The sequence below is a fragment of the Bosea sp. (in: a-proteobacteria) genome, from assembly GCF_023953965.1.
GTDB lineage: Bacteria > Pseudomonadota > Alphaproteobacteria > Rhizobiales > Beijerinckiaceae > Allobosea.
This window is the reverse complement of sequence record NZ_JAMLIX010000002.1, coordinates 1,157,501-1,214,039: the sequence shown is the minus strand read 5'-3', so window position 1 is coordinate 1,214,039 and position 56,539 is coordinate 1,157,501. Positions and strand designations below refer to the sequence as shown.

Below are 56,539 nucleotides of genomic sequence, written 5' to 3'. Positions count from 1 at the left end.
AGGATCGCGCCGGCGGCGTCCTCGCGGGTGGTCTGCCCCCGGTCGCAGGCCTTGGCGACGGCATAGACATAGGCGCGGCAGGAGTTCAGCGCGACATACATGTCCGCGACCTTGCCCTGGACGAGCTGGAATTCGCCGATCGGCTGGCCGAACTGCCGGCGCTCATGGAGATAGGGCATCACCACGTCGAGCGCCGCCTGCATGATGCCGAGCGGGCCTGCCGCCAGCACGGCGCGCTCGTAGTCGAGCCCCGACATCAGCACGTTGACGCCGCGCCCGACCTCGCCCAGCACGTTCTCCGCCGGCACCTCACAATCCTGAAAGACCAGCTCGCAGGTGTCGGAGCCGCGCATGCCGAGCTTGTCGAGCTTCTGATGGGTGGAGAAGCCCTTCATGCCCTTCTCGATCAGGAAGGCGGTGATGCCGCGCGGGCCGGCCGCCGGATCGGTCTTGGCGTAGACCACCAGCGTCTCGGCGATCGGGCCGTTGGTGATCCACATCTTGTTGCCGGTGATGATGAAGCGGTCGCCCTTCCTCTCGGCGCGGGTCTTCATCGAGACGACGTCGGAGCCCGAGCCGGGCTCGGACATGGCGAGCGCGCCGACATGCTCGCCGGAGATCAGCTTCGGCAGGTATCTGCGCTTCTGCGCCTCGCTGCCGTTGCGGCGGATCTGATTGACGCAGAGGTTGGAATGGGCGCCGTAGCTGAGGCCCACCGAGGCCGAGGCGCGCGAGACCTCCTCGAGCGCGATGCAATGCTCGAGATAGCCGAGCCCGGCGCCGCCATAGTCCTCCTCGACCGTGATGCCGTGCAGGCCGAGCGCGCCCATCTGCGGCCAGAGATCGCGCGGGAACTGGTTCGTGCGGTCGATCGCCTCGGCGCGCGGGGCGATCTTCTCCTGCGCGAAGGCATGGACGCTGTCGCGGATGGCGTCGGCGGTCTCGCCGAGGTCGAAATCGAACGGGCGCGGCGCAGTGGCGGGCATGGTGGAACCTCCCGGCGGATCGGCGGGAGCTGGGCTCCCCTGCCGTCCTTATAGCCGGGTGGGTGCGTGCGCGTCAGGGCTCAGTTGCCGCCGATCGAGCCGGTTTCGTCGATGTCGCGGTTCACGGCCGTGCGCGCGGGCGGGATGCGGCCGGGCGGGGCGAAGCGCAGCGGCGTGCCGCCCGCCGCCTTGGGCGCGCGGGCGCCGGCCGGGGTCGGCAGCGGCTTGCGCTCGGCCACCTTCGGCTCGCCGCCATGCCATTTGCGCGCGCCGATGTCGAAGCGGCCCTGGCGCCAGGCGTCGAATTCGCGCTCGCTGCCGAAGAAGGCGTTGCGGTCGACGTCGCCGGTGATGCCGGGCACGCGGCCGGTGGTGGTGAACTGCCAGAACTCCCAGCGGTCGCGCTGGTAGCGCTTGGCGAGCGGGGCCGCGGTCGAGCGCAGCCAGAAGGGATGGTCGTTGAGCTCGCCTTCCAGCACGTCCTCGTGGAAATTGATGTCGGTGTAGATGATCGGCTTCTTGCCGGTGTGCTCGCGCAGGCCTTTCAGCATCTCGGCGATCTTGGCGAGCGCGAGCTCGCGCGAGATCTTGCGGGTGCATTGCGAGCCGTGCTGCCATTCGACGTCGAGCACCGGCGGCAGCGCGTCGGGATCGCGCGGGATGTGCTTCTTGAACCAGCGCACCTGCTCCCTGGCCGAGCGGCACCACCAGACGAAATGATAGGCGCCACGCGCGATGCCGTGCTTCTTCGCCTGCGCCCAATTGCGCCGGAAATTCGGATCGAGATGGTCGCCGCCCTCGGTCGCCTTGATGAAGGCGAAGCGCGTGCCCGCGCCCTTGACCTTCTCCCAGTCGATCTCGCCCTGCCAGCGCGAGACGTCGATGCCCTGGATCGTCTTGCTGCGCGCGGCGCGGACGCCGTGATGGGGGGCGCTGTCGCCCTTCTTCGGATAGAGCGCTTGCGCCGGCTCGACGAGGCAGGTCAGAAGCGCGGCAAGGGCGAAGGCTCCAAGCCCGATCCGTCCGCTGGTCGAACTCTTGATTCCGGCATCGGATTTTTCCGAGAAGTGGAAACCACTTTTCGGTCCGATCCTCTTGCGCGCTGGCATGTGGTTCTCCCGCATCACGGGTCCAGATGCCGGCAGCGTGGTTAAGCGCCGGTTAGAATCGCAGCGCATTCGAGCAATCAATTTCAGCCTTGGTTAACCGGGCTGATTCGCCCGCTCAGTCGAGGACGGCGGGCTCGCCCTCGTCGTCGGCCGGGCTCAGCGTCGCGGCGACGGCGGGCACGCTGCCGGGGATGCGCGCGACGGGCACGTCGGTGGGTTCTTGCGGCTCCGGCACGGGTTCGGGAGCGGCCGGCTGCGGCGCGGGCGCGGGCTGGGGCGCCGGCGCGTCGCGCTTGTCCCAGCGGCGCGTGCCGATGTCGTATTCGCCGCGCAGCCAGCCGGCGAACTGGCTTTCGCTGCCGAAGAAGGCGTTGCGGTCGACGTCGCCCTTGATGCCCGGTATGCGGCCGGTGGTGGTGAACTGCCAGAAGGCCCAGGGGCGGTTGCTGTAGCGCGCCTCGGGCAGGGAAGCGGTCGAGCGGATCCAGTAGGGGTAGTTGTTGAACTGGCCCTCCAGCACGTCGCGATGGAAGGTGATGTCGGTATAGATCACCGGCTTCTTGCCGGTGAGCTGCTCGAGCTCGGTCAGCATCAGCTGGATCTTCTCGCGGGCGAGCTCGCGGTCGATCTTCTGCGGGCAGGTGCGCGAATGGCCGTTCCATTCGACGTCGAGCACCGGGGGCAGCGCATCGGCATCGTTGGGGATCTGCTGCTTGAACCAGATCGCCTGCTCATGCGCCGGGCGGCACCAGAACACGAAATGATAGGCGCCACGCGGGATGCCGGCGCGGCGCGCTCCTTCCCAGTTGCGCCGGAAGGCCGGGTCGACATGGTCGCCGCCCTCCGTCGCCTTCATATAGACGAAGCGGGTGCCGGCGGCCTTGACCGAGGTCCAGTCGATCTCGCCCTGCCAGCGCGAGATGTCGATGCCGTGGATCGGGTATTTATGGGCCGCCGCGACGCCGGGATGGGGCCTGGCATCGCCCTTCGAGGGATAGTTGTCGAGCGCCACGCAGCCGCCGAGCGCCGCGAGAGCGGCGGCAGCCAGAAGGGGCAGGGCGCGGAAGCGGGGCATGCGGCGGGGGACCATGTCGCGCAGAATTGCGGAGAATGCTTGACGGCCGGTTTACGTTACCAAAGTTCCGCCGCCTGTCAGCCGGATCGAGGGCGGCGGGCCTTCGGAAACGCGAAAGGCGATCCCCGGAGGAATCGCCTTTCGCTGAACTTTCGTCCGAATTTGGTGCGGTCGAGAGGACTCGAACCTCCACGGGTCTCCCCGCTACCACCTCAAGGTAGTGCGTCTACCAGTTCCGCCACGACCGCAGCTCGGTTCCGGTTGCGGGCGGTGCATCCGGTGAGCGGCGCCGATCTAGCAAATCGAATCCGCCGCCACAAGGGCATCGGCGCGGAAAAACGACCGGGGCCGGTTTTTCCGGTGCGGAGCGCCGTTTCAGGCGGCCTCGGCCACGCTGTCGAAGGTGTAGATCGTCGGCCGCTTCAGCATCTGGGTGATCTCGACCGAGATGCGCGCGCCGCTGACCACGACGATTCCCTTGGCGAAGGGGTGGTTGTTGGCGAGGATCTGGACCTCGTCGGTCTCGCTGGTGTTGAGCTCGATGATCGCGCCGCGGCCCAGGCGCAGCAGCTTGTAGATCGGCATCCGGGTCTGGCCGAGCACGACGGTCAGCTCCACCGGGACGAGATCGAGATCGGCCTTCAAATCCTGTCTCCGCAACCCGACTTCAGAATGGAACCGGAGAAGCTTGCCTGCCCGCCGGTTTTGGGGGCAAGAGGGCATCCCGGGCGCCGCGCCGGATCATCTCGCCGGCTCTGGGAACTGTGGACGGAACATGGTTAAGCCATGGTGAAGATGCGCGCGGAGCTTGCCGTCTCCTTCCTGCCGGAAGCGACCTCGGCGCCGGTCGAATGGGTCGTGGCCGAGGGGCTCACCGGCTATGACGAGGCTGTCGCCGAGATGGAGGCGCGTGCCGGGCTGATCGCCGACGGGCTTGCGCCCGAGCGCGTCTGGCTCGTCGAGCATCCGCCGCTCTATACCGCCGGCACCTCGGCGCGCGACGAGGACCTGATCGCGCCGGAGCGCTTCCCGGTGTTCCGCACCGGGCGGGGCGGGCAGTTCACCTATCACGGGCCGGGCCAGCGCGTGGCCTATGTCATGCTCGACCTGAAGCGGCGCGAGCCGGATCTGCGCCGCTTCGTCGCCGCGCTGGAGAGCTGGCTGATCGGCACGCTCGACGGCTTCAACATCCGCGGCGAGCGGCGCGAGGACCGTGTCGGCGTCTGGGTCAGCCGGCCGGACAAGGGGGCGGAGGTCGAGGACAAGATCGCCGCGATCGGCATCCGGGTCAGGCGCTGGGTCTCGTTCCACGGGATTTCGCTCAATGTCGATCCCGATCTCACGCATTTCGACGGCATCGTGCCCTGTGGTGTTCGCCGGCACGGCGTCACCTCGCTCACCGATCTCGGGCTGCCGGTGACGATGCCGGAGGTCGATTCGGTGCTGCGCCAGGCGTTCGAGCGGGTGTTCGGCCCGACCCTTTCCGCCTGATTTACCATCCGTTAGCCATGGCGCCGCCATCTTCGAGCCGGGCTGGGCTAAGATGGGGACGAGAATGCGAAGCTTTTTCCTGGCGAGCAGCCTGGTGCTGCTGCTGTGTGCCTGCAACACCACCGAGCAGCGCATCGCCGGCGCCGCGGCCGGCGCGGGGGCGGGCGCGATCGTCGGCGGGCCGATCGGGGCTGTTGCCGGCGGCGCGATCGGGGCCGTCGCCGCGCCTTCCGTGACCGGATCGATCAACAAGCTGAGCGAATGAGTCCGGCCCGCTCGCGCCGGTCTGCGTAGCCTTTCGCCGGTTGGCGTTTTCGTCGCGGGCGCCATAACCTCGACGGTGAACGTCGTCGAGGGAGGCCGCCCGTGCCGGTCATCGAGAGCAAGGTCGATCTCCATGCGGCCGAGACGCGCGCCAACGCCGAAGCCTGGGCCGCCCTGCGCGAGGAGCTGCAGGAGCGCCGTGCCATCGCCGCGCTCGGCGGCAACGCGAAATCGCGCGAGCGCCATACGGCGCGAGGAAAACTCCTGCCGCGGGAACGGGTGCTCAGGCTGACCGATCCGGGCTCGGCCTTCCTCGAGATCGGCTCGCTCGCCGCCTTCGGGATGTATGGCGGCGATGTCCATGCCGCGGGCATGATCGCCGGCATCGGCCGCGTCGGGGGCCGCGAATGCATGATCGTCTGCAACGATGCGACGATCAAGGGTGGAACCTACTATCCCGTAACGGTGAAGAAGCATCTGCGGGCGCAGGAGATCGCCCGCGAGAACCGGCTGCCCTGCATCTATCTGGTCGATTCGGGCGGCGCGAACCTGCCGCACCAGACCGAGGTCTTCCCCGACCGCGAGCATTTCGGCCGGATCTTCTACAACCAGGCGACACTCTCGGCGCAGGGTATTCCGCAGATCGCGGTGGTGATGGGCTCCTGCACCGCCGGCGGCGCCTATGTGCCGGCGATGTCGGACGAGACGGTCATCGTCAGAAAACAGGGCACTATTTTTCTGGGCGGCCCGCCGCTGGTGAAGGCCGCGACCGGCGAGGTCGTCTCGGCCGAGGATCTGGGCGGCGCCGAGGTACATGCGCGGCTTTCCGGCGTCGCCGACCACTATGCCGGCGACGATGCCCATGCGCTCGCGATCGCCAGGCGCATCGCCGGCAATCTCAACAGCGTCAAGCGGCCGGACATCGACATCGCCGAGCCCGCCCCGCCGCTCTACGATCCCGCCGAGCTCGAGGCGGTCGTGCCGACCGATCTCAAGAAGCAATACGATATCCGTGAGGTGATCGCGCGGCTGGTCGACGGCTCGGCGTTCGACGAGTTCAAGCGGCTCTACGGCACGACGCTGGTGACGGGCTTTGCCCGCATCCACGGCATTCCGGTCGGCATCATCGCCAATAACGGCATCCTGTTCTCGGAAAGCGCGCTGAAGGGCGCGCATTTCATCGAATTGTGCTGCCAGCGGCGAATTCCGCTGCTGTTCCTGCAGAACATCACGGGCTTCATGGTCGGGCGCGACGTCGAGATGCGCGGCATCGCCAAGGATGGGGCGAAGCTCGTCACCGCCGTCGCCTCGGCCCGTGTGCCGAAGATCACCGTGCTGGTCGGCGGCTCCTTCGGGGCGGGCAATTACGGCATGTGCGGACGGGCGTTCTCGCCGCGCTTCCTGTTCTCCTGGCCGAATGCGCGCATCTCGGTGATGGGCGGCGAGCAGGCGGCGAGCGTGCTCGCGACGGTGCGCCGCGACAATATCGAGGCCGAGGGCAAGAGCTGGCCAGCGGAGGATGAGGAGGCGTTCAAGGCCCCGATCCGCGAGAAGTACGAGGAGGAGGGCTCGCCTTATTTCGCCACCGCCCGGCTCTGGGACGACGGCATCATCCTGCCCTCCGAGATGCGGCGCGTGCTGGCGCTGGCCTTCTCCGCGACGCTCAACGCTCCGCTGCCGCAGACGGCCTTCGGCGTGTTCCGGATGTGACGGGGCGGCGGTTCCCCCGGGCGATCCCTGCCGCTATGGTCGCGCCTCGTCAGGAACACGGGAATATGGGGACGCGCATGGCCAGCCACGACAAGGTCGCGATCATCACCGGCGCCGGCTCAGGGATCGGCCGGGCGGTCGCCATCGCCTTCCTGAAGGGCGGCTACCGGACGGTGCTGGCCGGCCGCCGGGGGGATGCGCTCGAGGAGACGATCGCGCTCTCCGGCGTCGGGCAGGGGCGGGCGCTCGCGGTCCCGACGGACGTTGCCGACAAGGGCTCGGTCGAGAAGCTGTTCGCGAAGACGAAGGCCGCCTTCGGCCGGGTCGACGTGCTGTTCAACAATGCCGGCATCAACGCGCCGGGCAGCATCATGCTGGAGGATCTTGCACTGGAGGACTGGCGGAGGGTCGTCGACACCAACCTGACCGGGCCGTTCCTGTGCACGCAGGAAGCCTTCAAGGCAATGAAGGCGCAGGAGCCGCGCGGCGGGCGCATCATCAACAACGGCTCGATCTCGGCCCATGCGCCGCGGCCGAACTCCGTCGCCTATACCGCGACGAAGCATGCGATCACCGGGCTGACCAAGACGGCCGCGCTCGACGGGCGCAAATACGACATCGCCGTCGGCCAGGTCGATATCGGCAATGCGCTGACCGAGATGGCGCGGAGGATGACGATGGGCGTGCCGCAGGCGGACGGCTCGATCAAGGTCGAGCCGGTGATGGATGTCGAGAACGTCGCCACGACCGTGCTGCACATGGCGGGCCTGCCGCTCGAGGCCAACGTCCTGTTCGTCACGGTGATGGCGACGAAGGCCCCGCTGGTCGGGCGCGGGTGAGGCCCGCGCCCTCCGTCACGTCTTACGAGCAGCCGGTCGTCGAGCCGCAAGTGTTGCACTTCAGGCAGGTGCCGTTGCGCACCAGCGTGAAGTTGCCGCATTCGCCACAGCTGTCGCCGACATAGCCCTTCATGATCGCCTCGGCCCGGCGCTCCGACTGTGTCGGCTGGGCGGCGGGCGCCGCGAAGCCGAGCCTGGCCATCTCGACCTCGCCATAGGTTTCCGGCTCCTCCTTCAGCGCCGTCGCACCGGCCGTGGCCAGCGCCGTGACGGAGGAGGCCGAACGGGCGACCGCGTCGTTCGCCGCGCCGCCGCCCTGGATGGCGAGCAGGCTGATCGGCTTGCCGCGGCGGAAGCCGGTCGAGGCCAGCGGCGTCGTCGTGACCGGGGCCGTGGTATCCGGCGCCTTGTCCTGGCCGACGCCGCTGCCCATCACGTCGTGGCCGATCTCGGAAGGATCGACATGGGCGAGGTCGTTGCGGCCGAGATAGGAGATCGCGAGCTCCCGGAAGACATAGTCGAGGATCGAGGTCGCGTTCTTGATCGACTGGTTGCCGGCGACGAAGCCCGAGGGCTCGAAGCGGGTGAAGGTGAAGGCCTCGACATATTCCTCCAGCGGCACGCCGTATTGCAGGCCGAGCGAGACCGCGATGGCGAAGTTGTTCATCATCGCCCGGAAGGCCGCGCCCTCCTTGTGCATGTCGATGAAGATCTCGCCGAGGCGCCCATCGGCATATTCGCCGGTGTGGATATAGACCTTGTGGCCGCCGACTACCGCCTTCTGGATGTAGCCGGTGCGGCGGTCGGGCATCTTCTCGCGCTCGCGCTTGCGCTCGATGCGCTCGACGATGCGCTCGACGATCTTCTCGGAGATCTGCGCGGCGCGCGCGGCCATCGGGGCCGCGACCAGCGTCTCGACCGCGTCGTCGGCCTCGTCGTCATCGTCGGCGATCAGCGCCGAATTCAGCGGCTGCGAGAGCTTGGAGCCGTCGCGGTAGAGGGCGTTCGCCTTCAGCGCCAGCTTCCAGGAGAGCATATAGGCGCTCTTGCAGTCCTCGACGGTGGCGTCGTTGGGCATGTTGATGGTCTTGGAGATCGCGCCCGAGATGAAGGGCTGCGCCGCCGCCATCATGCGGATATGGCTCTCGACCGAGAGGTAGCGCTTGCCGATGCGCCCGCAGGGGTTGGCGCAGTCGAAGACGGCATAGTGCTCCTTCCTGAGGTGCGGGGCGCCTTCCAGCGTCATCGCGCCGCAGACATGGACGTTGGCCGCCTCGATCTCGGCCTTGCCGAAGCCGAGGAAGGGCAGGAGCTCGAACGACATGTCATTGAGCTTCTCGGCCGGGACCTTCAACGTGCCGGTGAGGAAATCCTCGCCCAGCGTCCATTTGTTGAAGACGAACTTGATGTCGAAGGCGCTCTTCAAGCCCTTCTCGACCGCCTCGATCTTCTCGTCGGTGAAGCCCTTGGCCCTGAGCGAGCCCGGGTTGATGCCCGGCGCCTGCTTCATCGAGCCGTGGCCGACGGCATAGGCCTCGATCTCGGCGATGTCGGCCTCGCGGTAGCCGAGCGCGCGCAGCGCGTCCGGCACGGCGCGGTTGATGATCTTGAAATAGCCGCCGCCGGCGAGCTTCTTGAACTTCACCAGGGCGAAGTCGGGCTCGATGCCGGTGGTGTCGCAATCCATCACGAGGCCGATCGTGCCGGTCGGCGCGATCACGGTCGCCTGGGCGTTGCGGTAGCCGTAGCGCTTGCCCTGCTCCAGCGCCTCGTCCCAGACGGCGCGGGCGCGCTCGGCCATGGTCTCGGCCGAGCCGCCCATGCGGGCGAGCGTCGCGTGGTCGAGCGGGACCGGGGTTACGCTGAGGCCCTCATAGCCGTCGGCGAGGCCGTGCGCCGCGGTGCGGTGGTTGCGGATGACGCGCAGCATGTGGCTGGCGTTCTTCTTGTAGCCGGGGAAGGGGCCGAGCTCGCCCGCCATCTCGGCCGAGGTCGCGTAAGCCGCGCCGGTCATGATCGCGGTCAAGGCGCCGGCGAGCGCGCGGCCCTCGTCGGAATCGTAGCCGAGGCCCATGGTCATCAGCAGGCCGCCGATATTGGCGTAGCCGAGGCCGAGCGTGCGGTACTCGTAGGAGAGCTCGGCGATCTCGCGGCTGGGAAACTGCGCCATCGTCACCGAGATCTCGAGCACGATCGTCCAGAGCCGGCAGAGATGCTCGTAAGCCGCGACGTCGAAGCTCTTGGTTTGCGTATCGTAGAACTGGAGCAGGTTGGCCGAGGCCAGGTTGCAGGCCGTGTCGTCGAGGAACATGTATTCCGAGCACGGATTGGACGCCCGGATCCGGCCCGAGGCCGGGCAGGTGTGCCAGTCGTTCATCGTCGAGTTGAAGTGCAGGCCCGGATCGGCGCTCGCCCAGGCGGCGTAGCCGATCTTCTCCCAGAGGTCGCGGGCCTTCAGCGTCTTGACCGTCTTGCCTGTGGTGCGCGCCGTCAGGTTCCAGTCGCCATCGGTCTCGACCGCGCGCAGGAAATCGTCGGTCAGCGAGACCGAGTTGTTCGAGTTCTGGCCGGAGACGGTGAGATAGGCGTCGGAATCCCAGTCGGTGTCGTAGGTGTCGAAGGAGATGTCCTTGTAGCCCTGCCTGGCGAACTGGATGACGCGCTTGATGTAGTTGTCCGGCACCAGCGCCTTGCGGGCGAGCTTGATCTCGCGCTTCAGGGCCGGGTTCTGCTCGGGATCGAAGCAGGAATCGCCGTCGCCCTCGCAGTTCACGCAGGCCTTGAGCACGGCCTTCATGTGCTTCTTGACGGTCTTGGAGCCGGTGACGAGGGCGGCGACCTTCTGCTCCTCCTTCACCTTCCAGTCGATATAGGTCTCGATATCGGGATGGTCGGCGTCGACCACCACCATCTTGGCGGCGCGGCGCGTGGTGCCGCCCGACTTGATCGCGCCCGCCGCGCGGTCGCCGATCTTGAGGAAGGACATCAGCCCGGAGGACTTGCCGCCGCCGGCGAGCTTCTCGCCTTCGCCGCGCAGCGCCGAAAAATTCGAGCCGGTGCCGGAGCCGTATTTGAACAGGCGCGCCTCGCGCACCCACAGGTCCATGATGCCGCCTTCGTTGACGAGGTCGTCCTGCACGCCCTGGATGAAGCAGGCATGCGGCTGCGGGTGCTCGTAGCTCGACTTCGACTTCACGAGCTTGCCGGTCTTGAAGTCGACGTAGAAATGGCCCTGGCTCGGCCCGTCGATGCCATAGGCCCAGTGAAGGCCGGTGTTGAACCATTGCGGCGAGTTCGGCGCGACGCGCTGGGTGGCGAGCATGAAGCGCAGCTCGTCATGGAAGGCGCGGGCATCCTCCTCGGAGGAGAAATAGCCGCCCTTCCAGCCCCAATAGGTCCAGCAGCCCGCAAGACGGTCGAAGACCTGCTTGGACGAGGTCTCGGAGCCGGTGCGCTCGGCCTCGGGCAATTCGGCCAGCGCCGCCTCGTCGGCGACGGAGCGCCAGAGGAAGGAGGGGACGTCGTTCTCCTCGATCTTCTTCAGGCGCGCGGGCACGCCGGCCTTGCGGAAATATTTCTGCGCGAGCACGTCGCTGGCGACCTGCGACCAGGCCTCGGGAACCTCGATGCCTTCCAGCCGGAAGACGACCGAGCCGTCCGGGTTCCTGATCTCGCTGACGGCCGATCGGAAGGGAATCGCGGCATAGGGCGACTGTCCGGCGGTGGTGTAGCGGCGCTCGATGCGCATGATCTTCGTCCCTTGCATGCCGCGGGCGGATGACCCGCGCGGCCGGTTGATCACCGGCTCCTGTTCAGCCCAACTCGGTTTGGTGCCCCGTGGGTCCCGGCGGTGTCGTCCCGCCCTCAGGCCCGGTCGCGGCCAGAGGCGCGCGTGCCCGTTCGCGATCTGCGATCTCTCGCGGATGCGGCGGCAGGCCCGGGCAACTCTGGAAACTAAGGTCTCGCCGTTCCAGAGGCGTCGCCGCCAGCCGTCATGCGATGGGCCAAATCTAGTGCAGGTGGCGGCTGTCCGTCAAGGAATAGTGGCCGGCAATCCCCGCAGGCACGACATCTGGTAGGGATGTGTGAGTTGTGGGGATAAGTTTCAAGGCGTCCGCTAAGCCTCGGGAATCGCCGGGGAATCGGATCCGCCCGGCTGAGATTGCCACAGGCCTGCGGGAAACGCAGCGCCCGAAATCCCGCTGTTCGTGGTTGACGGGCGATGGAACCGGTGTTTGCGGGCCCGGGCCGCGCGCAGTGCTTTGAAAGCTGCCCGGAAGTGGCTGATCCAGGGCGACTTCCGGGTAATGGGGCCTCCTGCGGGGAGCTTTCCGAATCGCGGCCGAATCACGGCCGAATCGTGGCGGGGTTTTGCGCTCAAGGCGCCATCAGCCTCAGCCGGGCTATGCCGGCCGGCGCGCGATCGAGCCCGGAGCTTTCATGGCCCGCGATCCTGTCGCTCATCTATCTGAGACGATGCGACCGGCAGGCTGGACAGCAGGCGGCGCGGGGGCCATAAGTCGCCCGATTGTTTTGCATCGCGCGCATGGACCTGAAGACGATGAAGGACTGGCTGCTGCAGATCTTCACCTGGTGGAACGGCCAGACGATCGGCACGCGTTTCCACACCTGGCGCCATGGCGAGCGGGTGGGCGAGGACGAGTTCGGCAATGTCTATTACCGCACGAGGGGCGGGGTGAAGGACAAGGCGCTCGGCTTCCAGCGGCGCTGGGTGATCTACAAGGGCGAGGCGGAGGCCTCCAAGGTGCCGCCGGGCTGGAACGGCTGGCTGCATCACACGGTCGACGTCGCTCCCTCCGAGGAGAGCTATCAGCCGCGCGACTGGCAAGAGCCGCACCAGCAGAACTGGACCGGCACGGCGCTGGCCTATCGCCCGCAGGGCTCGACGCTCGCCGAGGGCGAGCGCCCGGCCGCCACCGGCGACTATCAGGCCTGGACGCCCGGCCGCTGAGAGCGGGACTTACGCCCTTTTTCCGCTGCCTTCATCGTGTTACTGCGCCTCGTCGCGCCCGCGGCGCCGGGGAGATTCGCAAAGCCTCCATGCCGTCCTTGTCCCGTTTTCCGATCCTGGCCGGCCTTGCCGCGAGCGCGCTTGCGCTGGTGGCCGCCGGTCCGGCCGAGGCCGACCGCATCAAGAACCCGACGGCGGTCTTCGCCGGGCTCGACAAGATCACCGGCCGGATCATCTCTTTCGAGGTGGCGATCGACGAGACGGTGCAGTTCGGCGCCCTGCAGCTGACGCCGCGCGTCTGCTGGACACGGCCCCCGACCGAGGCGCCGCAGACCGACGCCTTCGTCGAGGTCGACGAGGTGACGGTCAAGAACGAGTACCGGCGCATCTTCACCGGCTGGATGTATGCGGCGAGCCCAGGCCTGCACGGCGTCGAGCACGCGATCTACGATGTCTGGCTGACCGACTGCAAGGGCGGCTCCGAGCTCGTGATCGATCCCAAGGAGCCGGAGGCGCCGCCCCCCGAGGAGCCGCGCCGGCCGCGCACCCCGCCGCGCGAGGCCGCCCCGCCGCGCCCCGCGCCGCCGCCTGGCGGCCGCATCGACGTCGAGCCGCCGCGCGGCGTGCCGGTGCAGCCGCAGCGGCCGAGCCAGCGCTTCTTCCCGACCAACCCCGTGCTTCCGCGCGATCCGACCGGCAGCGGCGCCTGAGCGCGCCGCCCGGCGGCTGGCCTTCAGATCTCGGCGAGGGCTTCCCGGCCGCCGATGGGCGTCCCGGCCGGCCAGCCATGCCAGTCGCCGTCATGCCGCAAGGCGTCGTCGAGCAGGCGGCGATAGGCGTCGCGCGGGATCTCGATCGTGCCGAAGCGGGCGAGGTGGCCGGTCTGGAACTGGGTATCGAGCAGGCGATAGCCGCCGCGCCTGAGCCTTGCGACGAGATGGACCAGCGCGACCTTCGAGGCGTCGGTCTCACGGTGGAACATGCTTTCGCCGAAGAAGGCGCCCCCGAGCGACAGGCCGTAGAGCCCGCCGACGAGGCGGCCCTCATGCCAGCATTCGACGGTATGGGCGTGGCCCAGCGCGAAGAGCTCGCCGAAGATCGCGCGGATGCGGCTGTTGATCCAGGTCTCGGCCCGTTCCGGCCTCGCCTCGGCGCAGGCGGCGATGACGGCGTCGAAGGCGGTGTCTACCCTGACCTCGAAGCGATCGGCGCGCACGGTGCGGGCAAGCCGCGCCGGGAGATGGAAGCGATCGAGCGGGATGATGCCGCGTTCCTCCGGCTCGACCCAGAACAGGCCCGGATCGTCGGCGCTCTCCGCCATCGGGAAGATGCCGGCGGCATAGGCGCGCAGCATGATCTGCGGCGTGATCGCGGGGCTTTGGAGGGGCACGGAACGGGCCTTCATCGCCGGATGGGAGCGCGGGAGCGGCGGTTATGTCAAATGACGGCCGGTGCCGCGTATTCGCAGAGGAGCCACGCCGTCATTCCGGACAAGCCGCGAAGCGGCGCCGATCCGGAATCCACCATGGGGCGCGCGCTCCGATGGATCCCGGATCAAGCCCGGAATGACGATGAGGTTCTGCACGCGTCACTTCAGGACATGGCTGAGGAGCGCGGCGGAAGGCCCTGACAGATCAGCCCTCTGCCGGTTCCGCCCCCGGCGCGTCGCCCTCGGCCTCGTCCTCGCCGCCTTCGCCGTCCTCGTTGATGCACTCGACCGAAACGACCTTCTCGTCCTTGGCAGTGTTGAACACCGTCACCCCTTGCGTCGAGCGCCCGGCGATGCGGATGCGGTTGTCCGGGCCGGCATCGACCGGGACGCGGATCAACTGGCCGCCATCGGTGACGAGCATGAGCTGATCCGAGTCCAGCGCCGGGAAGGAGGCGACGAGCTTGCCGTTGCGCTCGTTCACCACCATGGCGACGATGCCCTTGCCGCCGCGCCCGGTCACCCGGTACTCGAAGGACGAGGTGCGCTTGCCGTAGCCCCGCTCCGAGACGGTCAGGATGAACTGCTCGGCCGCGCCCATCGCGGCGTATTTCTCCTGGCCGAGCTCGATGTCGCCGGCGCTCTCCTCGGCATCGGCCTCGACCGAAGCCACGGCGTCCGCGGCGTCGTCGGCCTCGCCGTTGAGCGCCCGGCGGGCCGCCGCGGCGCGCTTGAGATAGGCGGCGCGCTCGTCGGGCGTGGCGTCGAGATGCGTAAGGATCGCGAGCGAGATCACCTCGTCGCCCTTGGCGAGGTTGATGCCGCGCACGCCGGTCGAATCGCGGCCCTTGAAGACACGCACCTCCGGCACCGCGAAGCGGATGCACTGGCCGTCGGCGGTGGTCAGCAGCACGTCGTCGTTCTCGGTGCAGATCTGCACGTCGACGATGTGGTCGCCCTCGTCGAGCTTCATCGCGATCTTGCCGGCGCGGTTGACGTTGACGAAGTCGGAGAGCTTGTTGCGGCGCACCCCGCCCGAGGCGGTGGCGAACATCACGTCCAGCGTCTCCCAGCTCGCCTCGTCCTCCGGCAGCGGCATGATCGTGGTGATGCGCTCGTCCGATTCGATCGGCAGCATGTTGACCAGCGCCTTGCCGCGCGCGTTCGGCGCCGCAAGCGGCAGGCGCCAGACCTTCTCCTTGTAGACCTGGCCTTCCGAGGAGAAGAACAGCACAGGCGTATGGGTCGAGGCGACGAAGAGGCGCGCGACGAAATCCTCGTCCTTGGTCGCCATGCCGGAGCGGCCCTTGCCGCCGCGGCGCTGGGCCCGATAGGTCGAGAGCGGCACGCGCTTGATGTAGCCGCCATGGCTGACGGTGACGACCATGTCCTCGCGGGCGATCAGATCCTCGTCGTCGAGGTCGGAGCCCCAGTCCTGGATCTCGGTGCGGCGCGGCGTGGCGAAGGCGGCCCTCACCTCGGCAAGCTCGGCCTTGACGATCGACTGGATGCGGGCGCGCGAGCGCAGGATGTCGAGATAGTCGGCGATCTCCCTGGCGAGCTTCTCCAGCTCCTCGCCGATCTCGTCGCGGCCCAGAGCGGTCAGGCGCGAGAGGCGCAGCTCCAGGATCGCCTTGGCCTGCGCGTCGGAGAGCCGGTAGGTGCCGTCCGGGTTCATCGGGTGGCGCGGATCGTCGACCAGCGCGATCAGCGGCGCGATGTCGTCGGCCGGCCAGTCGCGCGCCATCAGCGCCTCATGCGCGGCGGCCGGCGTCGGCGCGGTGCGGATCAGGCGGATGACCTCGTCGATATTGGCGACGGCGGTGGCAAGCCCGCAGAGCACGTGCGCCCGCTCGCGGGCCTTGTTGAGCAGATAGCGCGTGCGCCGCGAGACGACCTCCTCGCGGAACTCGACGAAGGCCGCGATGAAGTCCTTGAGGTTCAGGACCTCCGGGCGGCCGCCGTTCAGCGCGACCATATTGGCGCCGAAGGAGGTCTGCAGCGGGGTGAAGCGGTAGAGCTGGTTCAAGACCACGTCGGCGACGGCGTCGCGCTTGATCTCGATGACGACGCGCACGCCCTCGCGGCTCGATTCGTCGCGCAGATCCGCGATGCCCTCGATACGCTTCTCGCGAACCAGATCGGCGATCTTCTCCACCATCGTCGCCTTGTTCACCTGATAGGGGATCTCGGTGACGACGATCGCCTCGCGCTCCTTGCGCATCTCCTCGATATGCGTCTTCGAGCGCATCACGATCGAGCCGCGGCCGGTGTGATAGGCGGAATGGATGCCGCTGCGGCCCATGATCGAGGCGCCGGTCGGGAAATCGGGGCCCGGCACGATCTCGATCAGATCGTCGATCGAGATCTCGGGATCGTCGATGAAGGCCACGCAGGCGTCGATGACCTCGCCGAGATTATGCGGCGGGATGTTGGTCGCCATGCCGACCGCGATGCCGCCGGCGCCGTTGACGAGGAGGTTCGGATAGCGCGCCGGCAGGACCGTCGGCTCATGCTCCTTGCCGTCGTAGTTCGGCTGGAAATCGACGGTCTCGAGGTCGAGGTCCTCGAGCAGCGGCATCGCCGCCTTGTCGAGGCGCGCCTCGGTGTAACGGTCGGCGGCGGGTGAATCGCCGTCCATCGAGCCGAAATTGCCTTGGCCGTCGATCAGCGGCAGGCGCAGCGAGAAGTCCTGCGCCATGCGCACCAGCGCGTCATAGACCGCGAGATTGCCGTGCGGATGGTATTTACCCATCGTGTCGCCGACGATGCGGGCGCATTTGGTGTAGGGGCGGTCCGGCAGGTTCTTGTTCTCGTGCATCGAGAACAGGATGCGGCGATGGACCGGCTTCAGCCCGTCGCGGACATCGGGCAGGGCGCGGCTCACGATCACGCTCATGGCGTAATCGAGATAGCTCTTCTTCATTTCGTCGGTGATCGCGATCGGCTTGATCCCGCCGCCGAAATCCGGGCCAGTGTCGCGCTTGTCTTCGGTATCGTCGCTCAAGGGAAAATGTCCCGATTCCTCAAGGTTTTTCAGCCTTCTGGCTAGCCGATTCCGGCCGGCGACGCCAGCAAAAGCGGGCGCTGTCCAAGCAAAAATTCTGCCAATGAAATCAGCTGGTTACAGACTTTTTTCAGCGGCGTTCCGGCGGGCCGCCATATTCCCTCCTTTCTTGCCGCGTGACGGCGGCTCCACGGCATGCTGATGTGGCGCGATGTTCGCCGAATTCGCCACCGCAGCGCTCGTCACCATGCTGGTGACGCTGGACCCGCCGGGGCTGGCGCCGATCTTCCTGTCGCTGACGCGCGGAATGTCGGGCGCCGAGCGGCGGCAGGTGGCGATCCGCGCCTCGATCATCGCCTTGGCATCATGGCCTTCTTCGGCGTGGCGGGAGAAGTCGTGCTGAAGGCGCTCGGCGTCTCGCTGCCGGCCTTCCGGATCGCGGGCGGATTGCTCTTGTTCTGGATCGCCTTCGAGATGGTGTTCGAGCGCCGCGGCGAGCGCAAGCAGCAGACGGCGGACACCGCGATCACCCAGGACCACATCCGCAACGTCGCGGCCTTTCCGCTGGCGATCCCGCTGATGGCGGGGCCGGGCGCGCTGACCGCGACGATCCTGCTCGCCGGCCGGGCGCATGGCGATCCGCTGCTGCTGGTGACGCTGGCGGTGATCTGCGGGCTGGTGATCCTGTCCTGCCTTATCGTGTTCCTGACGGCGTCGTCGATCGCCAAGCTGCTGGGCGTCACCGGCAACATCGTGCTGACGCGGCTGCTCGGCGTGGTGCTGGCGGCGCTCGCCGTGCAGTTCGTGATCGACGGGGTGAGGGCGGCGGCGCAGGCGGGGTAGGGCTCCCGTCACTTCGCCAGGAACGCCCGGATCGCGCCTTCCGCCTGCTGCATCGACATCACGCCGTCGAGATGGCCGCGCGCGCCCTCGATGGTGAAGTGAGTGATGTCGCGCCCGGCATCGCGTGCCGCCTTCAGCGTGCGTGCCACCATATGGGGCGGGAAGACGAGGTCCTGCGGCTGGGTGATGTAGAGCATCGGCGCCCTGATCCGCGCCATGCCGTCGGCAAGCGAGCTGCCGCCGGTGGTGAAGAGCTGGTTCGCCTTGACGAGATAGAGGAAGTGGTTGGCGTCGGCGCGCTGCGCCCGCTCCAGCCCGGCCTTGTCGAGCATGCTCTGGATCTGGAAGCGGGCATCGAGCGCACCGGCCGGGTCCACGCCCGCCTCGGCCGGCCGGCGGCCGAAGGTGGCGTTGGCCCAGCCGGCCTGGTTCGCCTGCAGGGTGACGAGCGTCAGCGCCTTGCCGAGCCCGGCGAGGGGGGCAGCCTTCCCGTAGTAATCGCCGCCGTTCCAGTTCGGATCGATCAGGATCGGTGCCGCCCAGGCGTCGAGCCAGGCGATCAGCATCGCGTCCTGCTCGGCCGCGCCGATCACCGGCATCGCCCTGGCGACCATCTCGGGATGGCTCGCCGCCCATTCGAAGGTCTGGAGCGAGCCCATCGAGGGGCCCGCCACCAGGGCGAGCCGTTCGATGCCGAGGCTTTCGACCAGCGCCTTCTGAACCTCGACGAAGTCGCGGATGGTGACGACCGGAAACCTGAGCCCATAGGGCCGGCCGGTCTCGGGGTCGATCGAGGCCGGGCCGGTGGTGACGGTGTTCGGGTCGCCGGTGTTGAGGTTGACCAGCGTGTCGCAGGAGAGGACGAAGTAGCGGTCCGTGTCGATCGCCTTGCCGGGGCCGATGATCGCGTCCCAATAGCCCGGTTCCGCATCGCCGGGGGCGTAGCGGCCGGCGGCGTGCGAGGTGCCGGAGAAGTAATGGCAGATCAGCACGGCGTTGGATTTGTCGGCGTCGAGCCTGCCGTAGCTCTCCCAGCCGACGCGGACGTTCCTCAGCCGGCGCCCGCCTTGGGTTACGAAACGCGCAAGCTCGAAGACCTTCTTCTCGACCGCCGGTTCTTGCGCTTGTGCCATGCCGGCCGTGGTCATCGGGTAAGTGGTATCGGGCTGGCGCCGGCCGGGCTCAGGAGCGCGTCGGCCGCGATGTCGAAGACCGGCGCGTCGAGCGGACCCCTGAGCAGGAAGGGCAGCTTCGGCGTCCCGTTGGGAGAGGAGAGCGAGGCGGCCATGTCGAGGATGCGGGTGCTGAGCGAGGCGCTGCCGGTGAGGTTGAAGCGGTAGTTCTGCCCGCTCATCTGCGCCTCGGTCAGGACCAGGAGGCCGTTTGCGATGCCGGCATTGGCGGTGAGGGTCTCGAAGGGGGTCTTGCCGTGGCGCCAGTCGCGGAGCGCCTGGGCTGGATTGCGCTCGGCGCGGCGCAAAAGCTCGCCCAGCGCGATGCCGCTGAGCTCGCCCTGCCTGAGCGCGAGGTTCACCTTGCCGGTGAGCGAGCCGATCAGCGCGTCGAAGCTGCGGCCGGCGCCGTCCAGCACGAGCTGAAGGCTGCCGATGCCGGAAAGCCGCGCGAGCTGCGGCAGGTCGGAAGCGGCCTGGCCGATATTCACCTTGTCGAGGCCGGCCTGGAGCTTGACGTCGACGCCAGCCGGGGCGGCGCTCGCCAGCAGCCGGCTCTTGAGGCTGCCGCCATAGGCGCCGGCCCGGATGAGCCCGGTCTCGAAACGTCCCTTCTTCACCAGGAGATAGATCGCGACGTCGGTGAGTCGCGCCCCCTCGAGACGGGCGGCGTCGACGGAGACCCTGAGATCGATGTCATGCGCCGTCCAGGCATCGAGATCGAGGGGGGAGGGGTCGGCCGCGTCGACGGCCGGGATCGGCAGGCGATCGACGAGGCGGCCGAGATCAAGCTTCGCACCGGCGAGGGTGCCCGACAAGGCGAAGCGCCCATCCGCCTGCGCGAGCTTGACCACGCCGTCGAGGCGATCCCCGTCGAGGCTGACGACGGCGTTGTTGAAGGACACCTCCCGCGGCTTCACCTGGATGTCGGCTGAAAGCGTCAGCGCGCCGAGCGCCGAGGCCAGCCGCGACTGCGTGCTGAACCAGCCGAGGAGCCCGGTGAGCGACGGCGTCGACAGGGCAAGCGGGCCGCTGATCATCGGCTCGCCGGGGCCGGCGCGCGTTCCCTCGAAGCGCAGCTTCAGCAGGCTCGATGTCGCCGAGAGCGCCGCTTTGGTGCTCCCCCCGGCCATCGGCCAGAGCAGGCTCACCTCGGTCGGGACGCCGCGCCAGTTGAGCGAGCCGGCGAGCGCGAGCGGCTCGCCCGGGCCGCGTTCGTCGATCACGAGGTCGAGGTCGCGCACGGTGCTGCGGATCGCTCCGTCGGCACGCAGGAAGACCGAGCCCGCGCTGATGACGATCTTGCTCTGGCTCCGCAGGCGCTCGAGCGCGGCCAGGGGCGCCGCGAGCCATTCGCTGACGCCCTCGCTCGCGGCGGGGATTACGATATCGATCTGCGGCGCGATCAGATCGACCCGGTCGAAGCTGATCCGCCCGCTGAGCAGCGGCAGCAGGCGCAGATGCGCCCTGACTCGCACGGCCTCGCCCGAGAGCGCTCCGTCGCGCCGGGAAAAGCCGACCTGGGAGAGGCTGATGCGGGGCAGCGGCAGCAGGGCGATCTCGGCGCGCTCGACCGCCCCGACGACGATGCCGGTCCGCTCCTCGATCGCGCCGACGACGACGCGCTGGATGCGCCCGAGCGCGACGTCCCACGACCGCAGGCCGAGCAGGCCCACGGCGACGACGAGGCTGAAGGCGATGATCGCGGCGCGTCTGGTCATGGACTTTACGAATCGGCACCGGGCCGAAGTCAGCCTGCCCCCTGGCGGGAGAGGGTTTAGGCCGATGCGGATGGCTTGTCGAGGCTGGAGAGCCGGCTATCCCGTGCGATCCGTGCCGGTCCTGGCCAGCACGAAGGCCGGGTAGAGCCCGGCCAGGATGATCAGGAGCGCGGCCAGCGCCCCGTCCTCGAAGACGCCGCGCGAGGCGTGGCCGTAGACCACGGTCGCCAGCGTGTCGATGTTGAGCGGGCGCAGCAGCAGCGTCGCCGGCAGCTCCTTGAGGCAGTCGACGAAAACGAGCAGCGCCGCCGCCGCGATGGCCGGGCGGGCGAGCGGCCAATGGATGCGGGCCAGCACCTCCGGGCCGCTGGCGCCGAGCGCGCGCGCCGCGTCGTCGATCCGCGGCGAGACGCGGGTGAGCCCGCTCTCGACGCCGGAGATCCCGATGGCGAGGAAGCGCACCGTATAGGCGATCACCAGCGCCGCGCCCGAGCCGATCAGGATCAGGCCGGGCTTGAGGTTAAACAGCGCGGAGGCTGCATCGGCCATCAGGTTGTCGAAGGCCGCGAGCGGGATCAGCAGGCCGAGCGCCAGCACGGTGCCGGGCACGGCGTAGCCGAGGCCGGCGATGCGGATGAGCGGCTTCAGCCAGGTTTCGCGGCCGCTGCGGCCGGCGGTGGCGATGCAGAGCCCGAGCGCCACCACCAGTACGGAGGCCAGCCCGGAGAGCATGAGCGCATTGCCGAGAAGCCTGAGCAGCGCGGCGTCGAATTGCGCGAGGAGGCCGCGCTGCAGGATCTCCACGACGAGATAGCCGACCGGCAGGACGCCGCCGAAGAGCACCGGCAGGGCGCAGGCGAGGCCTGCGAGCGCCGCAGCGCGCCCGCGCAGCGGCCGGCGTGTCACCGGCCGGGGCTGGCGCACGGGCAGGGCGAAGCGGCGCTGCCCGCGCAGCCTGAACTCGGTCAGGATCAGCGCGAAGACGATGAGCAGCATGACGCAGGCGATCTGGGCGGCGCCGGGCAGCGAGCCGCGATTGACCCAGGTGGTGTAGATCGACAGCGTCAGCGAGCGGACGCCGAGATATTCGGTGGCGCCGATATCGTTCAGCGTCTCGAGCAGGACGAGGGCGAGGCCGGCCGCCAGCGCCGGGCGCGCCAGCGGCAGGCCGATGCGCCAGAACAGCCGGCCGGGCGCGGCGCCGAGATTGCGCGCGGCCTCGACGAGGCTCGCGCCCTGCACGCTGAAGAGCGCGCGCGTGCTGAGATAGACGTAAGGATAGAGCACGACCGCCATGATCGCGATGGCGCCGGGGAGGTTCCGCGGATCGGGAAACCAGTAGTCGCGCAGCGAGCGCCAGCCGGTCACGGCGCGCAGTCCGCTCTGGAGCGGCCCCTGGAAGCCGAGGAACTCCACGTAGATATAGGCGGTGAGATAGGTCGGCAGCGCCAGCGGCAGCACCAGCAGCCATTCGAAGGGGCGCCGCCCCGGAAAATCATACTGCGTCACCAGCCAGGCGGTGCCGGTGCCGATGACGGCGCTGACGAGGCCGACGCCGGCGAGCAGCAGCCCGGTCTGGACGAGCGCCGTCGGCAGGACGTTGGCGATGAGATGCGGCCAGATCTCCGCCGCCTGCCGCGAGGAGAATGCGGTCGCGACGAGCGCGACGAGCGGCATGAGCACGAGCGCAGCCCCGCCGATCGCGGCATAGGCGAAACGCGTCGACGGCCGCCATCGCAACGGCGGCCGTCCTGTCATGGCGAGCGGATCGCTCAGGCTCAATTGTCGAAGCCGACCTTGTCGACGAGGTTCGCCGCGGCCTTGCGCTGCTTGGCAACCTCGGAGAGCGGCAGCTTGTCCGGGGTGACGGCGCCGAGCAGCTTGACGGCGGAGGAGTCGGTCACCGCGGCGTTGACCGGGAACTCGAAGTTGCCGTTCGCATAGAGCGCCTGCGCCTTCTCGCCGAGCATGTACTCGACGAGCTTGACGGCGTTGGCCTTGTTCGGGGCGTTCTTGGCCAGCGCCGCGGCCGAGACGTTCACATGGGTGCCGCCGCCGGCGAAGGTGGTCTTGAGCGGCTTGATCGCCTCGAACCAGCCCTTCTGCTCGTTCTTCGCCTCACTCATCAGGCCGATGTAGTAGGTGTTGATCACCGCGATGTCGCAGAGGCCGGACTGGATGTCGCGGGCGACGTCGCGGTCGCCGCCGCCGGGCTTGCGGGCCGCGTTGGCGCGCAGGGCCTTGAGCCAGGTCTCGGTCTTCTCGGCGCCGTGATGGATGAGATTGGCGGCGAAGAGAGCGACGTTGTAGGGGTGCTGGCCGGCGCGGATGCAGAACTTGCCCTTCCACTTGGGATCGGCGAGGTCCTCATAGGTGATCGCATCCTGCTGGACGCGCTCCTTCGAGGCCACGACGATGCGGGCGCGCTTGGTCAGCGTCACCCAGGCGTTGTCGGGCCGCAGTTGGGCCGGGACGGTCTTGTCGACGACGTCCGACTGGATCGGCTGGGTGATGCCGGCCTCGACCGCCGCGTTGATCTCGCCGACATCGACCATCAGCATGAGGTCGGCCGGGCTGTTGGCGCCCTCGGCCCGGATGCGCTCCTGCAGGCCGTCCTTCAGGAAGACCGCGTTGACCTTGATGCCGGTGTCCTTGGTGAAGGCTTCCAGCACCGGGTTGAGCAGGGCGGGCTCGCGGGTGGTGTAGAGGTTCACGTCCTGCGCGAAGGCCGGGGCGGCCATCAGGCAGGAGGACAGCGCCAGGGCGTGGAGATGGGTCTTTGCGATCATTGCTTCTGCTCCGTCGGGGCGCGCGATCAGCGCAATGGCGGAGCGATAGAACGCCATCCATGGGGCGTCAATGGATTTACCCTTTGATATCAATGTCTTATATGAATTCTAGAGTTCTTCTTATTTTGATGAATTCTAATAAGTCCGGCATTGCCTTGGAAAGACGGCGAGATTTCGGGCGCGCCGCAGTCGTACGTCTTTCGGATGAGGCGACCTGTCGCGGAACCACCTTTGTCATTCCGGGGCTTCGCGTCAGCGAAGAACCCGGAACCCACGACTGGGTGAGCGGCTTGCAGCGGGTATAGGACGTCTCACCCGGTCGTGGGTTCCGGGTTCGCCCTCCGGGCGCCCCGGAATGACAAAGGTGCGGCTCGAAGCCTACCGCGCCGGCAGCGTGAGCGGGATCAGGCGCACCGATGTGCGCGTCGCCGGATCGACCGTGCCGCGCAGGACGGCGTCGCTGGCGGTGCTGTCGTCCCTGAGATAGGCCTCGCGGACGCGCATCTGGCGCCGGAGGCTGCGTGCCTGCGCTTCCTGGCGGGAAATGCCGACCTGCTGGTCGATCTGCCGGCGCTGGGCCTTGCTGAGCTCCGAGGCGGTGCGGAAATCGCGGAAGTCGCGGCGGCTATAGGGCCAGCTCGCGCTGCCGGCGAAGGTCGAGACCTTGCCGTCGAGCACGACGCTGTCGCCCGGCCGCAAGGTGATGTCGCGCAGGAGCGAGATGCGCCGCTCGCCGGCCTGGACGATGGCCGGGCGGCAGGCGGGGTCGGCCGCCTTCTCGTGGCTGAAAGCCATCGGCAGGGCGGCATAGCGCTTGCCGTCGGCGGCGACGGCCTCCGCGATGCCGGCCGCGCCGGCGGCCAGCCGGAAGACCTTGACGGGAACGCCCGGATTCATCGCCGTGCAGAGAGCCTCATGCGCCTTCAGGTCGCCGGGCGAGCGCAGATAGCCGATCGGCGCATGGAAGCCGTCGCAGAGACGCACGCAGAAGGTCTGCGTCCTGTCGGCCACGCCGGTGACCGGGTCGAGCATGGCGGCCGCCGTGCCCGCGGCCTTGCGCCGCCGGTCGGCGAGCTTCCTGTCCTGCTTGCGGAACGGGTTGAGGTCGATCGGCTGGGCGAGGCGGCCGTCCGGCAGCACCTGCATCAGCGGCAGGCGCCAGCCCTGGTTGGCGGGGGCATAGGCATTGGCCTGCGGGGCATAGCGGGTCGAGGTGTAGGCGGCGTTGCGCAGGCGCGCCTGCTCGGTACGGCGCTGGGCTTCCTGGGCGATGAACTCGCGCACGCCCGCGTCGCCCTCGGCCTGCACCATCGAGGCCGTCAGCACCACGCCGCCGGAGCCGAGCGCGGCGCCCAGCGCGATGAGCGCCATGAGCCGGCCGGTCGATCCGCGCCGCACTGTCTTCACTTCGCCGGAACCGGCGGCCGGACCCTCGCCTCCGCGGGCGAGCGCCCGCGCCGGGACTTCACGGACACGCAACATCGCGTCACTCCAAACTACGCCTGTCCACCGTCCGCCGCCATCGGGGTGTAGTTTACTTTTCGTTAAGCTTCAACGCCCGCGGGCACGCGGCCGCGGGAAAAGGGCTGAATGCTTAACGGGAGGCGCGCCGTCGCGACGGCCCTCACAGCACGGTGAGGAGCACGCCGAGCCACATGCCGAAGAGCGCGAGCACGCCCAGGCCATAGGCCGCGCCGCGCAAAGGCAGCCTGTTGGGGCCGATATGGATCAGCGTGTGGGCGATGCGGGTCGCGACATAGAACCAGGCGAGGAGGACCATGGCATGGCCGGTGGCGCCGGTCTCCATCGCGATCATCACGAGGGCGAAGAAGATGACCGGCGTTTCGAACTGGTTGGAGAAATTCGCCCCCGCGAGCCGGGCGGGAAGCGGATAGCTCTCGGTCGACACCGCGACCTCGTCCAGGCGGACGGCGCCGCTGCCGAAGGCGCTCTTGCGGCGCAGCATCAGCACGACGCCGACGACGAAGATCCAGAAGATCATCGCCAGCGTCGGATAGATCAGCTTGAGGGTCATGGCGGCACAGCCTTCAGGAGCGCGTCGGGTAGTTCGGGCTCTCGCGCACGATCGTCACGTCGTGGACGTGGCTCTCGCGCAGGCCCGCGCTGGTGATGCGGATGAAGCGGGCCTTGTTGCGATAATCCTCGAGGTCGTGGCCGCCGACATAGCCCATCGCGGCGCGCAGGCCCCCGGCGAGCTGGTGCAGCACGTTCTTGACCGGGCCCTTATAGGCGACCTGGCCCTCGATGCCCTCGGGCACGAGCTTCAGCGTGTCCTTGATGTCCTGCTGGAAATAGCGGTCGGCCGAGCCGCGCGCCATCGCGCCGACCGACCCCATGCCGCGATAGGCCTTGTAGCTGCGGCCCTGGTAGAGGAAGGTCTCGCCCGGCGTCTCGTCGGTGCCGGCGAGCAGCGAGCCGACCATGGCGCAGGAGGCGCCGGCCGCGAGCGCCTTGGCGAGGTCGCCGGAATATTTGATGCCGCCATCGGCGATGACCGGCACGCCGGCCTTCGACGCAGCCGAGGCTGCGTCCATGATCGCGGTGAGCTGCGGCACGCCGACGCCGGCGACGATGCGGGTCGTGCAGATCGAGCCCGGGCCGATGCCGACCTTGATGGCGTCGGCGCCGGCATCGATCAGGGCCTGGGCGCCGCCGGCGGTGGCGACGTTGCCGGCGATGACCTGGACCGCGTTCGACAGCTTCTTCACGCGGCTGACGGCGTCGAGCACCTTGGCGGAATGGCCGTGGGCGGTGTCGACGACGATGAGGTCGACGCCGGCGTCGATCAGCATCTCGGAGCGCTCGAAGCCCTGGTCGCCGGTCGTGGTCGCGGCGGCGGCGAGCAGCCGGCCATGGCCGTCCTTGGCGGCGTTGGGATAGGCGACCTGCTTCTCCATGTCCTTGACGGTGATCAGGCCGATGCAGCGGTAATGGTCGTCGACGACGAGCAGCTTCTCGATGCGGAACTGGTGGAGGAGGCGGCGCGCCTCCTCGGGGCTGACGCCCTCCCGCACCGTGATCAGCCGCTCCTTCGTCATCAGTTCGGAGACGGGCTGGGCCGGGTTGGCGGCGAAGCGCACATCGCGGTTGGTCAGGATGCCGACGAGCTTGCCCTTGTGGCCCTGCGGACCGCGCTCGACGACCGGGATGCCGGAAATGCCGTTGTGCTTCATCAGCGCCAGCGCGTCGGCCAGCGTCTCGTCGGGATGGATGGTGATCGGGTTGGCGATCATCCCCGATTCGAATTTCTTGACCAGCCGGACCTGGGCGGCCTGCTCGGGAGCCTCGAGGTTGCGGTGGATGACGCCGAGCCCGCCGGCCTGCGCCATGGCGATCGCCATGCGCGCCTCGGTGACCGTATCCATCGCCGAGGCGATGATCGGCAGGTTGAGCGCGATGGTGCGGGTGAGCCTGGTGCGGATGTCGACATCCGCCGGCATCACCTCGGAGGCCCCCGGCTCGAGCAGCACGTCGTCGAAGGTGAGGCCGTCGCGGATCAGACCGTCGAATGAAAGCGTCATCGTCAACTCCGATGCCGGCGAGGCCGGCTTTATCAGGGGGCAGGGCGACAGGCCCGTTGCCGAGTTGACGAGGCCCGTTAGCACGGGCGGCTTGCGTCCGCTAGTGCGGGGGGCGGGATTATTTTGCAGTGCGGAAACGGCGCCGGCGCATGGCGGCGCCGTTTCCGCGTCTCGGTTCGATCAGTGGGTCGGGCGAGCGAGCGCGGCGAGCCTCGGCGCCTTGGGCGAGACGCCGAAGCAGCCGGCCTCGTAGATGGTCCGGCCGGCCGCATCGGCTATCTGGTTGCAGGCCGTGCGGCGCATGCATTCGTCGTAGCGCAAGCCTTCGCCACCGCCCGGGATCGTCTGGAACTGGCAGCTCGCCGGCACGTCGTTGGTGGCGGCCGCGGCGGGAGCCGGTGCCCAGCTCAGGCCGGCGACGACGGCAAGGCCGAACAGGGACAGGCCGGGTGCCAGATGGCGGGCTGCGGTGAAGGCGGGTGAGATCATGGTCATGGTGCTTCTCCAGCGGTTGGCGGCGCGCGCCCCTCGCGTCGGCCCGGTGCGACCGGGCTGAAAAGAGATGGGGTGCGTCGGGCCGGGAATGAGTGAGGGCAACGCATGACGGCATTGTGCCTGCCGCCGAGCCATCATCCCAGCGCATGGCGGAAGCGCATCGGCGGCGGGCAAATCGGGCGCTGCACCACAATTTCGCTCTCGTCATTCACTGCACATGACATTAATAAACTAGCTTATGATTTCGAACGCAGCCGATGTCCGCGGGTGTCGAAGGTCTGAAAAGCCGTGCAGCGCGCCAAGCTCCTGCCCCTGATCGTCGCCTGTGCGCTGTTCATGGAGAACACCGACTCGACGGTGATCGCGACCTCGCTGCCGGTGATCGCGGAATCGCTCGGCGAGGACCCGATCGCGCTGAAGCTCGCGCTGACTTCCTATCTCGTCAGCCTCGCCGTCTTCATCCCGATCTCCGGCTGGATGGCGGACCGTTTCGGCGCGCGCACGATCTTCCGCTCGGCGCTGTGCGTCTTCATGCTCGGCTCGCTTCTGTGCGCGGTGTCGAGCTCGCTCGGTGCCTTCGTCGGCGCCCGCTTCCTCCAGGGCATGGGCGGGGCGATGATGGTGCCGGTCGGGCGCCTCGTCGTGCTGCGCAGCGTCAGCAAGTCCGAGATGGTCGGCGCGCTCGCCTATCTGACGGTGCCCGCGCTGGTCGGGCCGGTGGTCGGGCCGCCGCTCGGCGGCTTCATCACCACCTATTTCGACTGGCGCTGGATCTTCCTGATCAACATCCCGATAGGCCTCGTCGGCCTCGTGCTGGCGAGCCTGTTCCTCGAGGAGGTCCGCGAGGAGGACGTGCCGCCCCTCGACATCCGCGGGTTCCTGTTGTCCGCCTTCGGCTTCGCCAGCCTGATGCTGGGCCTCAACAGCGGCGGGCGCCATCTCGTGCCGGAGGTGGTGTCCCAGGCCTGCGTGGTCGCGGGAGCGGCGGCGCTGGTCGGCTACTGGTTCCATGCGCGGCGCGTGCCTCATCCGGTCATCAACCTGTCCCTGCTCAGGATCCCGACCTTCAGGATCGGCGTGATCGGCGGCTCGATCTTCAGGATCGGCACCGGCGCGATCCCCTTCCTGCTGCCGCTGATGCTCCAGCTCGGCTTCGGGCTGAACGCGCTGCAATCGGGGCTGATCACCTTCGTCTCGGCGGCCGGCGCGCTGATCATGAAGACGGCGGCGAAGACCATCCTGGCGCGGTTCGGCTTCCGCAGGGTGCTGACCGTCAACGCCCTGGTCGGGGCGGCCTTTCTCGCGGCGTCGGGCCTGTTCACGCCGACGACGCCGCATGCGGTGATGCTGTCGGTGCTGCTCGTCGGCGGCTGCTTCCGCTCGCTGCAGTTCACCGGCATCGGCGCTCTGAGCTATGCCGATGTCTCCAACCGCGCGATGTCGGGCGCGACCAGCCTGTCGAGCGTCGCCCAGCAGCTTTCGCTCACGCTCGGCGTCACGCTCGGCGCCTTCGTCCTTGAGAGCGTCCATCAGGCCCGCGGCGGCGAGACGCTCGCCGCCGGGGATTTCTGGCCGGCCTTCCTGATCGTCGGCCTGATCGCGGCCTCCTCGGGGCTGTGGATGCGGCAGCTTTCCCCCGATGCCGGCGCCGAGGTCTCCGGCCATGCCCCGCTCAGCGCGCGCAAGGTCACGGCCGAGGCGCTCGTCGAGCGGAAGCCGGCGGAATGACCTTGCCAGAGCGGCCCGCCTGCCGCAGGGTTCGCGCATGCAAGCCGCGCCCGCTCCTTCGGACGAGATGCGCTACCAGCTCTGTGTCGGCGACGGCACGGCCCGGCTCAAGCTCGCCGAAACGGAGCTGACGCTGAGCGACGAGGGCATCGCCTACGCGCTCGACGGCCGCTCGGGCCTCAGGCGCTTCGCCGATCTGCGCGGCATGCGCCTCCAGGCGGTCAATGGCGGGCCGCGCGCCCCCTGGGAAGCGCTGGCCGAGCTCACCTTCGCCGCCGGGCGGCCGCTCTGCGTCCATTCCAACGGTCCCTGGGGCAAGGACGATCCGCAGCGCGACAAGGCCTTCATCGCCTTCGTCGAGGACCTGCATCGCCGCCTCGTCACGGGCGGGCACGACCACGTCGCCTTCCGGCGCGGCATTCCGGAGGGGCGGCACAATTTTCTGATCGGCGTCGCGCTCGTCGCAGGCGTCGTCTTCGGTGGGGCCGGGCTGATGGTTCTCTATATCTGGCTCAGCGGCAAGGCCCGCTTCCTGGAGGTGGCGGGACCTCTCGGCGGGCTCGGCGGCTTCGGCTTCTGGATCTGGAACTCCGTCGCCCGCAGCGCTCCCGGAACCTACGATCCCCGCCACCTGCCGCGCGACGTCTTTCCGGAGTGAGAGCCGCCTGCTTCAGCCGTCCTCGCCGTCCGGCGGCCGAGGCCGGCGATAGCCGGTCGCCAGCACGTAGAGCTCGGAGGAATCGGCGCGGCTTGCCGCCGGCTTGACGTTGCGGACGGTGGCGAAGTCGCGCTTCAGCCCGGTGAGGAGTTCGGCGCTGTCGCCGCCCTGGAACAGCTTGGCGAGGAAGAAGCCGCCCGGCGCCAGCACGCTATGCGCAAACTCCACGGCCGCCTCGGCGAGCGCGATGATCTTGAGATGGTCGGTCTTCTTGTGGCCGGTGGTGTTGGCGGCCATGTCGGACATCACGCCGTCGGCGCGCCCGCCCAGGCGTTCCGTCAGCAGGGCCGGCGCCTCCTCGGCCATGAAATCCATCTGGATCAGGTCGACGCCGGGGATCGGATCGACGGCCAGGAGGTCGATGCCGACGATATGGCCCTTGCCGCGCTCCAGCCCGATCCGCTTGGCGGCGACCTGGCACCAGCCGCCCGGCGCGCAGCCGAGATCGACCAGCCGCTGGCCGGGTTTCAGGAACTTGTAGCGGTCGTCCATCTCCTCGAGCTTGAACGCCGCGCGGGAGCGATAGCCCAGCTCCCTGGCACGCTTCACGTAAGGGTCGTTGAGCTGGCGCTCGAGCCAGAGCTGCGAGGAATGCTTGAGCTTGCCGGCCTTCTTCACCTTGACGCGCAGGTCGCGCGCGCCGGCGCTCGCCTTGCCGCCCTTGCCGCCGGATGGTCCGCTGTTCATCGCCCTATTTCCGCCGCCACCAGGCGCGGTCCTCGTGCATCATCCGCAGCAGGATGCCCTCGCGCAGGCCGCGATCGGCGATGCGCACGCGCTCGCTGGGGAAGGCGCGGCGGATCGCCTCGAAGATCGCGCAGCCGGCCAGCACCAGATCGGCGCGCTCGCGGCCGATGCAGGCATTCGCCGCACGCGCCGCATAGTCCATCGCGATCAGCCGGTCGATCACCGCCAGGATGTCGCGCTGATGCATCCACAGCCCGTCGACCTCGCGCCGGTCGTAGCGCGGCAATTCGAGATGGATGCCGGCGACCGTCGTCACCGTGCCGGAGGTGCCGAGCAGGTGGAAGCCGCGGGTGTCGCTGGCCGCCGCCGCCTTCTTCGCGAAGGGGCCGAGAGCCTGCGCGCAATCCTCGACCATCCGCTCGAACAATTCGCGGCTGACCTCGATGCCGCCATAGCGTTCCGCCACGGTGACGACTCCGATCGGCAGCGAGGCCCATTCGCGGATGCGGGCGGCGGGATCGCGCGCCTCGCTGCGGCCGCCGAGCCAGACGATCTCGGTCGAGCCGCCGCCGATGTCGAAGACGATGACGCTTTCAGCCGCGGGATCGGCCAGCGCCGCACAGCCCGAGACGGCGAGCGCGGCCTCGGTGCGCTGGTCGATGACCTCCAGCGCCAATTCGGCCTCCGCCGCGACGCGGCGGATGAAGTCGAGCCCGTTGGTGGCGGCGCGGCAGGCTTCGGTGGTGACGAGGCGGGCGCGGGTGACGCCGCGATTCGCCATCTTGCCGCGGCAGATCTTCAGCGCGTCGACGGCGCGGTCCATCGCGGCATCGGCGAGGCGGCTGCTCGCGGCGAGCCCCTCGCCGAGGCGCACGATGCGGGAGAAGGCGTCGACCACGCGAAAGCCATGCTGCGCCGGCCGGGCGATCAGCAGGCGGCAGTTGTTGGTGCCGAGATCGAGCGCGGCATAGGTCGTAGCCGACGGGCGGCGGGTCGCGGGCTGCGCGATGCTCTTGAACGGCGTGACGGCCGGAAACGCGCCGGTCCGCTGCGGATCGGCGTCATGTCGCTGCGGCCGCGCTCCAGGCGCGACACCTCGTTCTTGCCGGTCCTCGACCGCCACCGATCCAATCCCCCGACCTGTCCGACACGGCAAGGCGCGGACAGGGGCCGCGACCCGGCGCGGCCAACTGCTTCGCCGACAAGCTAACTACAGGGCGCACGGCATGCCAAGCGGAACCTTGCCGGCTTGCGCTGGAGCCGGCGGATCGGCCAGTCTTTACCGGCTGCATCGCGACAGGGCAGGGAACCGACATGGCCATGAGACACATCCTCGCCATCGACCAGGGCACGACCTCCTCGCGGGCCATCCTGTTCGATGCGTCGCTTGGCATCGTCGCCAGCGCCCAGAAGGAGTTTCCGCAGCATTTCCCGGCCTCCGGCTGGGTCGAGCACGAGCCGGAGGACATCTGGGAGAGCGTCGTCGCCACCGCGCGCGAGGCCATCGCCAAGGCGGGCCTGAGCGCAGCCGAGATCGCCGGCATCGGCATCACCAACCAGCGCGAGACGACGCTCATCTGGGACCGCCGCACCGGCCGGGCGATCCATCGCGCCATCGTCTGGCAGGACCGGCGCACCGCCGAAGCGTGCGCCAAGCTCGCCGCCGCCGGTCATGAGGATCTGGTCGCCGCGCGGACGGGCTTGCGCATCGATCCCTATTTCTCCGCCACCAAGATCGCCTGGCTGCTCGACAACGTTCCAGGCGCGCGGCGGCGCGCGGAAGCGGGCGAGCTCGCCTTCGGCACGGTCGACAGCTTCCTGCTCTGGCGGCTCACCGGCGGGGCGGTGCATGCGACCGACGCCACGAACGCCGCCCGCACCATGCTGTTCGACATCGGCCGCGGCGTCTGGGACCCGGAGCTGCTCGCGCTGTTCGGAATCCCGGCTGCGCTCCTGCCGCAGGTGCGCGATTGCGCCGCGCATTTCGGCGACACCCTGCCCGAGCTGTTCGGGAAGGCCATTCCCGTGCGCGGCATCGCCGGCGACCAGCAGGCGGCGACGATCGGCCAGGCCTGCTTCGCGCCCGGCATGGTGAAATCGACCTATGGCACCGGCTGCTTCGCGCTGCTCAACACGGGCGATGCGCCGGTGCGCTCGCAGCACCGGCTGCTCAGCACCGTCGCCTATCAGTTCGGGGGCGAGCGGACCTATGCGCTCGAAGGCTCGATCTTCATCGCCGGTGCGGCGGTGCAATGGCTGCGCGACGGGCTCGGCATCATCGAAAAGGCGAGCGAGACCGGCCCGCTCGCCGAGGCCGCCGATCCCGAGCAGGAGGTCTATCTGGTGCCGGCCTTCGTCGGGCTCGGCGCGCCGCATTGGGACACCCATGCGCGCGGCGCGATGTTCGGGCTCACCCGCAATTCCGGCCCGCGCGAATTCGCCCGCGCCGCGCTGGAAAGCGTCTGCTACCAGACACTCGACCTCGTCGAGGCGATGCGGGCGGACTGCCCGGCGGCGGGGGCGGGCCGGCAATCGGTGCTGCGGGTCGATGGCGGCATGGTCGCCTCCGACTGGACGATGCAGCGCCTCGCCGACATTCTCGACCTGCCGGTCGACCGGCCGACCGTGCTGGAGACGACCGCGCTGGGCGCGGCCTATCTCGCCGGGCTCGATGCCGGCCTGCTGCCGGAGCCCGACCGTTTCGCCGACCTCTGGCGGCTGGAACGGCGCTTCACCCCGGCGATGGCGGAAAGCCAGCGCCGCCGCAAGGTCGCCGGCTGGCGCGACAGCGTCAGGCGCACGCTGAGCGGGGCTTAGGACAGCCGCCGGTCGAGCGCGTCGGCGATGCGTTCGACGAGCGCGGCGTGGTCCGCCAGCAGCGCCTGGAGCGGCCCGAGCGGCCGGAAGGCGCGCTGATCCTGCGCCTCCTCGCCCTCGCGCTCCCAGGCCTCGATCGTTGCGTCGGCCGCCGTCAGCCAATGCTCCGACAGCGGCGCATCGGCCTCCATAGCGAGCCGTTCGGCGATCCGGCGGCGCAAGCGGTCGCGGGCGGTGCGCAGCGTGTCGAGCTCGTCGGTGTAGCGCACGGGCCGCTCAGTGGACGGTGGCGAGGTCGTCGTCGTCCGGGTCGATCAGCCGCTCGAGGCCGAGATGCTCGACGCCGTCGGTGAACTCGGCGAAGGCGGCGGCATCGGTGGCGAAGGCGTCCTGCCAGACGGTCGAGCCGCCTTCCTCGTCGATGAGCTCGAGGGTCCAGCCGTCGGTGCCCTCGATCTTGTAGATCTCCACCCGCACGGTGACGCCGTCATGGGTGAAGGTCTGCGACAGGGGCGAGCGGATGATGTCGGGGAACTCGGTCATGGCGATGAGCCTAGCAGTTTCGGGGGCCGGACGCAGCCGTAACCGTTCATGCCGTAGCCGGTTCCGGGCGACGCCAGCGCCGCACGAAGCGCACGACGGTGACATAGAGCAGCGGCACGAAGAAGAGGCCGAGCGTGGTCGCCGCGATCATGCCGCCCATCACGCCGATGCCGATCGCATTCTGGCTGCCCGAGCCGGCGCCGGTCGCGAGCGCGAGCGGCGTGACGCCGAGCACGAAGGCGAGCGAGGTCATCAGGATCGGCCGCAGTCGCTGGCGGGCGGCCTCCAGCGTCGCCTCGACGAGGCCCTTGCCCCGGGCCTCCTGCTCGATCGCGAACTCGACGATCAGGATCGCGTTCTTGGCGGCGAGCCCGATCGTCGTCAGCAGGCCAACCTTGAAATAGACGTCGTTGCTCTGGCCGAAGAGCGTCGCCGCCAGAAGCGCGCCGAAGATGCCGATCGGCACCGACAGCATCACCGCGAAGGGGATCGACCAGCTCTCGTAGAGCGCCGCCAGGCACAGGAAGACGACCAGCATCGAGATGGCGTAGAGCGCCACCGCCTGGCTGCCCGACAGGCGCTCCTGGAAGGACAGCCCCGTCCATTCATGGCCGAAGCCCACCGGCAGCTGCGTCATCAGCCGCTCGATCTCCTCCATCGCCGCCCCCGAGCTGACGCCCGGCGCCGCCGCGCCCTGGATCTCGACGGCGGCCGCGCCGTTGTAGCGTTCGAGCCGCGGCGAGCCATAGGCCCAGCGCCCGCTGGCGAAGGCGGAGAACGGCACCATCTCGCCCATCTGGTTGCGCACATGCCAGCGCCCGATGTCGTCGGGCTGCATGCGGAAGGGCGCATCCGCCTGGACATAGACCGATTTCACCCGGCCGCGGTCGATGAAGTCGTTGACATAGGCCGAGCCCCAGGCGGTCGACAGCGTGTTGTTGATGGCGGAAAGCGGCAGGGTCAGCGCGCTCGCCTTCTCCTGGTCGATCTCGATCGCGTATTGCGGGGTGTCCTCCTGGCCGTTCGGGCGCGTGCCGGAGAGCTGCTTGCTCTGTGCGGCGAGGCCGAGCAGCTGGTTGCGCACCTCCATCAGCCGGCTATGCCCGGCGCCGGCAATGTCCTGCAGGTAAAAATCGAAGCCCGCCGTGTTGCCGAAGCCCTGGATGGCGGGCGGGGCGAGCGCGAAGACCATGCCGTCCCTGATCGCGCGGAAGGCGCCCATGGCGCGCCCGGCGATGGCCTGGGCCGTGGCGGCCTTCCCGGTGCGCTCGGCGAAGGGCTTCAGCCGGACGAAGGCGAGGCCGACATTCTGGCCCTGGCCGCCGAAGCCGAAGCCCGCGACGGTGAGCACGCCCTCGACGAGGTCCTTCTCCTTCTCGCGGTAGTGCTTCTGCACCTCGTCGAGCACCCTGAGCGTCCGGTCCTGCGTGGCGCCGACCGGCAGCTGCACGCTGGTGAGCAGGATGCCCTGATCCTCCTCCGGCAGGAAGGAGGAGGGCATCCGCACGAAGAGCCAGGCCATGCCGCCGCCGATCAGCAGGAAGACCATCAGGAAGCGCAGCGGGCGGGCGATCATCGCGGCGACGCCGGAGCGGTAGCCCTCGGTGGTGCGCTCGAAATTGCGGTTGAACCAGCCGAAGAAGCCCTTGCGCGCGCCATGCTCGCCGACGGGCTTGAGCAGGGTGGCGCAGAGCGCCGGCGTCAGCACCAGAGCGACGACGACCGAGAGCGCCATCGCGGTCACGATCGTCACCGAGAACTGCCGGTAGATCACGCCGACCGAGCCGCCGAAGAAGGCCATCGGCACGAACACCGCCGACAGCACGGTGGCGATGCCGACGAGCGCGCCGGTGATCTCGCCCATCGACTTGATCGTCGCTTCCTTGGGCGAGAGCTTCTCTTCGCGCATCACGCGCTCGACGTTCTCGACCACGACGATGGCGTCGTCGACGAGCAGGCCGATGGCCAGCACCATCGCGAACATGGTGAGCGTGTTGATCGAATAGCCGGCGAGCGCCAGCACCCCGAAGGTGCCAAGCAGCACGACCGGCACGGCCAGCATCGGGATGAAGGTCGCGCGCAGGTTCTGCAGGAAGACGAACATCACGACGAAGACGAGCAGGATCGCCTCGAACAGCGTATGCACCACCTTCTCGATCGAGAGCGTGACGAAGGGTGTGGTGTCGTAGGGGTAGGTGACCTCGACGCCCTCGGGCAGGGTGGGCTTCAGCCGCTCGATCGTCGCCTGCACCGCCTTGGCGGTGTCGATCGCGTTGGCGCCGGTGGCGAGGCTGATGGCGATGCCGGTCGTCGGCTGGCCGTTATAGAACGAGACGGTGTCGTAGCTCTTGGCGCCGAGCTCGACGCGGGCGACGTCGTTCAGCCGCACGATCGAGCCCGACGGGCCGCTCTTGAGGATGATGTTCTCGAACTGCGCGACCGTCTGCAGCCGCGAGAGCGCAGTCACGGTGGCGTTGAGCTGCTGGCCGGGGACCTGAGGCAGGCCGCCGAGCTGGCCGGCAGAGACCTGCGTATTCTGCGCCTCGATCGCGGCGGCGATGTCGGCGGGCATCAGCGCGTATTTGCGCAGCTTGTCGGGGTCGAGCCAGATGCGCATGGCGTAGCCGGCGCCGAAGAGCTGGGTCGAGCCGACGCCCTCGACGCGCTTCAACGTATCGTTGAGGGTCGAATCGACATAGTCGGCGAGGTCGATGGTCGACATCCGCCCGTCCTTCGAGACGAAGGCGACGACCATCAGGAAGCCGGTCGAGGCCTTGGCGACCGAGATGCCGGTGCTCTGCACCACGCCGGGCAACTGGCGGGTGACGAGCTGCAGCTTGTTCTGCACCTGCATCTGCGCGACGTCGGGATCGGCCTGGCTGTTGAAGGTCAGCGTGATCTGGGCGTTGCCGGTCGAGGTCGAGGTCGCCGTCATGTATTGCAGGTTGTCGACGCCGGTCATGCCCTGCTCGATGACCTTGGTCACCGAGTTCTCGACGGTCTGGGCGTCGGCGCCGGGATAGTTGGCGCTGATCTGCACGGTCGTCGGCGCGATCTGCGGATATTGCGAGATCGGCAGCGAGCGCAGCGCGAGCAGCCCCGCCAGCATGATGACGATGGCGACGACCCAGGCGAAGATCGGCCGTTCGATGAAGAAACGCGACAGCATGGCGTCAGTTCTTCGCCGTGTCGCCGGCGGGAAGCTCGGCGCGGCGGTTGGCCGATTTGAGCTCGCCCGTCGCCTCGTCGACGCTGACCTCGTTCGCGGTCACGACCTGGCCCGGCCTTGCGAGCTGGCCGCCCTCGACGATGACGCGCTCGCCGTCCTTGACGCCTGAGTCGACCAGCCAGTTGTTGCCGATGTTGCGCCTGGTCGCCAGCACGCGCTCCTCGACCTTGCCGTCGGCTGAGACGAATTTCGCGGTCGCCTCGCCCTTGGTGTTGCGCCCGACGGCGCGCTGCGGCAGCAGGAAGCTGTTCTCGGCGATGCCTTCCTGGATCACGGCGCGCACGAACATGCCCGGCAGCAGGAGCCGGTCCGGATTGGGGAATTCGGCGCGGACGCTGAAGGTGCCGGTCGTCTGGTCGATATTGGCCTCGGCGAATTCGAGCTTGCCGGTCTGCTGATAGGCGTCGCCGGTGTCGAGCTTGAGCCTCACCGCGACGTTGGGGCCGGTGAACTTCAGCCGGCCCGAGGCGATATCGGCGCGGAACTTCAGCAGGTTGGTGCTCGACTGGGTGACGTCGACATTGATCGGATCGAGCTTGCGGATCGTGGTCAGTATCGCGGCCTGGTTGGCGGTGACGAGCGCGCCCTGGGTCAGTGCCGATTTGTCGATGCGCCCGTCGATCGGAGCCGTGACCTTGGTATAGGCGAGGTTGATCCGCGCTGCCTCGACGCTCGCCTTGGTGCCCGCCAGATCGGCCTGCGCCTGTGCCAGCGTGGCGGTGGCGTCGTCCATGTCCTGCCGGCTGCCGGCGTTGCGCTGGTAGAGCTCCTGGTAGCGGCCGGCCCGGATCTGGGCGTTGGTGACGGCGGCCTCGGCCTTCTGCTGGGCCGCGATCGCGCTGTCGAGCGCGGCCTGATAGGGGGCGGGGTCGATCTCGTAGAGCACGTCCCCGGCCTTGACCTCGCTGCCCTCTCGGAACAGCCGCGACTTGATGATGCCGCTGACCTGGGGCCTCACCTCCGCGATCAGGCTCGCCGAGACGCGGCCCGGCAGCTCGGCCGTGATCGCCACCGGCTGCGGATGCAGCGAGACGACGCTGACCTGAAGCTGCGGCTGCGCCGGCGGGGCTGCCGCCTTCTCGGCATTGCAGGCAGCCAGAGCCGCCGCGATGAGCAGCGCGCCCGGCAAGGCGTGGCGGGAGGAGGAGGGGGCGCGCTCGGCCGGCATGCGGTCTCTCTTTTTGGAAACTGGCGGGTTTCTTATCTCTTGATTTCTGCGGCTGTCAAACCCCAGAATGCGGCGCCATGACGGAGTTGACCAGAGCGAACGGCGGAGATGGCGCGCAACCGGCTTCCGGGAGGGCGCGCGGGCGCCCCAAGACGCGCCCGGACGAAGCCGAGCGCGAGCGGATCGTGCGCTCCGCCCGCGAGCTTTTCCTCGATGTCGGCTATGGCGGCACGACGATGGATGCGGTGGCAAGCCGCTGCGGCGTCTCGAAGCGCACGCTCTACCGGCTGTTTCCGGCCAAGAGCGACCTGTTCCGCGTGATGGTGGCCGATCACCGGCGCTCGATGCTGGCGCTGCCGCGCGACGCGGACGAGGATCTGCCGCTCGCCGAGGCGCTGGCGGCGATCTTCCGGCTCGACAGCGACGCGATCGACGATCGCGAGCGGCTGGCCTTCGTCAGGCTGGTCCTCGCCGATTCGGATCGCTTCAGCGAGATCGGCGAGATGATCGCACAGGAGGGCGCCCAGCCGGCGCGGCGGCTCCTGGAGGATTGGCTTGTCCGGCAGCAGGCGCGCGGCGCGCTGCGGGCCTTTCCGGCCGATGCGCTGGCCCGGATGCTGATGGACATGATCTTCTCGGTGCTGATCAAGCGCTTTCCCGGCGACCGGCTCATGACGGCCGCGGAGCGCCAGCGGCATGCGCGGCTGTGCCTTAAGGTGTTCCTGGAGGGTGTGGCGGCGACGCCGGCGTGATCGCCGTGGAGGGCTTCCCGAAATGGCGGACAGGGCGGGATTCGAACCCGCGATACGGTTTCCCGTATACACACTTTCCAGGCGTGCGCCTTCAACCACTCGGCCACCTGTCCGGCGCGCTGCTTATGACCGCCGGCCCGCCATCTTTCAAGGGCCGTGATCGCGCCTTTTGCACAATCGCGCCAAATCGCGAGCGATCGGTTGCGCTCAGCGCCCGGCATGGGCACATCTGGTCGCCCGCGCCGATGTGCGGGGATTGCTGCGGGGGGCGGACGGTGAGGTTTTTGCTCCGGTTGACCGGTTATCTCTTCGTCGCGGCGGGCTTCGTCGCGCTCGTGATCGACGGCGCCCGCTCGATCGCCGATTCGGTGCTTCGCTTCACGCCGCTCGGCGACGTGCTGCAGGCCGTCATGCAGGAGCGCTTCCAGCTCGTCCAGCCGGCGATCGAGCGCAACATCCATCCCTGGCTCTGGGACCCGCTGCTGCTGACGCTGCTGAAGGCGCCGGCCGCGGGCGTGGCGTTGCTCTTCGGTTTCGGGCTGCTCTGGCTCGGCCGGCGCCCGCCGGAAGCGATCGGCATCGTCACGCGTCGGTGATCGCGCCCCTGCGCCGGGAACCCTGTGCGAACGCGCCGCGCGAGCCTACATTGACCGCTGAGCCCGAACCGAACGGAGCGAACCATGTTCTCCCTGCGCAAGAAGACCGAGATGCCGTCCCCGGCCGAGATCCTGCCCGGCCGCGCCGCGGCAATTCCTACCGCCGAGAGCCATGTCGTCAACGGGCGCAGCCTGGCCGGCCCCTATCCGGCGGGAATGCAGAAGGCCCTGTTCGGCCTCGGCTGCTTCTGGGGCGCCGAGCGCAAGTTCTGGCAGAGCGGCGAGGGCATCTGGGTGACGGCTTCGGGCTATGCCGGCGGCACGACGCAAAACCCGACCTATGAGGAGGTCTGCAGCGGGCTGACCGGGCACACCGAAGTGGTCCTCGTCGTCTTCGACCCCGCCAAAATCGCCTATGAGGACCTCCTGAAGATCTTCTGGGAGAACCACGATCCGACCCAGGGCATGCGGCAGGGCGGCGACGTCGGCACGCAATACCGCTCGGCGATCTACACCTACGACGCGCAGCAGCAGGAGGCGGCCGAGCGCTCGCGCGCGGCTTACGCCCAGGCGCTCGCCGCCGGCGGCTACGGCCCGGTCACCACCGAGATCCGCCCGGCGCCGACCTTCTACTTCGCCGAGGATTATCACCAGCAATATCTGGCCAGGAACCCGGCCGGCTATTGCGGGCTGGGCGGCACCGGCGTCGCCTGCCAGATCGGGCTCTCCGTCGAGGCGTGAAGGCGGGGGGAGGCACATCTCCTTCCAGCCGCCGTCCGGTTCCCGGTATGTTCTTGCGTTGCCGCTGAAGCTCCGCTAGCCTTCCGCTGCGGTAGGGGAGCGGGGCGCAAGATGGTGGCGCGAGTCGCGACGGTGGCGTTCGAGGGCATCGAGGCCCGCGCCGTCGACGTTCAGGTCCAGATCGCGGCGGGCGGCGTCGCTTTCGTTCTGGTCGGGCTGCCGGACAAGGCTGTCGCGGAAAGCCGCGAGCGGGTCCGGGCCGCGCTCCTTGCCTCGGGGCTTGCTCTGCCGGCCAAGCGCGTCACCGTCAACCTGGCGCCGGCGGACCTGCCCAAGGAAGGCAGCCATTACGATTTGCCGATCGCGCTCGCCGTGATGGCCGCGATCGGGGCGATCCCTCCCGATGCGCTCGCCGGTTATGCGGTCCTCGGCGAATTGGCGCTCGACGGCTCGATCGCGCCGGTCGCGGGCGTGCTGCCGGCGGCGATCGCGGCCTATGCCAGGGGGCAGGGGCTGATCTGCCCGGCGGCGTCGGGCCCGGAGGCGGCCTGGGCCGCGGCGGATATCGACATCCTGGCGCCGCGCTCGCTGATCCAGCTCGCCAACCATTTCAAGGGAACCCAGGTGATGGCCCGGCCGGAGCCGGCGGTGGCGCGCGAGGCCGGCCCGCTGCCGGACCTCGCCGACGTCAAGGGCCAGGAAAGCGCGCGGCGCGTGCTCGAGATCGCGGCGGCGGGCGGGCACAATCTCCTGATGAACGGGCCGCCCGGGGCCGGCAAGTCGATGCTGGCGAGCCGGCTGCCCTCGATCCTGCCGCCGCTTTCGCCGCGCGAGCTGCTCGAGGTCTCGATGGTGATGTCCGTCGCCGGCCGGCTCGCCGAGGGCGCGCTGACCGACCGGCGCCCGTTCCGGGCCCCGCATCATTCGGCCTCGATGGCGGCGCTGGTCGGGGGCGGGGTGCAGGCGCGGCCGGGCGAGGTGTCGCTGGCGCATCACGGCGTGCTCTTCCTCGACGAGTTGCCGGAATTCCAGCCGCAGGCGCTCGATGCGCTGCGCCAGCCGATCGAGACCGGCGAGGTGCTGATCTCGCGCGCCAACAACCGCGTCGTCTATCCGGCGCGCTTCCAGCTCGTCGCCGCGATGAATCCCTGCCGCTGCGGCCGGGCGACCGAGCCCGGCTTCGCCTGCCGCCGCCAGCCGAACGAACGCTGCATGGCGCAGTATCAGGCGCGCGTCTCCGGCCCGCTGCTCGACCGGATCGACATCGCGATCGATGTGCCGGCGGTGACGGCGGTGGATCTGATCCGCCCCGCCGCGGGCGAAAGCTCGGCGGCGGTGGCCGCGCGCGTCGCGATGGCGCGTACGATCCAGGCGGAGCGCTTCGAGCGCCTCGGCTTCGACGGGGTCATGACCAACGCCGCCTGCCCGGTATCCGTTATCGAGGAGATCGCGCGGCCGGACAAGGCCGGGCTTTCCCTGCTGCGCGACGCGGCGGAGGCGCTACGGCTGACGGCGCGCGCCTATCACCGCGTGCTGAAGGTCGCCCGCACGCTCGCCGACCTCGACGCGGAGGAGACGGTCGGCCGGCACCATCTGGCGGAGGCCCTGTCCTACCGGGCACGGGGGGAGGATCTCGTCGCGGCCGCCTGAGGCGCGAAGGTTAACCGATCCTCACCTCGAACCGGTCGTATTTGCCCTATTCACAGGCGCCTTTCTCAAGGGGGGCCGCGTAGATCGGAGGTCATGGCTTCCTCGATCTGGTCATGGCTTGCCCTTGCTCCTGCGCTGCTGCTTCTCCCGGCGGCGGGGGGGCTTATCTGGCTCATGCGCCAGCGCGGCGCGCTTAGCCGGCAGGTCGCCGGGCTCGCCCATGAGGTCGAGGCGCTCAACGACCGCCTCTGGAACCTCGCCGACAGCGAGGAACGCTATCGCAGCCTGATCGAGGCGCAGGGCGACCTGATCGTCAGGCGCGACGGCCTCAAGATCGTCTATGCCAACCGCGCCTATGCGGCGCTGTTCGGCGCAACCGAGCAGGATCTCGTCGGCAGCGAGATGCTGCTGCCGCAGCTCGCCAGCCGGCCGCTCGCGCGGCTGGAGGGCGGCGCGCGCAGCTTCGACGAATGCCTCGCCACCCATGCGGGCGAGCGCTGGATCGCCTGGATCGAGACGGCCGTGCGCGGGTCCGACGGGCGCACGCTGATCCAGCGCGTCGGCCGCGACATCACGGCGCGCATCGCCGGCGAGGATGCGCTGGTCGAGGCACGCGCACGGGCCGAGGCCGCCAACGAGGCCAAGTCGCGCTTCCTGGCGACCGTCAGCCACGAGTTCCGCACGCCGCTCAACGGCATCCTCGGCATGGCCGACCTCCTGACCGATACCGGCCCCGACGCGGAGCAGGCGACCTATGTCGCGGCGCTGCGCACCTCCGGCGAGGCGCTGCTGGCGCTGGTCGACGACATCCTCGATTTCGCCAAGGTCGAGGCCGGCAGGCTGGAGCTCAACGAGGCGCCTTACGACCCGGTCCAGCTCGTCGAGACGGTCGCGGAGCTGATGGCGCCGCGCGCGCAGGCGAAGGGGATCGAGCTCGCGGCCCATATCGCGCCCGATCTGCCGGCGCGCCTCGTCGGCGACCGCGACCGGCTGCGCCAGATCCTTTTGAACCTCGTCGGCAACGCGGTGAAGTTCACCGAGGCCGGCGGGGTGGGCCTGAGCCTCGCCCGGGCCGGCGCGCATCTGGAGATCACCGTCGCCGATACCGGGCCGGGCATCCCGCCCGACCGGCTGGAAGCCGTCTTCGGCGAGTTCGAGCAGCTCGATCACGGCTCCGGCCAGGCCGGTACCGGCCTCGGGCTCGCGATCGTGCGCCGCCTCGCCCGGCTGATGCGCGGCGAGGCGCGGGCCGAGAGCCGGCCGGGCGAGGGCGCGACCTTCCGTGTCACGCTGCCGCTCGTGCCGGCACGCGACGCTCCCGTGCCGCGGATCCCGCACTGGCCGCATCACCATGTCCTGCTGGTCTCGCCTGCGCCTTTCGCGGCGCGCTTCCTGGCGCAGACGATCCGGGCGACGGGTGCCTCGGTCACCGTCGCCGGCACGGCCGAGGCGGCGCGAGCCGGGCTCGCAGGGGCTGCTCGCGCCACGGCGGTGCTGATCGACCATGCGCTCGGCGATCGGCCGGCGCGGGAGCTTGCGGCGGTCGCGGCGGCGGCCGGCATCCGCGATTGCCTGATCCTGCTCTCGCCCCAGGCGCGCCGGGCATTCGGCTCGGCCCAGGAGGCAGGCTTCACCGGCTTCCTGATCAAGCCGGTCAGGGCGCGCTCGCTCTACGAGCGGCTGGAGAGCGGGGTCCCGCAGGCTGCGCCAAAGGCCGGCAGGGCCATGGCGCCGGCCCTGCCGCCTCCGCTCGGGGCGGGCATGACGGTGCTGGTCGCGGAGGACAACGAGATCAACGCCCTGCTCGCGACGCGCACGCTGGAGCGTTTCGGCTGCACGGCGGTGCTGGCGCGCGACGGGCGCGAGGCGCTGGAACGGGTCGAGGACGCCTTCGCCGGCACGGCTCAGCCGCTGGCGCTCGCGCTGCTCGATGTCCGCATGCCGGCGATGACGGGCCTCGACTGCGCCCGCGCCATCCGCGCGCTGGAGAAGCGGCTCGGCCGCGCCGTCCCGCTGCCGCTCCTCGCCGTCACCGCCAATGCCGCCGCCGCCGACCGGGCCGCCGCGGCGGCGGCCGGGATGGACGGGTGCCTCGCCAAGCCGCTGGAGCGCGCGGCGCTGCTGCGCTGGCTCACGCGCCTGTCACTGGGCCCCGCCGACAGCCTGTCGGCTTGACGGCCGTCATCGCTTCGACGCAGTTTCGTCGCTAAGTCGTAAGACCAAGGGAGCAAACCTGCCCATGCCGGTCCTGGCGGGGATGAGGAAGCGATGGCACTGCAGCTTTCCGGAACCAAGCACGCCCCGCCGGCCGGGTCGCCGGCCGGCAAGCGGTTCTCGCGCTTTGCTCCGTCGCTTATGATCAGAGGCGGCGCGATCTTGCGCCGGCCTGCTGCCGGGGCCGACGAGGCGGCGGCGCTGTCGGGCACGCTCGACCGGATCGGCGCGCTCGAGGTTCGTCTCGCCCGCACGCCGCGCGAGATCTGGCAGGCGCAGCGGCTGCGCTACCGCGTCTTCTATCAGGAGATGTCGGCCCGGCCCGATGTCGTCTCGCGCCTGTTCCGCCGCGACGCCGATCGCTTCGACAAGGCCTGCGACCATCTCCTCGTCATCGATCACGCCGCGCGCGGCCGCTTCGGCGGCATCAGGCCGAAGGTCGTCGGCACCTATCGGCTGATGCGGCAGGGCGCGGCCCAGCGCCTCGGCGGCTTCTACAGCCAGGGCGAATTCGATCTCGGCCCGCTGCTCGCGCGCCATCCCGGCCGCCGTTTCCTCGAGCTCGGCCGCTCCTGCGTGCTGAAGCCCTATCGCAACAAGCGCACGGTCGAGCTGCTCTGGTCGGGCATCTGGGCCTATCTGCAGCATCACCGCATCGAGGCGATGTTCGGCTGTGCCTCCTTCGACGGCACCGATCCCGATGCGCTGGCGCTGCCGCTCAGCTTCCTGCACCATCACGCCCGCTCCGAGGGGGCTTGGCGCGCGACCGCCCATGCCCGCCATTGCGTCGATATGGACCGCCTGCCGGCGGAGATGGTCGATGCCAAGCTCGCCCTCAAGCAGATGCCGCCGCTGATCAAGGGCTATCTCAGGATCGGCGCCCGCTTCGGCACCGGCGCCGTCATCGACCACCGGTTCGGCACGACCGACGTCCTCGTCGTGCTGCCCGTCTCGGCGATCGACAAGCGCTATAGCGATTACTACGGCGGCGAGACCCCCCGCCACGCCGCCTGAGGCGGTTCATTCGCCCGCTGCCGCCAACGCCGGCAACGCCTCGCGATAGCTCGGATAGCGGAAGGTGTAGCCCAGCTCCCGCTTCACCAGCGCGTTCGAGACGCGCTTGTTCTCACGATAGAATTCCACCGCCATCGGCGACAGCGCGGCTTCGTCGAACGGGATTTCCGGCGGCGGTTCGAGCCCTGTCAGCTCCGCCGCGAAGGCGATGACATCCTGCGGCGGGCCTGGCTCGTCGTCGGTGAGGTTGTAGACCGCGCCCTGGCGCGGCCGGGCGAGCGAGGCCATCAGCACGCCGGCGATGTCGTCGACATGGATGCGGTTGAACACCTGGCCCGGCTTGACGAGCCGCACGGCCTTGCCTTGGCGCAGCTTGGCGATGGCGTTGCGGCCGGGGCCGTAGATGCCCGACAGGCGGAAGATCTGGACCGGCTTGCCGCTGCCCTGTCCGAGCCGCAGCCAGCCTTCCTCGATCGCGACGCGCTGGCGCGTGCGGGCATTGCGCGGGACCGGCGGCGTCGATTCGTCGATCCAGGCGCCGCCCTGGTCGCCATAGACGCCGATGGTCGAAAGATAGCCGATCCAGGTGAGCCCGGGTGCCGCAGCCAGCGCCTCGCCCAGGCAGGTCAGGGCCGGGTCGCCATCCTGCGTCGGCTGGACCGAGACCAGCACGGCTTCGGCCTCGGCCACCGCCTTTTCGAGCGCCGGCGACACCGTGAGGCCGTCGAAGACCAGCGTCCTGATGCCGTCACGGCCGAGGCGGGCGGCTTTTTCGGCCGTGCGGACGGTGCCGGTGACCTGCCAACCCCGGGCCAGCGCTTCGCGCGCGAAGAAGCCGGCCGCATAGCCGAGGCCGAGGATCAGGAGGTTCATGCGGTGTCTTCCGTCCGGGTCGCGAGCGCCTGCCATTCGGCGCGCACCTGCGGGTCGGCTTCCTCTGCGAGCCCGGCGGCGGCGAGCTTGCCGGCGCCGGCTGGGTCGAGCCTTCCCAGCGCCCAGACCGCCATGGCGCGCACCAGCGGCGAAGGATCGGCGAGATGGGGCAGGGCGCTTCCGGCAAGCTCCGCCCGGCCGCTGTTGCCGATCGCGATCAGCACGTTGCGCAGGAAGCGGTCGCGCCCGGTGCGCTTCACCGGCGTGCCGGCGAAGAGCGTGCGGAAGCTTGCATCGTCGAGCCGGGCGAGCCTGGCGAGATCGAGCCCGTCGAGATCGTCCTTGAGGGAAAGCCGGGTCTCCTGCGCGGCCTGCGCAAACTTGTTCCAGGGGCAGACGGCGAGGCAGTCGTCGCAGCCGAAGACGCGGTTGCCGATGCCCGGCCGCAAGGCGGCGTCGATATGGCCCTGATGCTCGATGGTGAGATAGGAGATGCAGCGGCGCGCATCGAGCCGGTAGGGCGCGGGAAAGGCGTCTGTCGGGCAGATATCGAGGCAGCGCCGGCAGGAGCCGCAATGGTCGCGCTCAGGCGTATCGGCCGGCAGGTCGGCGGTGGTGTAGATCGCGCCGAGCAGGAGCCAGGAGCCGTGCTGGCGCGAGACCAGCACCGTGTGCTTGCCCTGCCAGCCGAGCCCGGCCGCCTCGGCCAGCGGCTTTTCCATCACGGGGGCGGTATCGACGAAGACCTTGACGTCGGCGCCGCCGCGCGCAGCGAGCAGCCCCGCGACGCTCTTGAGCTTGCCCTTGATGACGTCGTGATAATCGCGCCGGCGCGCATAGAGCGAGATCGCAGCCTTGTCGGGATGCGCCAGCATGGCGAGCGGATCGCCTTCGCCGGCATAGTTCATGCCGAGCATGATGACGCAGCGCACCTCGCCCCAGAGCCGGCGCGGGTCGGCGCGCTCGTCGCGGCGCTCCTCCATCCAGCCCATGTCGCCCTGGTAGCCGCCGGCGAGCCAGGCTTCGAGCCGCTCCGGCGCTTGCGGAATCGCATCGGCGGCGGCGACGCGCATCACGGCGAAGCCCTCGGCGAGCGCCCGCCCGGCGACGGCGCGCTTGAGCTTCTCGCCGCTCAGAAATCCAGGTTGTCGTAATGGGCGCTCGGAGCCATGCCCGGCACGCGGTCGCTCAGAAGCGGCCGGAAGCTCGGTCTCGACTTGATCCTCGCATACCATGCGCGGGCCGCCTCATCCTCTTCCCAGGGCACGTCGCCGAGATAGTCGACGCAGGACAGATGCGCCGCCGCCGCCAGATCGGCATAGCTCAGCTCGGGGCCCGCGAGCCAGTTCCTCTTGGCGGTGAGCCAGGAGATGTAGCGCAGATGATAGCGCACATTGGCGCGCGCCGCGCGGATCGCGCTCATCTCCGGCGGGCCGCCGCCCTCGTCGCGGCTCATGAACCGCTTCATCACCTTCTCCAGCACGAGCGGGCCGGTGATCTCCTCATGGAACTTGATGTTGAACCAGTCCATGAGCCGGCGCACCTCGACGCGCTCGCCCGGCCCTTCCGGCAGCAGGCGGCGCTCGCCCAGCGCCAGGCCCCGCGTCTCGTCGAGGTATTCCGCGATCGGCCCGGCGCCGGGCACGGCAAGCCCGCCCTGCTCCTGGAAGACGGGCGTCGTGCCCGCGGTGTTGAGCTCGATGAATTCCCGCCGGCGCTCCCAGACGCGTTCCTCGACCAGATCGGCCTCAAGGCCGAATTCGCTGAGCGCGAGCCGGACGAAACGCGAATGCGGGCACAGCGGGTAGTGGTACAGGGTCGCCATGGCACTCATGAGCACTGTGAAGCAGGCAAAATGCGACGGAAGCAGGGCCGCCGGGGCAGCAGGCGCCCGATAGGCGACGGCGTGTTGCTATAGTCACGCCGGAAAAGCGCCACAAGCGGCGCCGATGCGGAAAGCCGCAATTTGGGCGCGCGGCTTCGCGAAGTGGTAACCAATTCGCAAAGAGCTCGGCGTAAGCCGGACCGTGCGCCGCACGAGGAAAAGTCTTCCATGCACAACCTGATCGAAGCCTTCGTCCTCGGCATCGTCGAGGGCCTGACCGAATTCCTGCCGGTCTCCTCGACCGGGCATCTGCTGCTCATCGGCCACTTCCTCGGCTTCGAATCCAACGGCAAGACCTTCGAGGTCCTGGTCCAGCTCGGCGCGATCCTGGCGATCCTGCTGGTCTATTTCCGCCGCCTCCTCGACATCGCGCTGAGGTTGCCGAGCGATCCTTCGGCCCGGCGCTTCGTGCTGGGCGTGCTCGTCGCCTTCCTGCCGGCGGCGGTGATCGGCGCGGCTCTGCACGGCTTCATCAAGACCGTGCTGTTCAACCCCTTCCTGGTCTGCTGCACGCTGATCGCCGGCGGGCTTATCCTGCTCGTCGTCGACGAATTGGAGCTGCAGGAGACGCACACCGACGCCACCGCCTTTCCGCTGTCGATGTATTTCAAGATCGGGCTGATCCAGTGCCTGGCGATGATTCCGGGCGTCTCGCGCTCGGGCTCGACCATCGTCGGCGCCATGCTGCTCGGGGCGAGCAAGCGCGCGGCGGCCGAATTCTCGTTCTTCCTCGCCATGCCGACCATGGCGGGCGCCTTCGCCTACGATCTCTTCAAGAGCTACAAGTTCCTGACCTTCGACGACGGCATCCTGATCGTCGTCGGCTTCGTCGCGGCCTTCTTCTCGGCGCTCATCGTGGTGCGCAGCTTCCTCGATTTCGTCTCGAAGCGGGGTTTCGCGCCCTTCGCCTGGTGGCGGATCGTCGTCGGCATGGTCGGCCTCGCGGGCCTGTGGATCGTCGGCTGAGGCCGATCCTCAGGCCGGGCGCGCCGGATCGTTCAGCGAATCGGCGAGCGTCGGCGTCCGGCTGGTGGAGAACTGCGGCAGCGAGGCCGTCTGCCGTTCGATCATGCGGTGGACCAGCGGCGGATTCGGGCCGCTGTGCAGGGCGCGGACCCGCTCGCCGATCTCGGCATCGGCCTGGGTGACCCGCTGGTTCTGGCGGACATATTCGACCCAGGTCGGGGCGTCGTAACGCTCGACCCACAGCCTCGAATCGGTGAGGTCGCGCAGCAGGGCCCAGTGCCGGGCGCCGTCGCGGCGCCGGATGCGCCGACGTTCCGCCATCACGGTCAGGAAGGCGACGACGTCTTCCGGCTTGATGATGTATTCGATCGTCACGATGATCGGGCCGGAGCGCGGCTCGATGTCGACGGCGACCTTGGGCTCGCGCCAGCGGCTGAGCGGATCGAGGTTGAGCTCCTCGAGCGGCGGCAGCCGGTAGCGCAGCCCCATCACCGCCCCCGCGACCAGCACGACGGCCGAGATCAGCAGGGCCTTCTCGACGCCGAAATGCTGCGCCGAGCGGCCCCAGGCCCAGCTGCCGAACGCCATGCCGCCGAATGTCGCCATCTGGTAGATCGCCAGTGCCCGGCCGACGACCCAGCGCGGCGCCGAAAGCTGCACCGTGGCGTTGAAGGTCGAGAGCGCCAGCACCCAGCAGGCGCCGCAGACGCTCAACCCCGCCATGGCCAGCCAGATCGTCTCGCTGAAGGCGACCAGCATGACGCCGCCGGCATAGGCGACGAAGGTCGAGCGGGTCAGCGCCTCGGTCGACATCGTCCGGCGCAGCCGCGCGCTCATGAAGGCGCCCGCCACGGCGCCGGCACCGAAGGCACCGAGCAGCACGCCATAGGTGAGCGGGCCGCCGCGCACGAGATCGCGCGCGATCAGCGGCAGGAGCGCGAGCCCCACGATGGCGCCGAAGCCGTAGACGAAGGCGCGCAGCGTGACGGTGCGGATGTTGGGCGACATCGCGACATAGCGCACGCCCGCGCTCATCGCGATGAACAGCGTCTCGCGCGGCAGGAGCCGTTCCACCTTGGGCGGCTTCCAGCGCGCCAGGACGACGAGCAGCGGAATGTAGCTGACGGCGTTGATGGCGAAGGCGGCGACGGCGCCGGCCGCCGCCACGATCACGCCGCCGATCGCCGGCCCGACGCTGCGGGCGATGTTGAAGGCGACGCTGTTGAGCGTCACCGCCGCCGGCACGTCGCGGCGCGGCACCATGTCGCCGACCGAGGACTGCCAGGCCGGGTTGTTGAGCGCCGTGCCGCAGCCGATCAGGAAGGTGAAGGCGAGCAGCAGCCAGGGCGTGATCAGGCCGAACCAGGCGAAGACCGCGAGCAGGACCGAGACCAGCAGCATGAAGCTCTGGGCCGCGAGCAGGATCCGGCGGCGGTCGTAATTGTCGGCGACGGCCCCCGACGCCAGCGAGAACAGCATGACCGGCAGCGTCGTCGACGACTGGACCAGCGCGACCATCTCCGCCGAGGGCGAGATCGAGGCCATCATCCAGGAGGCGCCGACCGCCTGGACGAGGCCGCCGAAATTCGAGGCGAGGCTGGCGAACCAGACGGCGCGGAAGATCGGCTGCTGAAGCGGGACGAGGGGCGAGACCCGGGCCTGCGCCGGCCTGATGCCCTCCGAGGCGAGCTCGGCTTCGATGACATCGGCCGTCGGCTGGGCGTGCGGATCGTCAGGCATGCCATCGGGTTAGAGCATGAGCGCGAGAGGGGGGGAACCCTTTCCATTGGAAGATGTCGAAACTTGGAAGCTTTTTTCTCAGGCCGCCGGCACGGGCGCCCGCTGCCGTGGCCTGCGGGCGCGCAAGCCGTGGCCGAGCGCCACCAGAAGCCCGGCGAGCGCGACCCAGTGCGCGGGCCTCAGCGAAGCGTAGTCGCCATAGATCAGGATGTCGGCATTGGCGGCGAGGACGAGCCCGGCCGGCACGCCGGAGGCTGCGGCATACCAGCCCGCTTCAAGGGCCGCGGTGGCAAGCCCCGCCAGAAGCGCCGCCCCCGCCAGCATCGGCACGGAGACCGGAAGCCTCCAGCGATAAAAGCCGCGATAGAGCATGAGCAGCAGGAAAAGCCCGCTCGTCAGCGCCGGCTCGGTGACGTCGATCTTGGATTGCAGGAAAAAATGCACGAGCGCCAGCACCGCGATCGGATAGACGAGGCTGTGCAGGCGCTGCCAGTTCCTGCCGAGCCGGCGGATCATGCCGTCGGTCGAGGTGATGCCGAGCGCGATGAGGCCGATCAGCGCGGCAAAGCCGATGGTCAGGTAGAAGCGCCTGGCGATCTCCGAGACGATCAGTCCCCAGTCGAAGGCCATGTCGATTGTGTAGAGCGCGAGGTGCCCGAGCGCATAGGCAAGCGCGCCGAGGCCCAGCATGCGGCGGATGCCGATCAGCCTGCCCCAGTCGAACAGGCGCCGGAACGGCGAGACCGCGAGCGTGGCAAGCAGCAGCCGGACCGTCCAGGTCCCGGTCTGGTGGATCGCCTGTGTCCAGGGCTTCGCGCCGAGCTGATGCGTCAAGGCGGCATGGAGCAGGATGAGCGCCGGCACGAGGATGAGCGCGAAGGTCGCAGCCCTCAAGCCCGAGAAACGGCCCTGCCGGTCGACCCATGGCAGCCACGATGCCGCGGCGCGATTTGGAGTGCCAACGCTCATGCCCATCGCATAGACGAGCAGGATGGCCCCTGTCCCGCATCCCTGGACACAAGCGTGTGAGGGGGCTGTCCTGCCGGCCCGGCTGCGCGCCCTCTCAGGCGGCGCTCTTGACCGCGGCGGCCGGGGCGAGGCCGGCGGCGTCGACGCCGCGCGCCTCGCGCAGCAGCCGGGAGCCCGCCCGGGTCGCGAGGAAATCGGCGAGCGCGGCGTCCTCCTGCCGCACGAAGCCCCTGGCGGGCAGCTTGCCGGCGAGGAAGAGCTCGACCATGGCGACGCAGCCGGCGGCGGTGGTGAGCTGGATCGCGCCGAGCCTGTCGGTGCCGTCATAGCGCAGCACGATGCTCTCCTCCTCGAGGCGGCCGCGGCGCTCGCCGACGCCGGTCACGAAGATCACGACCACGTCCTTGCGGGTGAAGGGCGCTGAATGGCTGAGGATGCGGCGCATCGTCTCGCGGTCGTCGGCGAGTTCGAGATCGCGCAGCAGGAGCTTCATGATCCCGGCATGGCCGGGATAGCGCAGCGTCTTGTAGCTCATGTCGCGCACCTTGCCGGCGAGCGTCTCGGTCAGGGTGCCGAGGCCCCCAGAGGTGTTGAAGGCTTCATAGGCGACGCCGTCGATCATCACGCTCTCGATGCCCTCGAGCGCCGGCACCAGCGTCGGCTTGCCGTCGAAGACTATCTCGCAGGGGTTGCAGTATTCGTTGATCAGCCCGTCGACCGACCAGGTCACGTTGTAGCGCAGCGCGTTGGTCGGATAGAGCGGCAGCGCCCCGACGCGCATCTTGATGGCGCGCACGCTCTCGAAGCGGGCCGCCATGTCGGCGCCGAGGATGCAGATGAAGCCCGGGGCAAGCCCGCATTGCGGGACCAGCGCGACCTCGGCTGTCCTGCCGAGCTGCTTGACGTAAGCCGTGGTGGCGACGTCCTCGGTCAGGTCGAAATAATGGGTCCTGGTCTCGGCCGCGGCCCTGGCGATGCCCTTGTTGAGGAAATAGGGGCAGGCGCTGACGACGATGTCGCGGTCCTTCAGGAAGGCGCGCAGCGCGTCGAGGTTCGAAGCATCGACGGTCGCGGTGGCGAAACGCCCGCCGGCGGCGTGGGCGAGCTGGGCATCCGCCGCATCGGCCAGCGTCACCTCGTGACCCTGCTCGGCCAGCATGCCTGCGATGACGATGCCGATCTGCCCGGCGCCCAGCACGGCGATGCGCTGCTTCTGGATGGTCATCTCGCGATCTCCTGACGGGTTTTTCGGTGCGCGGCCGGAAGCCTGCCTCTGCGCCTCGAATCATCGTCGCGGGGCGTGTGAGCCGCAACGGGCGGATCGCTGGAGAAATGCGCAATAACGGTGCGATATGATGGGATATCGATTGTTTCGATGGGAAATCGCCGCTTCCCTCGGGCTCCGCCCTCAGCGCCCGAACCTGCGGGCCAGAATCACGGAGGAGGTGGTCCGGCGTACTCCATCCATTTCGGCGATCCAGTCGATGATGGTATCGAGGTCGCCGGCGGTCTCGCATTCGATCTTGACCGACAGGTCGAAATGGCCGCTCAGCGTGTCGCATTGCACGATTTCGGGCCTTTTCTTCAACGCCGCGACCACGCCGCCCTGCTGCTTCATCTCCAGCTCGATCAGGATCAGCGCCGAGACCGTGGTCGGCGGCCGGCTCGCCTTGCCGAGGATCACGGTGTAGCCGGCGATCACGCCGTCGCGCTCGAGCCGGCTGAGCCGCCCCTGCGCCGTCGCCCGCGCGACGCCGAGCCGCTTGGCGATATCGGAAAGGGGCAGGCGGGCGTTCTCGGTCAGGATCTGGATCAGCTCGCGGTCCTTGGCGGCGTCGGACGGCCGTGCCATGTCGTCTCCGGCGGTGTGGCGGGCCGTCATATAGCAGGCAAACGCCGCCGCCCGGCAAGGGAGCGGGTGTGGCCGCCGCCGCGGCGGCGTGCCCGAAAAGGAACATCTTGTCGTTCGAAGCATTGTCCTGTGCCGGAAGGGGCTTGCCTCGGAGCACAAATCGGAGTGGCATGCCGGCCGGCGGCAACATGCTTTGCCATGGAGAACGTGATGTTCAGGACTTTCATTCTCGCATCCGCATCGGCCCTCGCCTTCGCCTCCTTCTCCGTGGCGCCAGCCGCGGCGCTGACGATGAAGGAATGCAGCGCCAAATACCAGGACGCCAAGAAGGCCAACACGCTGAAGGGCCAGAAGTGGAACGACTTCCGCAAGGCCGAATGCGGCGACGACGACGCCGACGAGGCGGCTGCCGCCGCAGCGGTGCCGGACACGCCGGCTCCCGCGGCCGCGCCGGCGGCCAAGCCCGCCGGAAAGGCCAAGGCCGCCGTCTTCCCGAAGGCGGTTTCGCAGAAATACTCGAACGAGACCGCCGGCAAGGCGCGGCTCAAGACCTGCGCCGACCAGTACAACGCCAACAAGGCGGCCAACGCCAACGGCGATCTGAAATGGATCGAGAAGGGCGGCGGCTACTGGAGCCAGTGCAACACCAAGCTGAAGAGCTGATTCGCCGGCCGAAGGGCCGCTCAGGGAACGCCGCGCCGCGAGGCGCGGCGTTTTCGTTTGCGGAAGCCGTCACGGAGCTCCACGGTCGTCATTCCGGGGCCTCGCGAAGCGAAGAACCCGGAACCCACGACCGGGTGAAACATCCGATACCCGATTGCGCGTGCCGCACCCCGTCGCGGGTTCCGGGTTCGCGCCTGCGGCGCGCCCCGGAATGACAAGCGTGGGGCTTGAGGCCTGTCTACTCTACCACGCGCACCGCACCGCGGGCCGCGCTGGTCGTCGTCGCGGCATAGGCTTTCAGCGCCGTCGTGACCTTGCGCTTGCGCGGCGCGGCCGGCTTCCAGGCATCCTTGCCCTTCGCCTCCATCGCCGCGCGGCGGCGCGCCAGCTCCTCATCGGACACCTTGAGCGAGATCGAGCGGTTGGGGATGTCGATGGCGATGATGTCGCCGCTCTCGACCAGGCCGATCGCGCCGCCTTCCGCCGCCTCCGGCGAGACGTGGCCGATCGAGAGGCCCGACGAGCCCCCCGAGAAGCGCCCGTCGGTGATCAGCGCGCAGGCTTTGCCGAGGCCCTTCGATTTCAGATAGCTCGTCGGATAGAGCATCTCCTGCATGCCGGGCCCGCCGCGCGGCCCTTCGTAGCGGATCAGCACGATGTCGCCGGGCTTGACCTTGCGGTTGAGGATGCCATCGACCGCCGCGTCCTGGCTCTCGAAGATCACGGCCGGGCCTGAGAAGGTCAGGATCGAGGCATCGACGCCGGCCGTCTTCACGATGCAGCCGTCCTGCGCGATGTTGCCATAGAGCACGGCAAGTCCGCCATCCTGGGAATAGGCATGCGCGGCGCTGCGGATCACGCCGGCCTTGCGGTCGGTGTCGAGCGTCTCGAAGCGCCGCTCCTGGCTGAAGGCGGTCTGGGTCGGCACGCCGCCGGGCGCGGCGCTGTAGAAGGCGCGCACCGACTCGCTCGTCGTCTGGGTGATGTCCCAGCGCGCCAGCGCCTCGGCCATGGTCGTGCTGTGGACGGTCGGCAGCGTGGTATCGACCAGCCCGGCGCGATCGAGCTCGCCCAGGATCGCCATGATGCCGCCGGCGCGGTGGACGTCCTCCATATGCACGTCGGCGACGGCGGGCGCGACCTTGCACAGGACCGGCACGCGCCGCGACAGCCGGTCGATGTCGGCCATGGTGAAGTCGATCTCCGCCTCATGCGCCGCCGCCAGGAGATGCAGCACCGTATTGGTCGAGCCGCCCATGGCGATATCGAGCGTCATCGCGTTCTCGAAGGCCTTGAACGAGCCGACATTGCGCGGCAGCACGCTCTCGTCGTCCTGATCGTAATAGCGCCGGGCGATGTCGACGATCAGATGCCCGGCCTCGACGAAGAGGCGCTTGCGGTCGGCATGGGTGGCGAGCGTCGAGCCGTTGCCGGGAAGCGCGAGGCCCAGCGCCTCGGTCAGGCAGTTCATCGAATTGGCGGTGAACATGCCCGAGCAGGAGCCGCAGGTCGGGCAGGCCGAACGCTCGATCACGTCGACCTCCGCGTCCGTATACTTGTCGTCGGCGGCGGCGATCATCGCATCGACGAGGTCGACCTTCTTCAGCACGCCCTCGGCGATGAACTTGCCGGCCTCCATCGGCCCGCCCGAGACGAAGACGGTGGGGATGTTGAGCCGCATCGCCGCCATCAGCATGCCGGGCGTGATCTTGTCGCAATTGGAGATGCAGACCATCGCGTCGGCGCAATGGGCGTTGACCATGTATTCGACGCTGTCGGCGATCAGCTCGCGCGAGGGCAGGCTGTAGAGCATGCCGTCATGGCCCATGGCGATGCCGTCGTCGACCGCGATGGTGTTGAACTCCTTGGCGACGCCGCCGGCGGTCTCGATCTCGCGCGCGACGAGCTGGCCGAGATCCTTGAGATGGACATGGCCGGGCACGAACTGGGTGAAGGAGTTCACCACGGCGACGATCGGCTTGCCGAAATCGCCGTCCTTCATGCCGGTGGCGCGCCACAGGCCGCGGGCGCCGGCCATGTTGCGGCCATGGGTGGAGGTGGCGGATCTCAGCCTGGGCATTGCAATCATGTCTCCGGTCTCGGGCGGGGATCGTCCCGTCGGGCGGCCAAGCTATCGCCATCGCGGCCGGCGTCAAAATCGAATTCCTCGTTTTTTAGACCGGCACGGCGCATGGCGCCCCGACCCCGGCGGGGGAGGAGGCCCTGCAAAGCGAGGCCCTTGGCACAGTGGATAAGAACCTCCGGTGTAAGCCGTTGGCTTGAAAGAGAA

General features: G+C 69.0%; 45 protein-coding genes, 2 tRNA genes and 2 pseudogenes (1 of these 49 only partly in view). 18 read left to right on the top strand and 31 right to left on the bottom strand.

The features are described 5' to 3' along the window. The 5 genes and pseudogenes from M9917_RS20845 to M9917_RS20825 all read right to left on the bottom strand — a co-directional run. Positions 1 to 986 carry the 5' portion of an isovaleryl-CoA dehydrogenase gene (locus tag M9917_RS20845; protein WP_297256922.1) on the bottom strand. The gene continues 187 nt to the left of window position 1, outside the view, so only the first 986 of its 1,173 coding nucleotides appear in the window; the start codon lies at positions 984 to 986; the stop codon falls past the left edge of the window. A gap of 80 nt (positions 987 to 1,066) precedes the next feature. Beyond that, on the bottom strand, positions 1,067 to 2,095 hold the full coding sequence (locus M9917_RS20840) for a glycoside hydrolase family 25 protein (protein WP_297256920.1): 1,029 nt from the start codon (positions 2,093 to 2,095) through the stop codon (positions 1,067 to 1,069). Between the two features lie 316 nt (positions 2,096 to 2,411). Further along, a pseudogene (locus M9917_RS20835) lies at positions 2,412 to 3,185 on the bottom strand (glycoside hydrolase family 25 protein); the annotation flags it as partial. A gap of 148 nt (positions 3,186 to 3,333) precedes the next feature. Then, positions 3,334 to 3,418, bottom strand: a tRNA-Leu gene (locus tag M9917_RS20830). Positions 3,419 to 3,545: 127 nt separating this feature from the next. Beyond that, positions 3,546 to 3,815 carry a FliM/FliN family flagellar motor switch protein gene (locus M9917_RS20825; protein WP_297256916.1) on the bottom strand — a complete coding sequence of 90 codons (270 nt, stop codon included), beginning with the start codon at positions 3,813 to 3,815 and terminating at the stop codon, positions 3,546 to 3,548. Between the two features lie 141 nt (positions 3,816 to 3,956). Between M9917_RS20825 and lipB the strand changes: the two genes are divergently transcribed. The 4 genes from lipB (at position 3,957) to M9917_RS20805 (ending at position 7,474) form a co-directional block, all read left to right on the top strand. Further along, positions 3,957 to 4,661 carry a lipoyl(octanoyl) transferase LipB gene (gene lipB / locus M9917_RS20820; RefSeq protein ID WP_297256914.1) on the top strand — a complete coding sequence of 235 codons (705 nt, stop codon included), beginning with the start codon at positions 3,957 to 3,959 and terminating at the stop codon, positions 4,659 to 4,661. Between the two features lie 64 nt (positions 4,662 to 4,725). Next, positions 4,726 to 4,926, top strand: coding sequence for a hypothetical protein (locus M9917_RS20815; RefSeq protein ID WP_297256912.1), 201 nt, complete (start codon positions 4,726 to 4,728; stop codon positions 4,924 to 4,926). A 101-nt stretch (positions 4,927 to 5,027) separates the two neighbouring features. Beyond that, positions 5,028 to 6,635 carry a carboxyl transferase domain-containing protein gene (locus M9917_RS20810; RefSeq protein ID WP_297256910.1) on the top strand — a complete coding sequence of 536 codons (1,608 nt, stop codon included), beginning with the start codon at positions 5,028 to 5,030 and terminating at the stop codon, positions 6,633 to 6,635. A 77-nt stretch (positions 6,636 to 6,712) separates the two neighbouring features. Next, positions 6,713 to 7,474 carry an SDR family oxidoreductase gene (locus M9917_RS20805; RefSeq protein ID WP_297256908.1) on the top strand — a complete coding sequence of 254 codons (762 nt, stop codon included), beginning with the start codon at positions 6,713 to 6,715 and terminating at the stop codon, positions 7,472 to 7,474. A 22-nt stretch (positions 7,475 to 7,496) separates the two neighbouring features. On the opposite strand, the gene M9917_RS20800 is transcribed toward M9917_RS20805, so the two are convergent. Beyond that, positions 7,497 to 11,222 (bottom strand): vitamin B12-dependent ribonucleotide reductase, encoded by a 3,726-nt coding sequence (locus M9917_RS20800; protein WP_297256906.1) that lies wholly within the window; start codon positions 11,220 to 11,222, stop codon positions 7,497 to 7,499. Between the two features lie 813 nt (positions 11,223 to 12,035). Between M9917_RS20800 and M9917_RS20795 the strand changes: the two genes are divergently transcribed. Together M9917_RS20795 and M9917_RS20790 are read left to right on the top strand one after the other, a co-directional pair. Continuing rightward, positions 12,036 to 12,446, top strand: a complete 411-nt coding sequence (locus M9917_RS20795; protein ID WP_297257141.1) for an NADH:ubiquinone oxidoreductase subunit NDUFA12 — start codon at positions 12,036 to 12,038, stop codon at positions 12,444 to 12,446. An 89-nt stretch (positions 12,447 to 12,535) separates the two neighbouring features. Then, positions 12,536 to 13,156: a DUF2155 domain-containing protein gene (locus tag M9917_RS20790; RefSeq protein ID WP_297256904.1), complete on the top strand. Its 621-nt coding sequence runs from the start codon at positions 12,536 to 12,538 to the stop codon at positions 13,154 to 13,156. A gap of 23 nt (positions 13,157 to 13,179) precedes the next feature. Here the strand turns inward: M9917_RS20790 and aat are convergent, their stop codons facing one another. Further along, positions 13,180 to 13,800, bottom strand: a complete 621-nt coding sequence (gene aat, locus M9917_RS20785) for a leucyl/phenylalanyl-tRNA--protein transferase (RefSeq protein WP_465246412.1) — start codon at positions 13,798 to 13,800, stop codon at positions 13,180 to 13,182. A gap of 280 nt (positions 13,801 to 14,080) precedes the next feature. After that, complete coding sequence (gyrA, locus tag M9917_RS20780; protein WP_465246411.1) at positions 14,081 to 16,801, bottom strand: DNA gyrase subunit A; 2,721 nt, start codon at positions 16,799 to 16,801, stop codon at positions 14,081 to 14,083. A gap of 292 nt (positions 16,802 to 17,093) precedes the next feature. On the opposite strand from gyrA, the pseudogene M9917_RS20775 reads away from it, so the two are divergent. Next, positions 17,094 to 17,725: pseudogene (locus M9917_RS20775) on the top strand (MarC family protein). Between the two features lie 8 nt (positions 17,726 to 17,733). On the opposite strand, the gene M9917_RS20770 reads toward M9917_RS20775, so the two are convergent. The 8 genes from M9917_RS20770 to M9917_RS20735 all read right to left on the bottom strand — a co-directional run bounded on the left by M9917_RS20770 (position 17,734) and on the right by M9917_RS20735 (position 27,444). Then, positions 17,734 to 18,858, bottom strand: a complete 1,125-nt coding sequence (locus M9917_RS20770; protein ID WP_297256898.1) for an E22 family MetX-like putative esterase — start codon at positions 18,856 to 18,858, stop codon at positions 17,734 to 17,736. A gap of 11 nt (positions 18,859 to 18,869) precedes the next feature. Further along, positions 18,870 to 20,618, bottom strand: a complete 1,749-nt coding sequence (locus M9917_RS20765; RefSeq protein ID WP_297256896.1) for an AsmA family protein — start codon at positions 20,616 to 20,618, stop codon at positions 18,870 to 18,872. A 96-nt stretch (positions 20,619 to 20,714) separates the two neighbouring features. Next, positions 20,715 to 22,358 (bottom strand): ABC transporter permease, encoded by a 1,644-nt coding sequence (locus M9917_RS20760; protein ID WP_297256894.1) that lies wholly within the window; start codon positions 22,356 to 22,358, stop codon positions 20,715 to 20,717. Positions 22,359 to 22,396: 38 nt separating this feature from the next. Further along, positions 22,397 to 23,407: an extracellular solute-binding protein gene (locus M9917_RS20755; protein WP_297256892.1), complete on the bottom strand. Its 1,011-nt coding sequence runs from the start codon at positions 23,405 to 23,407 to the stop codon at positions 22,397 to 22,399. A 378-nt stretch (positions 23,408 to 23,785) separates the two neighbouring features. Further along, positions 23,786 to 24,889 (bottom strand): DUF2865 domain-containing protein, encoded by a 1,104-nt coding sequence (locus tag M9917_RS20750; protein WP_297256890.1) that lies wholly within the window; start codon positions 24,887 to 24,889, stop codon positions 23,786 to 23,788. Positions 24,890 to 25,031: 142 nt separating this feature from the next. Continuing rightward, positions 25,032 to 25,442 carry an MAPEG family protein gene (locus M9917_RS20745; protein WP_297256888.1) on the bottom strand — a complete coding sequence of 137 codons (411 nt, stop codon included), beginning with the start codon at positions 25,440 to 25,442 and terminating at the stop codon, positions 25,032 to 25,034. 13 nt (positions 25,443 to 25,455) lie between these two features. Then, on the bottom strand, positions 25,456 to 26,949 hold the full coding sequence (gene guaB / locus M9917_RS20740; RefSeq protein ID WP_297256886.1) for an IMP dehydrogenase: 1,494 nt from the start codon (positions 26,947 to 26,949) through the stop codon (positions 25,456 to 25,458). Positions 26,950 to 27,129: 180 nt separating this feature from the next. Further along, entirely contained in the window at positions 27,130 to 27,444 is a 315-nt protein-coding gene (locus tag M9917_RS20735) for a hypothetical protein (RefSeq protein WP_297256883.1), read from the bottom strand. Positions 27,445 to 27,732: 288 nt separating this feature from the next. On the opposite strand from M9917_RS20735, the gene M9917_RS20730 reads away from it, so the two are divergent. Further along, a complete protein-coding gene (locus M9917_RS20730) occupies positions 27,733 to 29,172 on the top strand; it encodes an MFS transporter (protein ID WP_297256881.1) in 1,440 nt (479 codons plus the stop codon). 37 nt (positions 29,173 to 29,209) lie between these two features. Beyond that, positions 29,210 to 29,830 carry a hypothetical protein gene (locus tag M9917_RS20725; RefSeq protein WP_297256880.1) on the top strand — a complete coding sequence of 207 codons (621 nt, stop codon included), beginning with the start codon at positions 29,210 to 29,212 and terminating at the stop codon, positions 29,828 to 29,830. Positions 29,831 to 29,842: 12 nt separating this feature from the next. On the opposite strand, the gene M9917_RS20720 is transcribed toward M9917_RS20725, so the two are convergent. Beyond that, positions 29,843 to 30,577, bottom strand: coding sequence for an RlmE family RNA methyltransferase (locus tag M9917_RS20720; protein ID WP_297256878.1), 735 nt, complete (start codon positions 30,575 to 30,577; stop codon positions 29,843 to 29,845). A gap of 4 nt (positions 30,578 to 30,581) precedes the next feature. Next, positions 30,582 to 31,700, bottom strand: coding sequence for a Ppx/GppA phosphatase family protein (locus tag M9917_RS20715; RefSeq protein WP_465246397.1), 1,119 nt, complete (start codon positions 31,698 to 31,700; stop codon positions 30,582 to 30,584). A gap of 197 nt (positions 31,701 to 31,897) precedes the next feature. Between M9917_RS20715 and glpK the strand changes: the two genes are divergently transcribed. Next, positions 31,898 to 33,394, top strand: coding sequence for a glycerol kinase GlpK (gene glpK / locus M9917_RS20710; RefSeq protein ID WP_297257139.1), 1,497 nt, complete (start codon positions 31,898 to 31,900; stop codon positions 33,392 to 33,394). Here the strand turns inward: glpK and M9917_RS20705 are convergent. Genes M9917_RS20705 through M9917_RS20690 form a run of 4 tightly spaced genes read right to left on the bottom strand, consistent with a single transcriptional unit; the run spans position 33,391 to position 38,334 of the window. After that, positions 33,391 to 33,663 carry a hypothetical protein gene (locus M9917_RS20705; protein WP_297256876.1) on the bottom strand — a complete coding sequence of 91 codons (273 nt, stop codon included), beginning with the start codon at positions 33,661 to 33,663 and terminating at the stop codon, positions 33,391 to 33,393. The two genes, glpK and M9917_RS20705, sit on opposite strands and share 4 nt — an antisense overlap. Before the next feature lie 7 nt (positions 33,664 to 33,670). Continuing rightward, positions 33,671 to 33,937 (bottom strand): hypothetical protein, encoded by a 267-nt coding sequence (locus M9917_RS20700; RefSeq protein WP_297256874.1) that lies wholly within the window; start codon positions 33,935 to 33,937, stop codon positions 33,671 to 33,673. A gap of 46 nt (positions 33,938 to 33,983) precedes the next feature. Next, positions 33,984 to 37,103 (bottom strand): efflux RND transporter permease subunit, encoded by a 3,120-nt coding sequence (locus M9917_RS20695; protein ID WP_297257138.1) that lies wholly within the window; start codon positions 37,101 to 37,103, stop codon positions 33,984 to 33,986. Between the two features lie 7 nt (positions 37,104 to 37,110). Next, the gene (locus M9917_RS20690; RefSeq protein WP_297256872.1) at positions 37,111 to 38,334 is read right to left on the bottom strand and encodes an efflux RND transporter periplasmic adaptor subunit; all 1,224 of its coding nucleotides are present in this window, start codon (positions 38,332 to 38,334) and stop codon (positions 37,111 to 37,113) included. Positions 38,335 to 38,411: 77 nt separating this feature from the next. On the opposite strand from M9917_RS20690, the gene M9917_RS20685 reads away from it, so the two are divergent. Then, on the top strand, positions 38,412 to 39,086 hold the full coding sequence (locus M9917_RS20685; RefSeq protein ID WP_297256870.1) for a TetR/AcrR family transcriptional regulator: 675 nt from the start codon (positions 38,412 to 38,414) through the stop codon (positions 39,084 to 39,086). Positions 39,087 to 39,109: 23 nt separating this feature from the next. Here M9917_RS20685 and M9917_RS20680 read toward each other — a convergent pair. After that, a tRNA-Ser gene (locus tag M9917_RS20680) sits at positions 39,110 to 39,199 on the bottom strand. Between the two features lie 162 nt (positions 39,200 to 39,361). Between M9917_RS20680 and M9917_RS20675 the strand changes: the two genes are divergently transcribed. From M9917_RS20675 to olsB, 5 genes are all read left to right on the top strand, one after another. Then, positions 39,362 to 39,682 carry a hypothetical protein gene (locus M9917_RS20675; RefSeq protein WP_297256868.1) on the top strand — a complete coding sequence of 107 codons (321 nt, stop codon included), beginning with the start codon at positions 39,362 to 39,364 and terminating at the stop codon, positions 39,680 to 39,682. An 84-nt stretch (positions 39,683 to 39,766) separates the two neighbouring features. After that, entirely contained in the window at positions 39,767 to 40,423 is a 657-nt protein-coding gene (gene msrA, locus M9917_RS20670) for a peptide-methionine (S)-S-oxide reductase MsrA (protein WP_297256866.1), read from the top strand. A 111-nt stretch (positions 40,424 to 40,534) separates the two neighbouring features. Continuing rightward, entirely contained in the window at positions 40,535 to 42,073 is a 1,539-nt protein-coding gene (locus tag M9917_RS20665) for a YifB family Mg chelatase-like AAA ATPase (protein ID WP_297256864.1), read from the top strand. 93 nt (positions 42,074 to 42,166) lie between these two features. Further along, positions 42,167 to 44,248, top strand: coding sequence for a hybrid sensor histidine kinase/response regulator (locus M9917_RS20660; RefSeq protein ID WP_297256862.1), 2,082 nt, complete (start codon positions 42,167 to 42,169; stop codon positions 44,246 to 44,248). A 180-nt stretch (positions 44,249 to 44,428) separates the two neighbouring features. After that, entirely contained in the window at positions 44,429 to 45,301 is an 873-nt protein-coding gene (gene olsB / locus M9917_RS20655; RefSeq protein ID WP_465246410.1) for a l-ornithine N(alpha)-acyltransferase, read from the top strand. A gap of 6 nt (positions 45,302 to 45,307) precedes the next feature. Here olsB and M9917_RS20650 read toward each other — a convergent pair whose 3' ends face one another. Genes M9917_RS20650 through M9917_RS20640 form a run of 3 tightly spaced genes read right to left on the bottom strand, consistent with a single transcriptional unit; the run spans position 45,308 to position 47,999 of the window. Further along, positions 45,308 to 46,174, bottom strand: coding sequence for an SDR family oxidoreductase (locus M9917_RS20650; protein ID WP_297256858.1), 867 nt, complete (start codon positions 46,172 to 46,174; stop codon positions 45,308 to 45,310). Further along, positions 46,171 to 47,409 carry a tRNA epoxyqueuosine(34) reductase QueG gene (queG, locus tag M9917_RS20645; RefSeq protein ID WP_465246396.1) on the bottom strand — a complete coding sequence of 413 codons (1,239 nt, stop codon included), beginning with the start codon at positions 47,407 to 47,409 and terminating at the stop codon, positions 46,171 to 46,173. Before queG ends, M9917_RS20650 begins: the two co-directional genes overlap by 4 nt. Then, on the bottom strand, positions 47,307 to 47,999 hold the full coding sequence (locus tag M9917_RS20640; protein WP_297256856.1) for a glutathione S-transferase family protein: 693 nt from the start codon (positions 47,997 to 47,999) through the stop codon (positions 47,307 to 47,309). The genes queG and M9917_RS20640 overlap by 103 nt, the downstream gene beginning before the upstream one ends. A gap of 228 nt (positions 48,000 to 48,227) precedes the next feature. On the opposite strand from M9917_RS20640, the gene M9917_RS20635 reads away from it, so the two are divergent. Next, on the top strand, positions 48,228 to 49,025 hold the full coding sequence (locus tag M9917_RS20635; RefSeq protein WP_297256854.1) for an undecaprenyl-diphosphate phosphatase: 798 nt from the start codon (positions 48,228 to 48,230) through the stop codon (positions 49,023 to 49,025). A 9-nt stretch (positions 49,026 to 49,034) separates the two neighbouring features. On the opposite strand, the gene M9917_RS20630 is transcribed toward M9917_RS20635, so the two are convergent. From M9917_RS20630 to M9917_RS20615, 4 genes are all read right to left on the bottom strand, one after another. Next, on the bottom strand, positions 49,035 to 50,765 hold the full coding sequence (locus tag M9917_RS20630; protein ID WP_297256852.1) for an MFS transporter: 1,731 nt from the start codon (positions 50,763 to 50,765) through the stop codon (positions 49,035 to 49,037). Positions 50,766 to 50,843: 78 nt separating this feature from the next. Further along, positions 50,844 to 51,734 carry a protein-methionine-sulfoxide reductase heme-binding subunit MsrQ gene (locus tag M9917_RS20625; RefSeq protein WP_297256849.1) on the bottom strand — a complete coding sequence of 297 codons (891 nt, stop codon included), beginning with the start codon at positions 51,732 to 51,734 and terminating at the stop codon, positions 50,844 to 50,846. A 94-nt stretch (positions 51,735 to 51,828) separates the two neighbouring features. Then, the gene (locus tag M9917_RS20620) at positions 51,829 to 52,959 is read right to left on the bottom strand and encodes a saccharopine dehydrogenase NADP-binding domain-containing protein (protein WP_297256848.1); all 1,131 of its coding nucleotides are present in this window, start codon (positions 52,957 to 52,959) and stop codon (positions 51,829 to 51,831) included. 183 nt (positions 52,960 to 53,142) lie between these two features. Next, a complete protein-coding gene (locus M9917_RS20615; protein ID WP_297256846.1) occupies positions 53,143 to 53,586 on the bottom strand; it encodes an Lrp/AsnC family transcriptional regulator in 444 nt (147 codons plus the stop codon). Positions 53,587 to 53,796: 210 nt separating this feature from the next. On the opposite strand from M9917_RS20615, the gene M9917_RS20610 reads away from it, so the two are divergent. Beyond that, the gene (locus tag M9917_RS20610; protein ID WP_297256844.1) at positions 53,797 to 54,249 is read left to right on the top strand and encodes a hypothetical protein; all 453 of its coding nucleotides are present in this window, start codon (positions 53,797 to 53,799) and stop codon (positions 54,247 to 54,249) included. Between the two features lie 238 nt (positions 54,250 to 54,487). On the opposite strand, the gene ilvD is transcribed toward M9917_RS20610, so the two are convergent. Continuing rightward, entirely contained in the window at positions 54,488 to 56,329 is a 1,842-nt protein-coding gene (ilvD, locus tag M9917_RS20605; protein WP_297256842.1) for a dihydroxy-acid dehydratase, read from the bottom strand. Positions 56,330 to 56,539 lie beyond the last annotated feature (210 nt).

Excerpts from the sequence above, each read along its gene's own strand:
- M9917_RS20840 (WP_297256920.1), bottom strand. The coding sequence starts at position 2,095 with ATGCCAGCGCGCAAGAGGATCGGACCGAAAAGTGGTTTCCACTTCTCG.
- lipB (WP_297256914.1), top strand. The coding sequence starts at position 3,957 with ATGGTGAAGATGCGCGCGGAGCTTGCCGTCTCCTTCCTGCCGGAAGCG.
- M9917_RS20815 (WP_297256912.1), top strand. The coding sequence starts at position 4,726 with ATGCGAAGCTTTTTCCTGGCGAGCAGCCTGGTGCTGCTGCTGTGTGCC.
- M9917_RS20805 (WP_297256908.1), top strand. The coding sequence starts at position 6,713 with ATGGCCAGCCACGACAAGGTCGCGATCATCACCGGCGCCGGCTCAGGG.
- M9917_RS20800 (WP_297256906.1), bottom strand. The coding sequence starts at position 11,222 with ATGCGCATCGAGCGCCGCTACACCACCGCCGGACAGTCGCCCTATGCC.
- M9917_RS20795 (WP_297257141.1), top strand. The coding sequence starts at position 12,036 with ATGAAGGACTGGCTGCTGCAGATCTTCACCTGGTGGAACGGCCAGACG.
- M9917_RS20790 (WP_297256904.1), top strand. The coding sequence starts at position 12,536 with ATGCCGTCCTTGTCCCGTTTTCCGATCCTGGCCGGCCTTGCCGCGAGC.
- aat (WP_465246412.1), bottom strand. The coding sequence starts at position 13,800 with ATGCTGCGCGCCTATGCCGCCGGCATCTTCCCGATGGCGGAGAGCGCC.
- gyrA (WP_465246411.1), bottom strand. The coding sequence starts at position 16,801 with ATGAAGAAGAGCTATCTCGATTACGCCATGAGCGTGATCGTGAGCCGC.
- M9917_RS20770 (WP_297256898.1), bottom strand. The coding sequence starts at position 18,858 with ATGGCACAAGCGCAAGAACCGGCGGTCGAGAAGAAGGTCTTCGAGCTT.
- M9917_RS20765 (WP_297256896.1), bottom strand. The coding sequence starts at position 20,618 with ATGACCAGACGCGCCGCGATCATCGCCTTCAGCCTCGTCGTCGCCGTG.
- M9917_RS20755 (WP_297256892.1), bottom strand. The coding sequence starts at position 23,407 with ATGATCGCAAAGACCCATCTCCACGCCCTGGCGCTGTCCTCCTGCCTG.
- M9917_RS20750 (WP_297256890.1), bottom strand. The coding sequence starts at position 24,889 with ATGTTGCGTGTCCGTGAAGTCCCGGCGCGGGCGCTCGCCCGCGGAGGC.
- M9917_RS20745 (WP_297256888.1), bottom strand. The coding sequence starts at position 25,442 with ATGACCCTCAAGCTGATCTATCCGACGCTGGCGATGATCTTCTGGATC.
- guaB (WP_297256886.1), bottom strand. The coding sequence starts at position 26,949 with ATGACGCTTTCATTCGACGGTCTGATCCGCGACGGCCTCACCTTCGAC.
- M9917_RS20735 (WP_297256883.1), bottom strand. The coding sequence starts at position 27,444 with ATGACCATGATCTCACCCGCCTTCACCGCAGCCCGCCATCTGGCACCC.
- M9917_RS20725 (WP_297256880.1), top strand. The coding sequence starts at position 29,210 with ATGCAAGCCGCGCCCGCTCCTTCGGACGAGATGCGCTACCAGCTCTGT.
- M9917_RS20720 (WP_297256878.1), bottom strand. The coding sequence starts at position 30,577 with ATGAACAGCGGACCATCCGGCGGCAAGGGCGGCAAGGCGAGCGCCGGC.
- glpK (WP_297257139.1), top strand. The coding sequence starts at position 31,898 with ATGAGACACATCCTCGCCATCGACCAGGGCACGACCTCCTCGCGGGCC.
- M9917_RS20700 (WP_297256874.1), bottom strand. The coding sequence starts at position 33,937 with ATGACCGAGTTCCCCGACATCATCCGCTCGCCCCTGTCGCAGACCTTC.
- M9917_RS20690 (WP_297256872.1), bottom strand. The coding sequence starts at position 38,334 with ATGCCGGCCGAGCGCGCCCCCTCCTCCTCCCGCCACGCCTTGCCGGGC.
- M9917_RS20685 (WP_297256870.1), top strand. The coding sequence starts at position 38,412 with ATGACGGAGTTGACCAGAGCGAACGGCGGAGATGGCGCGCAACCGGCT.
- msrA (WP_297256866.1), top strand. The coding sequence starts at position 39,767 with ATGTTCTCCCTGCGCAAGAAGACCGAGATGCCGTCCCCGGCCGAGATC.
- M9917_RS20665 (WP_297256864.1), top strand. The coding sequence starts at position 40,535 with ATGGTGGCGCGAGTCGCGACGGTGGCGTTCGAGGGCATCGAGGCCCGC.
- M9917_RS20660 (WP_297256862.1), top strand. The coding sequence starts at position 42,167 with ATGGCTTCCTCGATCTGGTCATGGCTTGCCCTTGCTCCTGCGCTGCTG.
- olsB (WP_465246410.1), top strand. The coding sequence starts at position 44,429 with ATGATCAGAGGCGGCGCGATCTTGCGCCGGCCTGCTGCCGGGGCCGAC.
- M9917_RS20650 (WP_297256858.1), bottom strand. The coding sequence starts at position 46,174 with ATGAACCTCCTGATCCTCGGCCTCGGCTATGCGGCCGGCTTCTTCGCG.
- queG (WP_465246396.1), bottom strand. The coding sequence starts at position 47,409 with ATGGTATGCGAGGATCAAGTCGAGACCGAGCTTCCGGCCGCTTCTGAG.
- M9917_RS20640 (WP_297256856.1), bottom strand. The coding sequence starts at position 47,999 with ATGGCGACCCTGTACCACTACCCGCTGTGCCCGCATTCGCGTTTCGTC.
- M9917_RS20635 (WP_297256854.1), top strand. The coding sequence starts at position 48,228 with ATGCACAACCTGATCGAAGCCTTCGTCCTCGGCATCGTCGAGGGCCTG.
- M9917_RS20630 (WP_297256852.1), bottom strand. The coding sequence starts at position 50,765 with ATGCCTGACGATCCGCACGCCCAGCCGACGGCCGATGTCATCGAAGCC.
- M9917_RS20625 (WP_297256849.1), bottom strand. The coding sequence starts at position 51,734 with ATGAGCGTTGGCACTCCAAATCGCGCCGCGGCATCGTGGCTGCCATGG.
- M9917_RS20620 (WP_297256848.1), bottom strand. The coding sequence starts at position 52,959 with ATGACCATCCAGAAGCAGCGCATCGCCGTGCTGGGCGCCGGGCAGATC.
- M9917_RS20615 (WP_297256846.1), bottom strand. The coding sequence starts at position 53,586 with ATGGCACGGCCGTCCGACGCCGCCAAGGACCGCGAGCTGATCCAGATC.
- M9917_RS20610 (WP_297256844.1), top strand. The coding sequence starts at position 53,797 with ATGTTCAGGACTTTCATTCTCGCATCCGCATCGGCCCTCGCCTTCGCC.
- ilvD (WP_297256842.1), bottom strand. The coding sequence starts at position 56,329 with ATGCCCAGGCTGAGATCCGCCACCTCCACCCATGGCCGCAACATGGCC.